Consider the following 52,639-nt stretch of genomic DNA (forward strand, 5'->3'; position numbering starts at 1 on the left):
GAAGGATTAAAGTGTCGGACGGGTAAAAATTAATTCGTCGACTTTTGACACACTGTTGAGTTCTCAAGGATCCAGCGCGCACCTCGCTCGGCCTCTCAGCCTTGCTTGGGGCAACTCGATCAAACTTACCGGTTTCGCTTTGGCCTGTCAAACTGGCCTCCGCGGTGCGGCTCCCCGGGGCACACTGCCCCGTTTGGCTCCTCACAGCCGCTTAAGCGCGCATGCTCAGACCCACGTGGGGAAGGTGGTCAGGCGGTCCGCAGTGGGGAGGAGATCCTCCGCGTCGCGGCGCCGGGGGCGTCCCGCGCTGACAGGTGAAACATTAGGGCACTCCTGCCGAGGAATGCAAAACGGGGCCGCCAGGGCCCCGTTTTGCGCTCAGGACGCGCTGGAGTCGTGCTCCTCCTCGTCATCCACTCCCGTTGCCCGGAGGTAGAGGACGACGCCGGCAGCCAGCAGGAACGGTCCGAACGCGACCAGAAGGACGAGCACCTGCTCGACGGGGCTCAGGTGGCCGAGGTGAAGAGGAGTCATGGTCCGTCCATTGTCGCCGACGGCCGCATGTGGGGATAGGAGTGGTCGTGGGGTGGCACGAACGTCTCCTTCAGGGTGCGGGGCGAGGTCCAGCGCCGGAGGTTGTCGGCAGCGCCGGCCTTGTCGTTGGTGCCCGACGCCCGCCCGCCCCCGAACGGCTGCTGCCCGACGACGGCACCCGTCGGCTTGTCGTTGACGTAGAAGTTGCCGGCCGCGAAGCGCAGCTCGTCCGCCGTCCGCGCGACGACGGCCCTGTCGGTTGCGAAGACGGCACCCGTGAGCGCGTACGGCGCGACGCCCTCCAGCTGGCGGACCACCTCGTCGTACCGGTGGTCGTCGAAGACGTGGATGGCGAGGAAGGGACCGAAGTACTCCTCGCGGAAGACGTCGTCGGTGGGGTCGTCGGAGAGGACGACCGTCGGCCGGACGAACCAGCCCTCGCTGTCGTCGTACGTGCCGCCGGCGACGACGCGCAGATGGTCGAGTGCGTGGGCCCTGTCGATGGCTTCCTTCAGCCGCGCGAACGCGCGGTCGTCTATGAGCGCGCCGAGGAAGTTCGTGAAGTCGGTGGGGTCGCCCATGGGGAGGGCGTCGACGTCGGCGATGAAGCGCTCCCCCATCTGGTCCCAGACCGAGCGGGCGACGTACGCCCGGGACGCTGCGGAGCACTTCTGGCCCTGGTACTCGAACGCACCGCGCAGCAGGGCGACGCGCAGCGCGTCGGGGTCCGCGGAGGCATGGGCGACGACGAAGTCCTTGCCGCCGGTCTCCCCGACGAGGCGCGGATAGGTCCGGTAGTCGCCGATGCGGGCACCGACCTCGCCCCACAGGTGGCGGAAGGTTCCGGTGGACCCGGTGAAGTGGATGCCGGCGAGGTCGCGGTCGGCGAGCAGGACCTCGGAGACCTCCTTGCCGTGGCCGGGGAGCATGCTGATCACGCCGGGCGGGAGACCCGCCTCGACGAGCAGCTCCATGGTCAGGCTCGCCGCGAGCTGCTGCGTGGGCGAGGGCTTCCAGACCACCGCGTTGCCCATGAGGGCGGGCGCAGTGGGCAGGTTGCCCGCGATCGAGGTGAAGTTGAACGGCGTGATCGCGTAGACGAAGCCCTCGAGCGGGCGGTGGTCGAGGCGGTTCCACACGCCGGACGCCTGGAGCTCGGGCTGCTCCTCGAGGATCCGCTGCCCGAAGGTCACATTGAAGCGCCAGAAGTCGATCAGCTCGCAGGCCGCATCGATCTCCGCCTGCACGGGCGTCTTGGACTGGCCGAGCATCGTCGCGGCGTTGAGGCGCTGGCGCCACGGACCGGCGAGCAGGTCGGCGGCACGGAGGAAGACGGCTGCGCGCTCGTCATACGGGAGGTCGCGCCAGGAAGGGGCTGCGGCTCGGGCTCCGTCGACGGCGCGCTGCGCGTCGGCGCGGGTGGCCTGGCGCAGGCGGCCGAGGACCCGGGCGTGGGCGTGGGGCTCGACCACCGCGAGCTCGTCACCCGATCCGGGTCGCCACTCACCCGCGACGTACGCCGGGAGGTCGCGCTCGGCGCTGCTCTGACGGGCGAGCTCGGCCTCGAGCTCGCCGCGCTCGGGCGCACCGGGTGCGTAGTCGAGCACCGGCTCGTTGCGAGGGACGGGTGGAAGCGTCGCGGCGTCCATGACCCGATCGTGCCACCGGCACCCTCAGGACACGAGGCCCGGGATCTCCTGCGTGGCGTGCCAGGCGAGCTCGGCGTCGTCGAGGTCAGCCTCGGACACGTCGTCGAGGTCGACGTGGGCCGAGGCCACCGCGCGCCACGGCAGGTCGGCGGTGACCGCGACCTCGGTGGGGTCGTCGGAGGTGACGGCTTCGACGACGTCGACGTCACCGGCCAGCACGTAACGGCGCGGCGCGTCATCGGCCGAGCGCAGCTGCCAGGAAGCGTGTCCGGCAGCCGCCATCGCGGCGTACGCCAGCTCCTCGTCATCCCCCTCGGGCCAGGCGGCGACGAGGGCGTCGGTGACCGCGTGGGCACGGAAGGGCGCGGTGATCCGCCCCTCGGCGAGGGCGCGGGCCAGGCCGTCACGCGTGATCGGGACGTACACCCGGACGGTCATCGCGACTCCTCATCAATCTCTTGGGATCCTGTGGAAGTCTCCCAGAGCCGCCGCCCCCGCGCCGGCAGGCACAACCGCACGAAATGAGGACACCGTGAAGATCCGCAGCACCCTGGTCCCCCTCAGCCGGGCTGTCGTCCTGCCCCTGGAGGTGCGCTGAGCATGTTCATCGCGATGCACGGCGTCGGCGGCGCCAAGGACCTCCCCATCCCGGCGGCGTACGCCATCGCGGGTGCGTGCGCGGCACTCACGGTGTCGTTCGTCGTCCTGGCGCTCGCCTGGCGCAAGCCGCACTTCGGCGAGAACGCGACCGGCCACGTCGACGCGGCGGGCGCCCCCGGCGGGCCCGTCGTCGGTCCTGTGCTGCGCGTCCTCGGCTTCGCCTTCTTCCTGTACGTCGCGGTGGCCGCGCTGTTCGGCAAGGACACCTTGATCAACCCGGTGTTCGGCGTCTTCTACGTACTGCTGTGGGTCGGCATCGTGCCGCTGTCGCTCGCCTTCGGTCCCGTCTACCGGGCGCTGAGCCCCGTCCGCACCCTCAACCTGCTCCTGGCGAAGGTCTCCGGGAGCGACCCGGACACGGGCCTGCGTGACTACCCGGAGCGGCTCGGCTACTGGCCGGCGGCGTTCGGCCTGCTTGCGTTCGTCTGGATGGAGCTGGTCTTCCCCGGCAACTCCGAGCTCGGCAACGTCCGGCTCTGGCTGGCGGTCTACCTCGGCGTGATGCTCATCGGTGGCGCGGTCTACGGCAACACGTTCTTCGCGCGGGCCGACCCCTTCGAGGTGTACTCGACGCTCGTCGGCCACCTCGCTCCCCTGCGCCGCGTCGACGGCAGGGTGACCTGGGTCAGCCCGTTCCGTCACCTCGCTTCCCTCGAGGTGCACCCCGGCCTCGTCGCGGTCTGCGCCGTCCTGCTCGGCAGCACGGCGTTCGACTCACTGGGCGGCTCCACGCTCTGGCTCACCCACACCCAGGACCTCGGGGTGTCACGCGAGACCATCGGCCTGGTCGGCCTCCTGACTCTCGTGCTGGTCGTGGGCCTGCTCTTCGCGGGGGCCACGATGGCCACCGGCGTCCACGAGGGCCACGCCAAGCGGTCTCTGCCGCCGGCGTTCGCGCACACGATCGTGCCGATCATCGTCGGCTACGTCTTCGCGCACTACCTGAGCCTCCTGGTCGAGAGCGGGCAGCAGACCCTGATCCAGCTGAGCGACCCGCTCAGCAACGGGTCGAACCTGCTCGGCACGTCGAACCGCGGCGTCGACTACTGGCTCTCGTCGCATCCGACGGTGCTCGCGACGGCCAAGGTGCTCGGCGTCCTGACCGGCCACGTCGTCGCGGTCATCGCCGCCCACGACGCCGCGCTCCGGCTCCTGCCCAAGCGGGACCAGCTGTCGGGCCAGCTCGCGCTGCTGCTGCTCATGGTCGGCTTCACCGCCGGCGGCCTGCTGCTCCTCTTCGGAGTCTGACCCTCGGGGCGGGGGCGACCGCGTCGCCCCGACTCTCGGGGAACAGCGCGTCGACGAGCGGCGTGAACGCCCGCGAGAGCGGGCTCGGGCCCGCCTCCAGGTAGGTGCGCCCGGTGACCAGGGCGCGGTCCGCCGCGAGCGCGTCGTCGGGGAGCGTGTGGAACGCCGTCACGTCGCCGAAGCCCTCGAGAAGTCGACGGACCTCGGCCTCGTCGATGCCGAGGCGGGCTCGCCAGCGGTTGAGCACGACGTGGACCGGCTGGCCGCTCGCACGCTCGCGCAGGTCGTCGAGAGCGCGCGCCAGCCGCGCGAGCCCCACCGGGTCCGGCGCCCCGACGACGACCACCACGTCGGCTCCGGCCACCGCAGCGTGGGTGAGGCCGTTGCGCCCGGGGCGACCGCTGAACTCGGAGGCGGGATCGTCCTCGAGGCTGAACCCGGTGTCGAGCACGACGTCGCGGCCGGAGCCGAGGAAGGCGTCGACCACCTCCGGGCCCACCTCCGGCCAGCGGTCGGAGCGCGGCAGCCCGGTGACGACGTCGAACGCCGCGACCCGGCGTACGACGGAGGGGTCGGTCACCGGATCGTCACCACGAGAGACCGCGCGCGATGCAGCGAGCAGGCCGGACACCTCGTCGAGCACCGCCAGGCGCTGGGCCACGGCACCGCCCCACGGGTCGGCGTCGACGAGCAGCGGCGAGCGTCCGCGTGCGGCGAGCTCACCGGCGACGCCGAGCGCGACCGTGGTGCGCCCGGGCGCACCGGCCGGACCCCAGACAGCGACCGAACGGCCCGCCGCGGGCGCGGCGTCGGACGCGACGACGACCTCCGGGGCTCCGGCCGTCGCCGGCGTCACCTCGGAGCCGGCCGCACGCACGAGGAGCGGGAGGCCGGCGACCTGGGCGGCAGTCGTCGCGTGGCGGACACCCAGGCGGCGCACGCGCTCCGCGGAGTCGGGGTGACCCTCGGGCAGGACCACGACGGGCTCCACGCCGTCGCGGCGGAGCCGGGTGATCGCGTCGTGGTCGAGCCCCGGCGCCTCGCCGGCGACGACGGCGACCTGGGCGTCACCTGCGGCAGCGTGGGCGAGCAGGTCGGTGACGTCCATGCACCGCCGCAGCACGACCACACCGGCTGTGCCGTCGATGGCGCTCAGGGCGGCGGGCTCCCACGGCGCGCCGGCGGCCAGGACGAGGACCGCAACCGCTCCCCCGGCCACCTCAGCCCTCCCGGGTGATCGAGACGCGTCCATCGCGGGCGGCCGCGAGGACGCGGCCCACACCGTCGCGCGCATCGACGGGCACGGCGACGACGACCTGGCGCTCACCGCCGGCGCCGAGCACCTCGTCGACGGCCGGGACCTCGCGGACCGCGACGTCGTCGAGGACCGGCACCGCGGCCTCCCCCCGGTCGCCCGAGGCGACCCACACGTCGACGACGGCGCCGGGCTCGAGGGAGGGCGGCATCGCGCCGGACGGGACCGAGAGCGGCACCGAGACGACGCCCTCGTCGGCTGCGCCGAGGGCGGCAGCCGGGAGCAGCTCACCGGCGCCGACCGCGCGCAGCAGGCGGAGGTCGTGGGGCAACGGGTCGGCGACCGCGAGATAGCGCTCCGCAGCGGTGTCGTCGAGCCGGACGGCAGTGGCCACCAGGTCGTCCGGCTGCACGGTCGCGCCCGGCTGCAGATCGGCGCGGAGCGCCCACACCTGCGTCGCGTCGTCAGCACTGGCCATCACGCGCGCGCCGAGCGTGATCGAGGCGGCCACGAGGGCCACACCGATCCAGAGTCGCGTGTCGCGCCATGCGGGCGGCACCGAGCGTGCGGCGGCTGGCGCGTCCGAGGTCCCGAGATCCTTGGTCACGCGGGTCATCATGCTCGCGGCGCCGCGGGTTCGTCACCTCGTCGTCCACAAGCGCGCGAGGTGGGCGCCCGTGGTCAGGGTGCGGATGGCAGAGTGGAGGCATGTCCGGCCCCCGTTTTCTCACGCTCGCCGACGTCGCCGAGGTCCTCAACACCTCCCAGGCACAGGTCTACGCGCTCGTCCGACGGGGCGACCTGCCTGCCATCAAGATCGGCGGACGCGGGCAATGGCGGGTCGAGGCGGAGCAGCTCGAGGACTACATCCAGCGGCAGTACGTCGCGACGCGCGAGTTCGTCGACTCGCACCCGTTCACCGAGGTGGACGAGGGAGTCGACGAGCTGCGCTGACCGTCGCGGGCCTCAGCCGACCTTGGCGTCGAGCTTCACCTTGACCGCGCGCTCCTTGCCGTCGCGCTTGACCGTGAGCTGCACGGTGTCGCCGGGCATCTGGGCCCGGATCGCGACGATGAGCGAGGCGTTGTCGGTCACGGCGTGACCGTTGATGCCGGTGATCAGGTCGCCCTTCTCCAGACCCGCACCGGCGGCAGGGCTGCCCGGCGTGACGGCCTCGACGTGCGCGCCGTCCTCGTCGGGACCGCTGCTGACCGAGGCTCCGATCACGGGGTAGCTCGCCTCGCCGTCGCGGAGGATCTCGTCGACGGTGACCCGGACCTGCTCGACCGGGATCGCGAACGCGACGCCGATGTTGCCACCCTGGCCGCCGGTCGACGAGCCGGCGACGGTCGCGATCGCGCTGTTGACACCGACGACCCGGCCGCGCATGTCGACGAGGGGGCCGCCGGAGTTGCCCGGGTTGACCGCGGCGTCGGTCTGCACGGCGTTGATGAACGACGTCGTGTCCTCCGCGTCGCCGCTCGTCGAGACCGGGCGGTTGAGCGCGGAGACGATGCCGGTGGTCACGGTGTTGGCCAGGCCCAGCGGCGAGCCGATGGCAACGACACCCTCGCCGACCTGGAGGTCGTTGGACGTGCCGAGCGCGGCCGGGGTGACGCCCTCGAGGCCCTTCACCTTCAGCACCGCGAGGTCGTAGGCCTCGGTGCGGCCGACGATCTCGGCCTGGTAGCGCTTGCCGGTCGAGGTCACGACCGTGACGCGGCCGCCGGCGTGGTCGGCTCCAGCCACGACGTGGTTGTTGGTGACGATGTGGCCCTCACGGTCGAGGACGAAGCCGGAGCCGGTCGCGCCCTGCTCCTCGGACTCGGTGTCGGCGATGATCTGCACGGTCGACGGAAGGACCTTCTGCGCGACCGCCGCGATGCTGCCGTTGGCGGCCGGCAACGGCGCCTTGGTCTCGATCGAGACGGCACTGAGGCCGCCGCTGCCCGAGGAGGAGTCGAGGTTCTCGTAGGCCGCGCCTCCGATGGCGCCACCGACGATGCCCGCGACCAGCGCGACAGCGGCCACGGACGGCCAGACCCAGCCGGCGACCCGCGGCTTCTGCGGGTCCTTCGCGCCCTGCGGCGGCGTGCCGAACGGCTGCCCGGCGTACGTCGGGAGGACGGCGGTGTGCTCGGCCGTCGGCTGCGCGGGCTGCTGTGACGCGGGCGGGGCGGGCGGCGGCGGGACCTGGCCGGGCTGCGGGCCGGTCGGCGCGGTCGGCTCGGAGGGGAAGTCGTTCATGGGCGGGTCACCTTCACGGACGCGTGCGGCTCACGGTGGAGCTCGCGGGATGAGTCTGGAGCGAGGTTGCGACCGGACTGCGGTCGGCAGGGTGGTCGGCGGCGAGGTTGAGCGCGATGACACCGATCATCGCGGCTCCGAGCGACCCGGCGCCGAGGGCGGCCACCGTGACCAGGCCACGGTGGTCGGAAGGACGCGCGAGGGCGGGCAGCGTCGGGGCGTAGGAGGGCGCACCCGAGAGGCCCTCGCGCAGACCGAGCGGAGCGCTCTCCGGCCACGACGACGCCAGCCCGGCGAGCTGCACCTTGACCCACGCCTCGCGCTCGACGCGCTCGCTGCAGCGGCGGCAGCCGTGGACGTGGTGCCAGAGCCGCTCCGCCTCCTGGCGAGGCAGCTGGCCGTCGACCAGCGCACCGACCCGGTTGCCGACGTGGCCGATCACCGCACCGCCCCCGTGGCGACGGTGAGGGGGCCGGCGTACCGCGTGCGGCCGGCGGCCGGAGCACGGTGGGCGAGGCTGGAGCGGAGCATCGCGCGGCCACGGCTGATCCGGGAGCGGACCGTGCCGAGCTTGGCGCCGACGATGTCGGCGATCTCCTCGTAGGTCAGCCCCTCGATGTCGCAGAGCACGACCGCGGCGCGGAAGTCCGGCGGCAGCGCGGCCAGCGCCTGCTCGACGTCGGCGTCGAAGGTGCGCTCGGCGTACGAGTCGTGCGGGGTGACGCTGGAGCGGATCCGCTCGGCGCGCTCGTCGGAGAGAGCGTCGAAGCGGATCCGCTGCCGGCGCCGGGCCCCGTCGAGGAAGAGGTTGGTGGTGATGCGGTGCAGCCAGCCCTCGAAGGTGCCGGGTGTGTAGGTGTCGAGGGCCCGGAAGACGCGGACGAAGACGTCCTGGGTCAGGTCCTCGGCGTCGGCCGCGTTGCCCGTCAGCCGGTAGGCCAGGCGGTACACGCGGTCGCTGTGCCGGTCGACGATCTCGTCCCAGGTGGGGACGGCGTCGGCCGGGAGGGGGCTCACGTCGGTCATGACAGTCACGCTAGGCATCCGATCTGAAAGAACCCTGAGGTGTTGCAGGGTGCTGTCTGTGAAGGCGAACGAGCCGACGCACCCCTGTGTTCCCCGGTGACCCGTGTCTCACACAGACGGTAGGGTCTGCGGCACACCGGTTGAGGAGGCCGCCATCACTGCACCGATCAACACTGCGAGCTGGACGTACGCCGAGGAGTTCGTGGGCGAGGACGACGTCCTCCGCGCTGCGCGCGAGCGTGCCCAGGAGGTCGGCGTCGTGCCGATCGGCTCCGGCGTGGGCGCCGCACTCCGCTTCCTGGCCGCCGTGCTCGACGCACGCGCGGCCGTCGAGATCGGCACCGGTACCGGCGTCTCCGGCCTCTGGCTGCTGCGTGGCATGCGCTCCGACGGCGTGCTCACCACGGTCGACGTCGAGGCCGAGCACCAGCGGCTCGCCAAGAAGACGTTCGCCGAGGCCGGCATCGCGTCCAACCGCGCGCGCACGATCCCGGGCTCCGCGCTCGACGTGCTCCCGCGCCTGACCGACGGCCACTACGACATCGTCTTCTGCGACGGCGACAAGCGCGAGTACGCGGCGTACCTCAAGGAGGCGCTGCGCCTGCTGCGTCCCGGCGGCGTCGTCTGCTTCGACAACGCGCTCTGGCACGACCGGGTCGCCGACCCGGCCCAGCGTGACGACGAGACGGTCTCGATCCGCGACCTCGGCCGCGCGATCGCCGAGAACGACGACCTCGTGCCGGTCCTGCTGCCGGTCGGCGACGGGCTGCTCTGCGCCAAGAAGATCTGGGCGCCTGAAGCGGACTGACCAGCTGAAGCGGACTGACCAGACAGACCAAGGCCGCGCTCCCGACGGGAGCGCGGCCTTCGTTGCGTCTGGCGTCAGAAGCGGGCGTACGTCGCGAAGCCGGCTGCGCCCTCGGCGATGGCGACGACCTCGCACGCCTCGATCAGGAGCGGACCGGCGCCGGTCAGCTCCGAGACCGGGGTCTTGTCGGCGACGGGCGTGAACTCCGCCTGGAACGCCGCGCGCGCAGCGTCGTCCTCGAAGACGTAGCACCCCTCGAACCACTGGCCCGGCACCATGCGCCAGGTCTTGAAGCGCAGGCCGGGCTTGCCGGTGAAGCGCGCGTGGGACGGGTCCTCGACGTACGCGCGGAGGCGCTCGGCGATGTCGTCGGGCGCGTCGGCCAGGGACCAGCGGACGGTGAGGCCGTTGAGGTTGCTCATGAGGGGATCCCTTCGAGGGGGTCGGCCTGCTCCAGCCAGTGGAGCAGGAGCCGGGCGCCGAAGCCGCTGGGGCCGGTCGTCCAGACGCCGTCGTCAGCCGTCGTGTCGCCCACGGGCGCCACGTCGAGGTGGGCCCACGGCAGGCCGTCGGTGAAGTGCTGGAGGAAGAGGGCGGCCGTGATCGCTCCCGGCCCACCGGCCGCGTTGTCGGAGTCGGCGATCTTGGAGGAGAGCCGCTCCTCGTAGGCGTCGGCCAGGGGCAGGCGCCAGAGCCGCTCCCCCGCTGTCTCGCCGGCCTCGGTGATGCGCGTGGCCAGGACGTCGTCGGTCGCGAAGAGCGCACCGGTCTTGAGGCCGAGCGCCACCTTGGCGGCGCCGGTGAGTGTGGCGACGTCGACGAGGGCGTCGGGCTTGAGCTCCGCCGCGGCGTACGCGAGGGCGTCGGCGAGGACGAGCCGGCCCTCGGCGTCGGTGTTGGTCACCTCGGTGGTGCGGCCGCCGTAGTGCGTGATGACGTCGCCCGGACGGTACGACGAGCCGGAAACGGCGTTCTCCGCAGCGGCGACGAGGCCGGTCACGCGGATCGGGCAGTCGACGGCGGCGAGCGCAGCCATCGTGGCCAGGACGACCGCGCCGCCGGTCATGTCGCGCTTCATCGTGACCATCGACTCGGCCGGCTTGATGGAGAGACCGCCGGAGTCGAAGGTGATGCCCTTGCCGACGAGCACGAGGTGCGGGGTGCGGCGCTTCGCCTTCGGGGGCGTGTAGGTGAGCCGGATCAGGCGCGGCGGGGTCGCGGAGGCCTGGCCGACGGCGATCAGGCCACCGAAGCCGCCGTCGCGGAGCTGGACCTCGTCGAGGACCTCGATCTCGAGCCCGGACTCGCGGGCCCAGAGCTCGGCCTGCCGGGCAAGCCAGGCCGGGTTCTTGAGGTTGGAGGGCGTCGTCGCGAGCGCGCGCGAGCGCCAGCCGGCGAGCGCAATCGTGGCCGCACGGTCGACGACCGGCTGCCGGCCGGGGTCGGTCGCGAGGACCACCTCGCCGACGGGCTGCGCGGTCGCGCCCCCGGAGCGCCAGTGGAACTCGAAGGAGCCCAAGGAGAGCCCCTCGACCAGGGCACGCAGGGCCGTGTCGTCGGCGAGCGCGGCGAGGCCGACGTGGACGCGTGACCGGTCCTTCGCCGCGCGGGCGATCGCAGCACCGGCGTCGCGGAAGTCGCGTGCACGCGCCTCGCCGAGGCCGGTGAGCAGGACCGCCCCGCCGCCGGGCAGGGCGTGGAGCGTGACCTCGCCGACCGCACCGGTGGCGCGATGGAGCGCGAGGACCTCGAGGAGGTCGACGCCGAGCGCGTCAGAGAGCTCGGCGCCGCCGGGCCCGAGGACGGGACCATCGGTCACGTCCTCACCCGGAAGCACCGCGAGCGCCACGAGGGCGCCCGCGGGCAGCTGGCCGGCGGCGTACTCCTCGAGCACGAACGCCGGGGGCGTGACCTGGCCGGGCAGCCCGACCAGGTCGGTCGCAGAGACCTTCACGGTCAGCCGACGACGTCCTTGAGTGCGTCGCCGAGGGCACGGGCCTCGTCGGCGTTGAGCTCGACCACCAGACGGCCGCCACCCTCGAGGGGAACGCGCATGACGATGCCGCGACCCTCCTTGGTGACCTCGAGCGGACCGTCGCCGGTGCGGGGCTTCATTGCCGCCATCCGCGACACCTCTTCCTTGATCTGCAACGTGTGACAAGGCACCGAAGAACGGCACCGGAGTGACCATTATCCCAGATGGATAAGGGAGTTCTGCACGTCGGGCCCGGTCGGAGCGTCAGACAGCAGTGACGAGGTAGGCCCAGGTGAAGAAGAGGACCAGGACCAGCAGACCCCCGTGGGCCAGGATCGAGAGCCACGGACCACGGCTCCACGAGTCCTCGAGGACGGGCTGGGCGGCCCGCTTGCCGCGCGGACGGATCCAGCGCGCGAGGATCATCAGGCCGGTGACCGCAGTGATCCACAGCATCGCCAGCGACACCACGCCCACGATCGGGTTGCCCTTGTGCTCCGAGCCGATGCCGGTGAGCAGGAAGCCGATCCAGGTCGCGCCGGCGAGCAGGCCGACGACGGTGTGCACGTTGAGCACGCGCGGGGAGATCTCGAGGCGCCCCGACTTCGACTGTGGACCAGCGAGGCGGAGCCGGGTCAGGATCACCACGACGCCCGGGAGCGGGGTCAGGAGATAGACGAGGAGCGCGGTCGACACGCCGCGAGTCTGCCCTATCCGGCCGGGTTCGTCTCGTCAGCGCCCTCGAGCTGGGTCGCGAGTCGCTCCAGGAGCGCGTCGACCTCGGCCATCCGGTAGCCGCGCAGCACCATGCCGAAGCGCGCGCTGCGCAGGTGCTCGGCGCCGAGCGGTCCGGTCGGCGGGACGCCGACGTCGGGCCGGTCGTCGTACGCCGGGGCGAGGGGCTCGCCGTGACCGGCCGCGACCAGCGCCACCCCGCCGAGGGCGAGAACGACGAGGATCGCGAAGAGCCACATCATGCGTGCTCGGCCTCGCGGATGCGGCGGGCCTCGACCATGAGCCCGACGGCCTCGTCGATCGAGTCGGTCAGCGTGATCAGGTCGAGGTCCGTGGCGGAGATCTTGCCGTCGCCGAGCATCGTCTCGCGCATCCAGTCGAGCATGCCCTGCCAGTAGGCCTTGCCGACGAGGACGATCGGGAAGACGGTCTTCTTGCCGGTCTGCACGAGCGTGAGCGCCTCGAAGAGCTCGTCGAGGGTGCCGATGCCGCCGGGCAGGGCGATGAAGCCCTGGGAGTACTTCACGAACATCGTCTTGCGGGCGAAGAAGTACCGGAAGTTGATGCCCATGTCGACCCACGTGTTGAGACCGGTCTCGAAGGGCAGCTCGATGCCGAGGCCGACGCTCACGCCGCCGGCTTCGCTGGCGCCCTTGTTGGCGGCCTCCATCGTGCCGGGGCCGCCACCGGTGATGACGGCGAAGCCCGCCCGGGCCAGCTTGCCGCCGCACTCCTCGGCCTGCGCGTAGTGCGGGTGGTCGGACAGCGTGCGGGCGGAGCCGAAGACCGCGATCGCCGGGCCGAGCTCGGCCAGCGAGCCGAACCCCTCGACGAACTCCGCCTGGATGCGCAGGACCCGCCAGGGATCGGTGTGGACCCAGTCGCTCGGTCCACGCGAGTCGAGCAGGCGCTGGTCGGTGGTCGAGTGCTCGAGCTGGCTCCGGCGCAGCCGCACCGGGCCCTTCTGCATCTCGTGCTGCGGCTTGGCCTCGGTCACTGCTCCTCCTCACTCAGCCAGGCGACGAGCTGCTGCTCGCACCGGATGATCTCCTCGACGTGCACGTGCTCCTCGGCCTTGTGGGCCAGGAGCGGATCGCCGGGCCCGAAGTTCACCGCGGGCACGCCCAGCGCGCTGAAGCGGGAGACGTCGGTCCAGCCGAACTTCGGCGCGGGAGTGCCGCCGACCGCCTCGAGGAACGCCTTCGCGGCGGGTCGCGTCAGGCCCGGGAGCGCTCCCGGGCTGGAGTCGGTCACCTTCACGGCGTAGCCGTCGAAGAAGTCGCGCAGGAACGCCTCGGCCTCGGCCTCGCTGCGGTCGGGAGCGAAGCGGTAGTTGACGGTGAGAGTGCAGGCGTCGGGCAGGACGTTGCCGGCGACCCCGCCGCTGATGAAGACGGCGTTGAGGCCCTCGTGGTACTCCAGCCCGTCGATCAGGGGCTTGCGCGGCTCGTAGGCGTTGAGCCGGGCGAGCAACTCCCCGGCCTCGTGGATCGCGTTGACGCCCATCCAGGCGCGGGCCGTGTGCGCGCGCTCGCCGGTTGTGGTGACCTCGACCCGCATGGTGCCCTGGCAGCCGGCCTCGACGCTGGCGTTGGACGGCTCCATGAGGATCGCGAAGTCCGCCTCGAGCAGCTGCGGGTGGCTCTGTCCGAGCTTGCCGAGCCCGTTGTGGACCGCGGCGATCTCCTCGGCGTCGTAGAACACGTAGGTGACGTCGCGGTTGCTCGTCGCGAGAGTGGCGGCGAGCCGGAGACCGACCGCCACGCCCCCCTTCATGTCGACGCTGCCGAGGCCGTGCAGGACACCGTCCTCGAGACGGCCGGGCAGGTTGCCGTTCTCCGGCACCGTGTCGAGGTGGCCGGCGATGACGACGCGCTCCGGCCTTCCCTGCGTGGTGCGGGCGACGACGGTGTTGCCGACCCGCGTGACCTCGAGGTGGGACTGCTCGCGCAGCACCGTCTCCACGGCGTCGGCGAGCGGTGCCTCGTGGAGGCTCTCGGACGGGAAGTCGACGAGTTGGCGGGTCAGCTCCACGACGTCGGCGGTGAGGTCGAGGCCGGCGCCCTGAGCCTGGGGAACGGTCATGCGCCCATCCAAGCAGGTGGAGCCACGCGGGCCCGGCACGCCCGCGGCGTACGCCGGCGCCCACGTCGCGGGCGCCGGCGTACGGGTGGGTCAGGCGGCTGCCGCGTCCGAGGTCTCGGGGACCGGGGTGTAGTGGCTGGCGTCGCCGGTGATCGACTGGCTGCGGCCGCCGTCGACCGCGACCGGGACGTCGCCGGCGACGGTGATCCGGGCGAGCTTGCGCGGCTGGCTGTCGTAGTTGTCGATCGCGTAGTGCTGCGTGATGCGGTTGTCGAAGACGAGGACCTGGCCGGGCTTCCACGACCAGCGCAGGATGTGCTCCGGCTTGGTCACGTGCGCCTGCAGGAGCCGGATGACGTCGCGCGACTCGGTCTCGGAGAGCCCGTGGATGCGCCGGGTGAAGCCACCGATGAAGAGGCCCTTCTCCCCCGTCTCGGGGTGCACGCGGACGACCGGGTGGAGGCTCTCGTAGACGGTGGACTGGAAGACGTCGCGGTACTCCTTCTGCCGCGGGGTGTCCTCCTCGGCGCGGGCGTAGTCGTAGACGTTGGTGTGCACCGCCCACAGCTGCTCAGCCCACGCCTTCAGCGGCTCCGGGAGACTGTTGTACGCCGCGGCGGTGCTCGCGATCAGCGTCTCCCCGCCGTACGGCGGGATGGTGATGCTGCGCAGCGTGCTGATCGCGGGCGGGTTGACCACGAAGGTGACGTCGGTGTGCCAGACGTTGGCGGTGCCGCGCTCGCTGTCGACGTCGAGAATGTTGGGCGCGCCGTCGACGCCGGGCACGGTCGGGTGGGCGGTGGTCAGGTCGCCGAAGTGGCCGGCGAAGCGGGCCTGTCCGTCAGCGTCGAGCCGCGGGGCGTCGAGGACGATCGCCTTGTGCTCGAGCAGCGCGGCGCGCAGCTCGGCAATGGTGGCCGCGTCGAGGTCGGCGGACGGGTCGACGCCGCTGACGCGCGCGCCGATGTGGGCGGTGATCTTCTGGATGTCGAGGGACATGGTTGCTCCTGGTGCTGGTGGGTGATCGGGCGGGTGCGGGATCAGCGACACAGCGCGGCTTCGGTGCGCATCAGGTCGATGTGCACGCGCCGCGTCAGGAGGGGCTCGACGTTCATAGTCGAGGAATCTAGTTGCTTTTGTTGTATTACTGCAAACGGCGCCGTCGGAAACGCCGCGACGGCAGACCTTGCGTGGACGTCCACGCAAGATCTGCCGTCTCGCTGCTCCAGATGTGCCGTCTCGGCGCGGGGTGGTCTCAGGCCCTGGTGACGGTGACCTTCAGCTCGGCGCCGGAGGCCAGCTCCTCGTAGGCGACGGAGGTCGCGAGGGTCTCCCCCGCCACCAGCGCCTCGTGGGCCTTCGCGGCCGCGACCAGGTCGGCCGGAGCCGCCACGGTCAGGGCGATCCGGTCGGAGACCTCGAGGCCGGCGTCCTTGCGGGCCTGCTGGACGGCGCGGACCAGGTCGCGGGCAGCGCCCTCGGCCTCCAGCTCGGGCGTCAGCTGCGTGTCGAGGACGACGAAGCCGCCCCGCGGCAGCACGCCCGTGGCGGTGCCACCCGAGGCGTCGCCGGCGACGGTCTCGAGGGTGTACTCCCCCTCGACCAGCGCCAGGCCGCCGGCGGTCACGACACCGGCCGCGTCGACGGACCAGTCACCCGTCTTCGAGCCCTTGATCGCGAGCTGCACGTCCTTGCCCAGGCGCGGACCGGCGGCACGGGCGTTGACGGTGAGCTTCTGCTCCACGCCGTACGCCGACGCCTCGTCGCTGTCGGCGGCCACGAGCTGCACGCCCTTGACGTTGACCTCGTCGGCGACGATGCCCGTGAAGGCACTCAGGTCGAGGTCGGTCACGACGGTCAGTCCGGCGAGCGGCAGGCGGTTGCGCAGGCTGTTGGCCTTGCGCAGCGCGGAGGTGGCCGAGCAGACGTCGCGGACGACGTCCATCTGCGCGACCAGCGCCTCGTCGGCGGGCAGGTCGTCGAGCGACGGCCAGTCGGCGAGGTGCACCGAGCGCTCGCCGGTCAGGCCGCGCCAGATCTCCTCGACGGTCAGCGGCGCCAGCGGCGCGAGCACACGGCAGAGCGTCTCGAGCACGGTCCAGAGCGTGTCGAACGCCGCCTCGTTGTCGGCCGTCACGACGCCGTCGGCGACCCAGAACCGCTCGCGCGAGCGACGGATGTACCAGTTGGTCAGCACGTCGATGAAGCCGCGCGTCGACTCGCAGGCGTTGGCCACGTCGTACGCGTCGAGCTGCTCGGTCATCTCGGCGACGTAGTCGCGGAGCTTGGCGAGCAGGTAGCGGTCGAGCGGGTCGCTCGAGTCCGTGCGGCGCTTCGCGTCGTAGCCGGCGGCGTTGGCGTACAGCTGGAAGAAGTACCAGGACGACCAGAGCGGGATCAGCACCTGGCGGACCGAGTCGCGGATGCCCTGCTCGGTGACGACCAGGTTGCCGCCGCGCAGGATCGGGCTCGACATGAGGAACCAGCGCATCGCGTCGGCACCGTCGCGGTCGAAGACCTCGGCGACGTCCGGGTAGTTGCGCAGCGACTTCGACATCTTCTGGCCGTCGGAGCCGAGGACGATGCCGTGGCTCACGCAGGACTTGAACGCCGGGCGGTCGAAGAGCGCGGTGGCCAGGATGTGCAGCGTGTAGAACCAGCCGCGGGTCTGGCCGATGTACTCGACGATGAAGTCGGCCGGGAAGTTCGCCTCGAACCAGTCGGCGTTCTCGAACGGGTAGTGGTTCTGCGCGAACGACATCGAGCCCGAGTCGAACCAGACGTCGAGGACGTCGGTCACCCGGCGCATGGTCGACTGGCCGGTCGGGTCGTCGGGGTTCGGGCGCGTCAGGTCGTCGACGTAGGGCCGGTGCAGGTCGGTGACCTCGACGCCGAAGTCGGCCTCGAGCTCGGCGAAGGAGCCGTAGACGTCGACGCGGGGGTACTCCGGGTTGTCCGACTTCCACACCGGCACCGGGGAGCCCCAGAAGCGGTTGCGCGTGATCGACCAGTCGCGGGCGTTCTCGACCCACTTGCCGAACTGGCCGTGCTTGATGTGGTCGGGCGTCCACGAGATCTGCTCGTTGAGCTCGCCCATGCGGCCCTTGAACTTCGTGACCTCGACGAACCACGACGAGACCGCCATGTAGAGCAGCGGCTGGCGGCAGCGCCAGCAGTGCGGGTAGCTGTGGTCGTAGGTCTCCTGGCGCAGCAGGACCGTGCCCGCGGTGACCTTGCCGGTCGTCGCCTTGAGGTCGGCGATCACGGGCTTGTTGGCGTCGAAGACCTGCAGGCCGGCGTACTCCTCGACCGGGAAGGTGAAGCGGCCGTCCTTGCCAACGGGCACGACGGTCTCGACACCGGCGGCGTCGAGGACCGCCTTGTCGTCCTCACCGAAGCCGGGCGCGAGGTGCACGATGCCGGTGCCGTCCTCGGTCGTGACGAAGTCGGCGGCGAGCACCTGGTGGGCGTTGTCGGCACCGGCGTAGTAGCTGAACGGCGGCAGGTAGCGGCGCCCCGCGAGCTCGCTGCCCGTGAAGGTCGCGACGACCGTCGGCTCGTCACCGAGCTCCTTCGCGTACGCCGCGACACGGCCCTCGGCGAGCAGGAACCTGCCCGCGACGGAGCCGGTCGACTCGACCAGCGCGTAGGTCACGTCGGGACCGACGGCGACACCCATGTTGGACGGCAGGGTCCAGGGGGTCGTCGTCCAGATCAGCACGTTGGCCCCGTTGAGCGGGTCGGCAGCATCGTCCGAGTCGGCGAGGCGGAAGCCGACGGTGAGCGCCGGGTCCTGGCGCATCTTGTAGACGTCGTCGTCCATGCGGAGCTCGTGGTTGGAGAGCGGCGTCTCGTCGTTCCAGCAGTAGGGCAGGATCCGGAAGCCCTCGTAGACCAGTCCCTTCTCGTGCAGCTGCTTGAAGGCCCAGATGACCGACTCCATGAACTCGGGGTTCATCGTCCGGTAGTCGTTGTCGAAGTCGACCCAGCGCGCCTGGCGGGTGACGTAGCGCTGCCACTCGTCGGCGTACTTGAGGACGGAGGCGCGGCACGCCTCGTTGAACTTCTCGATGCCGAGCTCGTGGATCTCGTCGGTGGTCTTGAGGCCGAGCTGGCGCATCGCCTCGAGCTCGGCGGGCAGGCCGTGGGTGTCCCAGCCGAAGCGGCGCTCGACACGCTTGCCGCGCATCGTCTGGTAGCGCGGGATCAGGTCCTTGACGTAGCCGGTCAGCAGGTGGCCGTAGTGCGGCAGGCCGTTGGCGAACGGCGGGCCGTCGTAGAAGACGAACTCGTCACCGCCGTCGGCGCGCGTCGGGCGCTGGTCGATGGAGGCCTGGAAGGTGCCGTCCTTCTCCCAGTAGGCCAGCACGGCCTCCTCGATCGAGGGGAAGCGCGGGCTCGCGGGCACGCTCGCTGCGTCGGTGTGGCTGACCTTGGGGTAGGACGAGGTCACGGTGCGGCTCCTGGGCGGTACTCGGCAAACGGGGGTCTACTCGGTGTCTTCTCGAGGACGAGCCCTTGCGGGACCGCGGTACCACCTCGCTTGCCGTCCGGGGACGACCGCTTCGTTCTGGCTGTGACGGGCCACCCGTCCGGTTCTACTGGGGCCCTCCCGCCGGCCTTAGCGATCGCTAAGCCCGGAGATCAGACCTGTTCTTCCGGAGGCTCGCCGCTGATGACGGCTCAGACGCCTTGCGCCAAGGATACGGCGTGAGAACCCCCACGTAGCAATCGGTCACCAGCGGGAGGACGATCGCTCGGGTGAGCCACTTCTTCGACGACGCCATCGCCACGAAGCCCCTCGGCGGGGGCCTCCACCAGGTCACCGTCACCGATGCGTGGCACACCGCCAACAAGACTCCCAACGGCGGCTTCGTGCTGGCCCTCCTCCTCCACGCGGTCATGCAGGAGACGAAGGACCCCGATCCGCTGAGCATCGCGGTCACCTACTTCCGTCCCGCCACCGCCGGCGAGGGCGAGGTCCGGGTTCGCGAGGTGCGCGCCGGGCGCCGCGTCTCGACGTACGACGCGTTGCTGGTGCAGGGCGGCAAGGAGGTCGCGCACGCGGTCGTCTCGACCCACGACTGGGACCAGGCGGGGAGCGTCCAGCACACGCCGCACGCGGCCCCCGAGATGCCGGCGCCCGAGGCCTGCGCGGACCTGACCACCGTGATCCCGGCGGGGATGATCCCGATCCTCGACCGCTACACCTACCGCAACGCCGCGATCCCCGGCTGGCTCGAGGGCTCGCCCACCGGCGTCAGCGAGTCGCTCGGCTGGATCAAGGCGGCCGACGACCGTCCGGTCGACGCCCTGCTCGCCGGCGCGATGACCGACGCGTTCGCGCCCGTGACCGCCGAGATCGGCCACCTCGGCTCGGCGACGATCCAGCTGACCGTGCACTTCCGCCGCCGCCCGGAGACGACCTGGGCGCTCGGCCACGTCGTCACCCGCCACGTGATCGACGGCTACGCCGACGAGGACGTCGAGCTCTGGGACGAGCAGGGCCGGCTGATCGCGCAGTCGCGCCAGCTCGCGATCCTCGCCTGACGACCACCGCCTGACGGGCAGGGCACTGCCGGGATCCCCGTAGAATCCGCTCACGTGACTGACAATCTTTCTGGGAACTCTGCCTGGGGCCACGGCCTCGCGACCCTTGCCGCTGACGAGACCGTCCTGGATGTCTGGTTCCCCGCGCCCGCGCTCGGTGCGAAGCCGGCGGACGCCGAGGCCACGGAGGAGTTCGCCACGCTGGCCGACCTCGCGGTCGCCGACGCCGCGCGCGACGTGACGCGCAAGGTCGTGACGGTCGAGATCGCGGACCTCGCAGCGCCGCCGGTCGACACCGCGGACGTCTGGCTCCGCCTCCACCTGCTGTCGCACCGCCTCGTGCAGCCGCACGGGCTGTCGCTCGACGGCCAGTTCGGCTTCCTCGCCAACGTCGTGTGGACCTCGCAGGGCCCGTGCGCGGTCGAGGGCTTCGAGCTCACCCGGGCCCGCCTCAAGGCCGCGGGCCGCCCGGTGGCGGTCTACGGCGTCGACAAGTTCCCGCGGATGGTCGACTACGTCGTGCCGTCCGGCGTACGCATCGCCGACGCGGACCGCGTGCGGCTCGGCGCCCACCTCGCCTCCGGCACCACCGTCATGCACGAGGGCTTCGTGAACTTCAACGCCGGCACGCTCGGCACCTCGATGGTCGAGGGCCGGATCTCGGCCGGCGTCGTGGTCGGCGACGGCTCGGACATCGGCGGCGGCGCCTCGATCATGGGCACGCTCTCCGGCGGCGGCAAGCAGGTCATCTCCGTCGGCCGGCGCTGCCTCCTCGGCGCCAACTCGGGCCTCGGCATCTCGCTCGGCGACGACTGCGTCGTCGAGGCGGGCACCTACATCACCGCCGGCTCCAAGGTGACCCTGGCCGACGGCTCGGTCGTCAAGGCCGGCGAGCTGTCGGGCGCCTCCAACGTGCTCTTCCGCCGCAACTCCATCTCGGGTGCCCTCGAGGCCGTGGCGTGGAAGGGCGAGGGCATCGCCCTCAACGCCGCGCTCCACGCCAACGACTGACCTGCTCGCAGGACGGGAGGGAGGGTCGGGTGCGCGTCCGTAGTGCCGTCGCGACCCTCGCCGTGCTCGCGGGCGTCGGCGGGGTCGCCGTCGCGGTCGTCCGCGGCGCCGGCCCCCTGCCCGACCCCGAGGGCTGCACCGCCGTCGTGCAGCAGCACGAGGTGCTCCTCGACACCGAGCAGGCGGAGAACGCCGCGTTGATCGCCGCCATCGGCGTCCACCGCAGCCTCCCGGCCCGTGCCGTCAGCATCGCGCTGGCCACGGCGTACCAGGAGTCGAAGATGGTCAACATCGAGCACGGCGACCGCGACTCCCTCGGGCTCTTCCAGCAGCGCCCCTCGCAGGGCTGGGGCACCGAGTCCGAGATCCTCGACCCGGTGCACGCGACCAACGCCTTCTACGACGCGCTCGTGAAGATCGACGGCTACGAGAGCATGCGGATCACCGAGGCCGCGCAGAAGGTGCAGCACTCGGCGTTCCCGGAGGCCTACGAGGACCACGCGGAGGACGGGCGGGCGCTCGCCTCAGCACTGACCGGCTGGTCGCACCACTCGTTCACCTGCGTCGTGCGCCACGGCGACGGTGACGTCCCCGGCACGGTGGCGACGGTGCGCCAGGAGGTGGCGAACCTCTTCGGCCTCACCGGCACCCGCTCAGGCAGGCGCGGCCTCGACCTCGCGGTCGGAGGCCGATCCCCCGCCGACCTCCGTCGGGGCTGGGCGATCGCGTCGTACCTGGTCGCGCAGGCCAACCGGCTCGGCATCGGCGAGGTGCGGTACGACGGCAAGGTCTGGCGCTCCGGCGACGCGAGCGAGGACGGCTGGCGCGACGCCACCGGCTCCGCGATCAGCGGCCCGCTGCACGTCGAGATCGCCCGCTGAACTGCCTCCGCTGACCTGCCTCCGCTGACCTGCCTCAGGCGAGGCGGGCGACGGCGGCGTCGATGCGCTCGTCGGTCGCGGTGATCGCGATGCGCACGTGCTGCCTGCCGGCGGTGCCGTAGAAGTCACCGGGCGCAGCGAGGATGCCCCGCTCGGCCAGCCACGCGACGGTCTCCCAGCAGCCCTCGCCGCGGGTGGACCAGAGGTAGAGCGCGGCCTCGGAGTGGTCGACGGTGAAGCCGGCACCCTCGAGCGCTGCCTTCAGCTTCGTCCGCCGGGCGGCGTAGCGCGCGTGCTGCTCCGCCGCGTGGGCGTCGTCGGCGTAGACCGCCGCCATGACCTCCTGGACCGGGCCGGGGACGATCAGGCCGAGGTTCTTGCGGACCGCGAGCAGCTCCTTGACGACCGCTGTGTCGCCGGCGACGAAGCCGGCGCGGTAGCCGGCCAGGTTGGAGCGCTTGGAGAGCGAGTGGACGACGAGGATGCCGTCGGCGCTGCCGCCACTGATGTCCGGGTGGAGCACGGACATCGCCGAGCCCTCCCACACGCAGTCGAGGTAGCACTCGTCGGAGACGAGCAGGACGCCGCGCTCGCGGCACCAGTCGACGACCTTCTTGAGGTGCTCCGGCGGGAGCACGCGGCCCGTCGGGTTGGACGGGCTGTTGAGCCACAGGATCCGGGGCCTCTGCGGGCCGAGCGCGGTCAGCGAGTCGGACGCCTTGGGCGTCGCACCCGCCAGCGCCGCCCCGACCTCGTACGTCGGGTAGGCAGCCTCGGGGAAGACGACCAGGTCGCCCGCGCCGACGCCGAGGTGCAGCGCGAGCTGCGCGATCAGCTCCTTGGTGCCGACGACCGGCAGGACCTGGTCGAGACCGAGGCCGGTCACGCCGTGGACGCGCGCGAACCAGTCGATGACCGCCTGCCGCGTCGCGGGCAGGCCGATCGTGGTCGGGTAGCCCGGCCAGTTCGCAGCCGCCACCAGCGCGTCGACCGCGACCTGCGGGGTCGGGTCCACCGGCGTGCCGATGGAGAGGTCGACGATGCCGTCAGCGTGCGCGCGCGCCTTCTCGGCGTACGACGTGAGCTTGTCCCAGGGGAAGTCGGGGAGCCGGCCAGAGACAGGCACAGCGACGGAGCCCTCGGACAAACGAGTCACTCCTGGTTCTGCGGGGGGAGCTCGGCGACGATCGGGTGGTCCTTGTCGATCTCACCCATCTTGGCCGCGCCACCCGGCGAGCCGAGGTCGTCGAAGAAGTGGACGTTGGCGTCGTAGTACTGCTTCTGGTCCGCCGGGACGTCGTCCTCGTAGTAGATCGCCTCGACGGGGCAGACCGGCTCACACGCACCGCAGTCGACGCACTCGTCGGGGTGGATGTAGAGCATGCGCTTGCCCTCGTAGATGCAGTCGACGGGGCACTCGTCGACGCACGCGCGGTCCTTGACGTCGACACACGGCTGGGCGATGACGTAGGTCATCCGGACCTCCGAAGGGCTTGGAAGAGGGCTTGCGCAGGTCAGCCTAGTATCCCCGTCATGCCGGACAGCACCCGCTCTCCCTATCTGGGCCCCCACGTCGTCGGACAACGTGTCGTGGTCCGGCGTCTGGTGCCCGGCGAGACCGGCCCGACGGGCGGTCCGGCCTTCACCGACGTGCTCGGCGACTGCATCGCGTGGGACCCCTGCGTGGTCGTCACGGCGACCGGCGAGCGGGTCGAGATCCCGCTCGACCTGATCGTGTCGGGCAAGCCCGTACCGCCCCGTCCGTCGGTGCGGCTGCGGGCCAGCGTCGCGGAGTGCGAGTCGCACGTCGCCGGCCTGTGGTCCTCGGTCGCCACCACCACCGTCGGCGCCTGGCAGGTGCGCCGCTCCCCCGGCGTCGCCCGCCGCCGTGCGAACTCCTGCCTCGCGGTCGTCGACCCCGGGCTCCCCCTCGCCGCCGCGGTCGACGCCGTCCGCGCGGCGTACGGCGACCAGCCCGCGCTGCTCCACGTGGAGGTCGGCTCGGACCTGTCCACGGCGCTCCGCGCCCTCGGCTGTACGCCGGCGGGCGGCGAGGCCGACTTCCTCCTGGCCGGCGCGAGCCGGGCCCTGCGCGCGGCCGGCGCCGCAGCGGCTCCGGCGGAGCTCACCACGTCCGGCAGCCACGCCTCGGTGAGCATCGGCGGGGCCTGCGACGCCGTCGCGGAGGGCCAGGCCACCGTCGACGGCGACTGGCTCGGGATCCACGACCTCCTGGTCGACCCCGCCCACCGGCGCCGCGGGCTGGCCCGCTCGGCACTGGCCGCCCTCCTCGAGTGGGGCGTCGAGCAGGGTGCCTCCAACGCCTGGCTCCACGTCGAGACCGGCAACGTCGCGGCCCACGCGCTCTACGCCTCGCTGGGCTTCGCCGAGCACCACCGCATGGAGTACCTCAGGGCCTGATCAGCCCTGCGACTTCTCCGGGTCGAGCGCCTTGCAGGTGACCTTGTCGGCCGCGTTGTAGTGCGTCGTCATGGTCTCGGTGCGCACGCGGTGGCCGTCGCGGTTGAAGTGGCGGTAGACCTTGATGTCGAAGCCGGTGTTGGGCTCCTGCGGCTCGCAGTCGGGCGCGGTCGAGACCCGCTCGCCCGGCTTCACGACGTTGTAGCGCTTGCTGGTCGAGGTCGTGATGTCCCAGTACTTCGTCGACCACATGCTCACGGTCACCACGCCGGGGCTCGACGGCGTCGACTTCTGCACGTGGGTCTCGATGAGGACGCCGTACGGCGTGTCGTTCTGGAACTTCAGGTCGACGGTCGGCCAGGCCACCGTCGCCTCGCGCCCGACCGGGTAACGGTCGAAGTAGAGGCTGTGGGGCTTGTGCTCGATGTCCTTGAGGCCGGCGAAGAACGCCGCGTTGAACGTCGTGGTGGCGACCTGCGAGACGCCACCGCCGAGCGCGGTCGTGATCTCGCCGCCGTCGATCACGTAGCCCTCGACGAAGCCGTTGGCCTTCGTCCGCTGGCCGACGGTGCCGTTGAGCGAGAACGTGTCACCGGGAGCCAGCACGGTGCCGTCGATCAGCGACAGCGCGCGCGGGATGTTGATGTTGCGGTAGTCGGTGTGCGGGTAGTAGGTCGTGAACGTCGAGACCTTCTCCTTGATCCCCCACTTGCGGGCGTCGGCGGTCGTGACCTTCGGCTTCGCCACCTTGGCCCGGACGTCGAGCGTGCGGTCACTGCCCGGCCGGACGACCAGGTCGAGGAAGCGGCCGCTCACGTCGCGGGGGTCGTAGGTGACGCCGGGCCTGCCGGGCACGACGCGTGGGACGCCGCCGACGAGCTTCACCGTGGCGTCGACGGCCTTGCCCGCGTCACCCAGGTGGGCGTCGACGATGGTGCGCAGCCGCTTCGCCGAGAGGTGCGGGACGAGCTCGCCGTCCTGGGCGACCATCGAGAGCGCGGGCGCGAAGTCCTGGGGCTTGAGGACGACCCGCTGGTCGTCGAAGCGGAGCGTGACCGGCGCACTCATCGCGGGCCGGGCGAACGACTCGAGCGCGGCGGCGGTCTCGGCATCGGTCACCTGCGGCTGCACGTCGGTCAGCGCCAGGGTCGCCGGCGCGCCCGCGACGTACGCCGCCTCGAGGGCCGCGCGCGTCGTCTCGCGGTCGAGCCCGAGGCCGGTGCGCGCCGGGACCGCCTTCGCGACCCCGCCCGTGAAACGGACCGCGCCCTCGCGCGCCGGGCGGCCGTGGCGCTGCTCGAGCCCGCTGACGGCCTGCTCGAGGGTGGCGCCGTCGATGTTGACCACCGGCGCGACCTCGTCGACGCCGGCGTAGTAGTCCCACAGCCGGCGTGGGTCGAAGGACCGGCCGCCTCCGGCCTCCGCGACGGTGGCCGCCGCGTCGAAGTGGAGGCCGAGCTGCCCGGCGGTCAGCGACTCGCGCGCACCGCCGACCGAGACCGCGATCGTGTCGTGGTTGGCGAACTCCTTCTCCAGCCGCGCCTTGGCCGCGGCCGGCGACAGGCCGCCCACCTCGACGCCGGCGACGGTCGCGCCGCGCGGCAGCCGGTCAGCAGCGAAGGCCCACGCCGCGACGTACAGCCCCGCGAGGAGGAGGACAACCGCGAGTCTGACGATGAGGGCAGCGCCGCCGCCGAGCCGGCGCCCCATCAGAGTCCTGCGAAGAGATCGGTCTCGAAGCCGTCGTCACCGACCGGGCCCTTGACGCCCTTGGCGAGCCGGTAGAACTCCGTGCTCCAGAACGTCGTGCCGACCGAGCCACCCATCGCGAAGAAGGGGCCGTCGGGGTCGATCTGGGTGCGGTGCGCCTTCATCGCAGCGACCTTCTGCTCGCCGTACTCCCCACCCTCGACCGCGGCCGCGAGCCAGGCGTCGGGCGTGGTGAACGGGCCCATGTCGCCGTCGGGGTCCATTCCGCCGAAGGTCTCGGTGTCGCCGCTCTCGCGCAGCGCCCGCAGGCTCGCGCGCATCCGGCTCTCGCTCATCGCGCACCAGTAGATCTTGGCGATGTCGTGCGGCTCCCCCAGGTCCAGCTTGTACGACGGCACGGCGGCGAGCTGCGCGGCGTACATCGCCACCCGGTGCGCCTGGATGTGGTCGGGGTGGCCGTAGTTGCCGAACTCGTCGTAGGTGACGAGGACCTGCGGGCGGACCTCGCGGATCACCTTCACCAGCTCGTCGGCCGCCCGGGTGAGGTCGGCGTTGGCGAAGGCACGCTCGTCGGTCTCGTCGGCGGCGATCGCATAGCCCTTCTCGTGCCACTTCATGCCCGAGTCGCGGAAGGCTCCGAAGCCGCCGAGGAAGCGGTGGTCGGTGACGCCGAGGATCTTCATCGCCTCGGCGAGCTCCTCGCGGCGGTGGTCGCCGAGCACGTCGTCCTGGTCGGCGGCGATGTGCGCCAGCTCGGGCACCAGGACCTCGCCGAGCTCGCCCGCCGTGCAGGTGACGAGCGTGACCTGACGGCCCTCGGCGACGTAGCGCGCCATCGTCGCGCCGTTCTGGATCGTCTCGTCGTCGGGGTGCGCGTGCACCAGCAGGAGGCGCATGTCAGCAGGACTGAGGGTCATGTCCACAACCCTAGAGGGCGCGACCGACAGCCACCGGAAGCGTCACTGCAGGTCGGGGCGCTTCACCCGGATCGGGGCGGCCGGCAGGTCCGCCTGCAGCGGCGGCAGCACGACCTCGGTCGGCGCGGCCTCGTCGACCTCGAGCCAACCGTCGTACTCCTCGACGAGCAGCTCGAGCGCGATCGGCGGCGCGTCGCTGACGACGGCCCACGGGTGGTCCTCGTCGTCGTCCTCGCCGGCCAGGCGCTCACGGGCGACCTCGGCGTCGAAGCCGTCGGAGCGGAGCCGGGCGGCCACCGCCCGCGCGTCGTCCTCCTCGAAGAAGATCCCTCTCATGGGCGCTACGGTGCCAGACATGTCCGACCGCAGCACCCCGGGTCCCGACCGGGCCACCGCGCCGGTCCACGGCGTCCACCTCCGGCGTACGGACGAGCGGGTCGACGAGGTGGCCGCGCTCACCGAGGCGTGCGGTGGAGCGGTCGGCGTCGACGGCGTCCTGCACCACCTCGAACGCCGCCTGCGCCGCGCCGTACCGGCGGGGATGAAGGTGTGGCGGTCGTGGGCCTGGGACCGGGCCGACTCGTTCAGCAAGCGGTGGTGGCCGCAGGGCATCACCACGTCCCTCGACGCCACGGGCACCGCGCGCGGCCTCGTCGCCGGGCGCGAGGTGGTCGTGACGAGCTGGTACTCGCACCCCGTCGCGGGCATCAACAAGGGCGTGCGGATCTCGTTCGCCGACGTCAATGCGCGCCGCTACCGCCACGTGCTCCTCGTCGTGCCGAAGATCGTCGACGGGCAGGTCACCTTCACCCAGCTCAAGGCCCACGCCGGCGGCATCGTCTGGGTGGGGCCGTGGCTCTACGTCGCGGGCACCCGCAAGGGGATCCACGTCTTCCGGATGTCCGACCTCGTGCGGATCCCCGACGCGCTCTTCGACGAGGACCCCTCCCGGATCGGGCGCGACGGCGACCGGCTCGCCTCCTTCGGCTATCGCTACGTCCTGCCCCTGCGCTTCTCCTACCGCGCCGCCGCGGACGACGGCGAGGAGCCGCTGCGCTACTCGTTCCTCTCCCTCGACCGCGACCCCAGCGGGCCCGGTCTGGTCGTCGGCGAGTACGGCCGCCGCCAGCAGACCACCCGGCTCGCGCGCTTCGACCTCGACCCCGAGACCTGGCTGCTCCCCGTCGACGAGCACGGCTACTCCCGCCCGCTCCTCCTCGAGGGCACCGGCCAGCGCGGCATGCAGGGCGCCTGCCTGGTCGGCGGCACCTGGTACCTCACCTGCTCGCACGGCCCGTGGGGCCTCGGCACCCTGTACGTCGGGCGGCCCGGCGCGTGGAGGGCCATCCGCCGGGCGCTGCCGATGGGGCCCGAGGACATCGCCTACGTCCCCGCCACCGACTCGCTCTGGTCGGTCACCGAGCACCCCGGCCGGCGCTGGATCTACAAGCTGCGGCGGCCGCGCTGAACGAAGGGCCAGGCTCTTCGCCTCACAACCAGCGCTTGGTGCGGAGCGCGTAGTCGTCCCACGCGTCGCCGAACTTCTGCTCCATCACGCGCTCCTCGGGCTGGATCTGCAGCTCGTCGATCGCGAGCACGAAGCCCGCGACCGGCAGCCAGGTGAGCAGGCCGCCCTCGCCCAGCGCGTGGGCGGCGAGCGCACCGGCCATGCCGACGTACATCGGGTTGCGGGTGCGCCGGTAGGGGCCGTCGGTGACGAGCGTCGTGGCCTTCTCGGGGTGGAGCGGGTGCACGGTGGTCCGCGCCTCGCGGAAGCGCGCGACCGCGGCGCCGGCGAGGCCGACGCTGCCCGCGGCGAGGGCGGTCGCAGCGGCCTTGCGGACCGGGCCGGCGCCCTCCTTCGGGGCGAGCGCGTGCTGCACCGCGGCGAAGCCGAGTGCCATGACCGGGGGCGGGATGACGGGCATGCTCCGACGCTAGTCGTGTGCCGGCCGGCGGGTCTACCGTGGCGGGATGGCTGAGCACTCCGCACCGACCGCCCCGCAGTGCCCCACCTGCGGCCAGCCGTTGCGCACCGGCGGGCACCTGCGTCCCGACGACGCCGTGGCGGTCTCCCGCACCGGCAACGCCGGGATCACCTTCGAGACCCAGGGACGCTGCGAGAACGAGGCGTGTCCCGACTTCGGCCGCGAGTTCGCGCCGGAGGCCTGGCTGACCTGAGCCGCGCCGACGCGCCGGGAGTCAGCCGGCGGCAGGGCGCGCGGCGTACCACTTGAGGAGGCGCTCGGCGAACTCCTCGACGATGGTCTCGTCGGGGTACTTGCCGAAGTGGTCGTGCAGCTCGTGGTCGAGGTAGGCCACGATCTCCTCGCGCCTGTCGGTGTGGCCCAGACGGGTCAGCAGCGGCTGGATCAGGAGCTCGTACTCGTCGGGGTAGAAGCCGTTGGCGGCGTAGTAGCCGATCGGGTCCCAGTCGCTGAGCATGTGGCGGACCTCGATGACGTCCGCTGATTCGTGCTGCACGGTCATGAGCGCATCAAAGCACCCGCCCGTGACGACCGCCACAGGATCGAGCGAGCTTCGTCAGCGGCGGCCGAACGCCAGGTAGGCCAGCGGGCCGACCGGCTGCACGACGGAGCCCGCGCGCCACAGCAGCTTCGGCCCGCGGACCAGCTCCTTGGGGCGCCTGCCGAGGTCGCGCAGGACGTAGCCGGTCAGCACCATCTCGGCGACGCCGCCCGCGACGACCAGCTTCTGCTGGGTCGGGGTGAGGTCGCTCCACTTCTTCTTCGCCATGCCGGCGAACCTAGCCCGGGCCACCTAGCGCGCGGGGCACTCCTCGACGACGGCCCGGGCGTGCCGCACCCCGCGCTCCAGCTCGGCGTCTCCACCGAAGAGCTGGTACATCGTGTTGGCCCCGGCGAGCAGCGCGTCGATCCGGAACGCCGCGTCCTCCGGCTCCGGGTGGCCCGCGGTCGCGAGGTCGGCGGCGAGGAGCGTCAGCCACTCCCGCTTGAGGGCCCGGACGCTGTCGGCGACGGGGCCGTCACGGTGGCCGTACTCGACCGAGGTGGCGGTCAGGAAGCAGCCGCCGCGGAAGACCTCGCCGCGCTGGTAGGCCAGCCAGGCGTCGAGGATCGCGTGGAGGCGGGCGCCGCCGGGATCCTCACCCCACGCCGGCGCCATGACGGCGGCGGCGAAGATCTTGCGGGCCTCGCCGACGGCAGCCACCTGGATGCTCTCGCGCGAGCCGAAGACCGTGAGGATGCCGGACTTGCTCACGCCGGTGGCGGCCGCGAGCCCGCCGACGGTGATCGAGTCCAGGCCGCTCACGGTGGCGACCATCGCCGCCTCCCGCGCGACCGTACGCCGGGTGGCGTCGCCCCGCGCCCGTCGTCCGTCGACCTGGTCCATGCCGGCATTCTATGCGACCGACTGGACGTAAAGCGTTCGGCGGCCTAGGTTGACGACTACACGTCCGATCGGTCGCAAAGGAGTCCGTCATGACCATCCCCGTCCTGGAGAAGAGCATCGAGATCGCCGCCCCGCCCGCTGAGGTGTGGGCGCTGGTCGGCGACCTGCGTCGCATGGCGGACTGGAGCCCGCAGGTCGACTCGACGCGGCTCTCCACCGGCTGCGCAGAGATCGGCCCCGGCGCCCGCGTGACCAACCGCAACGTCCAGGGCGAGCTGGCCTGGATCACGCACGCCGAGGTGGTCCGCTTCGACGAGGGCCGCGAGATCGCCTTCCGCATCGAGGAGAACTGGTCGGTGTGGTCCTTCACCCTGGAGCCCTCGGCGGTGGGCACGAGGCTGACGCAGCGACGCGACGCCCCGGACGGCCTCTCGGCCTCCTCGCTGCACGCGCAGGAGACCTGGCTCGGCGGCCAGGCGGCGTTCACGGAGACGCTGCGCGCGGGCATGGCGGAGACGCTCGAGCGGATCAGGGCACAGGCGGAGGCGGTCGCAGCCCGCTGATCGGTCCCGCCCCGAGGCACCCCGTGGCAGGGTGTGCGCCATGGCTGTGCGCGTTGACCTCAACATCTCCCTCGACGGATTCGCGACGACGACGGACCAGACCCCGGAGAACCCCTTCGGCGAGGACTGGGGCCGCCTCACCGCGGCCTACGTCGGGACGCGGACGTTCCAGGCGCGGGTCTTCGGCAAGACCTCCGGCGAGGGCACGACCGGCGTCGACGAGAAGTACGCCGCGGCGTACTTCGAGGGCATCGGCGCCGAGATCATGGGCGCCGGGATGTTCGGGCTGCACACGTTTCCCGACGACCCGGAGTGGCAGGGCTGGTGGGGCGACGAGCCGCCCTTCCACTGCCCGGTCTTCGTGCTGACCCACCGCGAGCGGCCGTCGATCGACTTCGCGAACGGCACGTCGTTCCACTTCATCAGCGCGACGCCGCAGGAGGCGCTCGACCGGGCACTCGAGGCGGCCGGCGACCAGGACGTCCGCGTCGGCGGCGGCGCGACCGTCGCGCGTGACTTCCTCGCGGCGGGGCTCGTCGACCGGCTGCACGTGGCGATCACGCCGATCCTGACCGGCGACGGCATCCGGCTCTGGGACGACCTGCGCGGGCTCGAGACGGGCTACGAGGTCAGCTCCGAGACGGCCGAGAGCGGCGTCGTCCACCTGACCTTCGCGCGGTAGCGGGCAGCGCGACGGCCAGCGCGAGCGCCGCGAGCGCGGCGACCACCTCCGCCACGAAGCTCGCCGTCTTCCCCGAGAACCAGAGCGGCTCGTACATGTCCGGCAGCGGCCCGAGCCGGCCCGGGTCACCCCACGTGTACGCCGCGACGGCGAGCGCGCCGCCGCCTGCGACGACCGCCGCCAGCACGGCCGTGGCCCGCCGCGGCAGCAGCACCACCGCCACCGCGGCGAGCAGCGCAGCGCCTCCCTCGAGGCGGAAGAGCGTCGCCTGGCTGACGACGGAGGTCGCCACGCGGCGGTAGTCCCCGGCGTACTGGAGGTGCACCCAGGCGTCGACGGCGAGGCCGCCTGCGACGAGCGGGACGAGCAGCCACCGGCGGAGGTCCATGTCGGTCTCCCTTCTGCTGGTGACACGACGTCGGCGGCCGGACGGTTCAGGTGAACCGATCGCGACCCGGCGCCGTGTCATGAGGAGAAGGCGGCTCTCGGGCCGCACGGACCCACGCAAGGAGACGCCATGGACACCATCGCGCACATCGGACGGGGCCACTACGCAGCACTGGCGACCGCGCTCGCAGCCGCCGCCCTCCTGGCCGGCTGCGGTGGCTCGACCCCGTCGAGCCCGGGAGACGAGGAAGGGCCGGAGCAGGTCGCCACCGGCTCGGGCGAGTACGGCACGCACCTGACCGCCGACGACGGCACGTCCGTCTACCTCTGGATGGGCGACCACGGCAGTACGTCGTCGTGTTCTGGCGCGTGCGCGAAGGCCTGGCCGCCCGTGCTCACCCACGGCGCACCCAAGGCCGGCAAGGGCGTGGACGCCGCCAGGCTCGCCACGGTCAAGCGCGCCGACGGCGGTACCCAGGTCACCTACGCCGGGCACCCGCTCTACTACTTCGCGGGCGACGGCGGAGCGGGCGACACCAACGGCGAGGGCAGCAACGGCTTCGGTGCGAAGTGGTGGCTGGTCGCCCCGACCGGCGCGGCGATCACCGAGGACGCGGGGTCCGGCTCCTCGATGTCGCCGTCGATGTCGCCGTCGATGTCGCCGTCCGACTCGTCCGACGGTGGTGGCTACTGAGCGGGCCGGCGCAGCAGGCGCCGGCGAGCCCGGGAGCACACTGGTGGACGTGACCCCGCGTCCACCCCGCGACGACGGCCTGCTGCGTGCGCTGCACGACGAGCACGGTCCGGCGTTGTGGCACTACGCGCTCCGCCTGACCCGCGGCGACGCGACCCAGGCCGAGGACGTCGTGCAGGAGACGTTCCTGCGCGCCTGGCGTCATCCCCAGGCGTTCGAGCCTCAGCGCGGCTCCGCTCGCGCCTGGCTCTACACCGTCGCGCGCCACCTCGTCATCGACGAGCACCGCTCCGCCCACGCCCGGCACGAGTCCGCCACGGCACAGGTGCCGGAGCAGGAGGCACCCGACGAGACCACCCAGGTCGTCGACCGCGCGCTCGTGAGCGCCGCCCTCGCCCGCCTCTCCCCGGAGCACCGCGCGGTGCTCCAGGAGTGCTACTACCGCGGCCGGAGCGTGGCGGAGGCGGCCGTCGTCCTCGGCGTACCGCCCGGCACGGTGAAGTCCCGGACCCACTACGCACTGCAGGCGCTCCGCCTGGCGGTCGACGAGCTCGGAGGAGAGCGATGAGCACCGATCCCTGGCAGCACGCCGACGCGGCGTACGCGCTCGGCGCGCTGGAGCCGGCCGAACGCGCGGCCTACGAGGAGCACCTCGCGGGCTGCACGGACTGCCGGGCGCGGGTCGCCGAGGCGCAGGCCACGCTCGGGCTGCTCGCCGGCGGCGAGGTCGACGCTCCCCCGCTGCCGGACACGCTGCTCCCTTCGCTCCTGCGCGAGGCCCGCCGGGCCCGTCGCCGCCGCCTGGTCGTCACCAGCGCACTGGTCGGCGTTGCCGCGAGCCTGCTGACGGTGCTGGTCACCGCCGCACCTCTGGGTGACCGGCCCGACCGGGTCCCGATGGCGGCGGTCGGGCAGGCTCCGATCAGCGCCGAGGCGGTCGTCGAGCCGACCCCGTGGGGCACCCGGATCACCCTGACCTGCCGGTACGCCGACAGCGCAGCCGCCCCGGGCTACCGCTACGAGCTGAGGGTGCGGGCGTCTGACGGCACGACGGCCACCCTCGGCTCGTGGGAGCTCGACGACGGCAGCGTCACCTTCACCGGCGGCACGGCGTTGCCGGTCGCCCGGATCGCGGCGGTGGAGGTCACCGACAGCGCCGGCACGACGGTGCTCACGCTGCCCGAAGCGGGGGCCCGGGCGTGAGCCGGCGCTAGCGGGAGCGGAGCCGCAGACCCACCTGCACGACGTCGCCGACCTCGATCTGCTCGGCCCGCCGGATCGCGACGCGCAGCGGCAGGACGTACTGCTCCCCGTACGGGAAGGTCGCGGAGCGGAACTCGGTCTCGCCGATCCGCGCCTGGACGGGCACCTGGCCCCAGTAGACGAGGTCGCGCCCGGCCTCACGGACGTCGTCGCTCTCGTCGGGCGGGATCAGCACGAAGAAGTACGGCGACGGGCCGCGCCACTCGATGACCTCGCCCTCGAACTCCCACTCCATGGAGCCGACGCTAGCCGCCCGTTCCGACAACGGGCGGCTAGCCGATCCTGTCTTCCTGCACGAACCGACACGTTGACGTGTCACCGACCAGCGGGCCACACGCGACATCCGGATAGGCGATGCGTCAACGTGTCGGTTCGTGCAGGTCAGAGACGAGCGACGAGGAACGCCGCGTCGCGCGCGGCTCGGCTGCGAAGCACAGGACGCCCAGCGGACAAGGCCATCCAGACGACCAACGACCGCGGGAGCGGCTGTTGGACGCGCGGGCGGCGGCGGGGCGCGAAGATCCGTTCGGACTCGACGTGCGACGTCCGCGTCAACGACGACGGAGACGGCTGGGTAGGCAACGCAACGCTGCTCCCCTTGGCGATCGCTGAGGGAGGCCCGAAACGCAACGACCCCGGCCGCCACGAGGCAGCCGGGATCGTCGTACGACGCGGATCAGACGTTGAAGCGGAACTCCACGACGTCGCCGTCCTGCATGACGTAGTCCTTGCCCTCCATGCGGGCCTTGCCGACCTCACGCGCCTTCGCGACGGAGCCGGCGGCGATGAGGTCGTCGAAGGAGACGATCTCGGCCTTGATGAAGCCCTTCTGGAAGTCGGTGTGGATGACACCGGCTGCCTCGGGCGCCGTGGCGCCCTTCTTGATCTCCCACGCGCGGACCTCCTTGGGCCCGGCGGTGAGGTAGGTCTGCAGGCCGAGGGTGTCGAAGCCGACGCGGGCGAGCTGGTCGAGGCCCGACTCGTCGATGCCGAGGTCGTTGAGCATCTCGAGCGCCTCCTCGTCGGTCATCTCGATCAGCTCGGACTCGATCTTGGCGTCGAGGAAGATCGCCTCGGCCGGGGCCACCAGCTCGCGCATCTGCGCCTTGAGGGCCTCGTCGGCCAGCTCGTCGGTGTCGCAGTTGAAGACGTAGATGAAGGGCTTCGCGGTCAGCAGCGACAGCTCACGCAGGAGCGTCCGGTCGATCTTCGTGGCGATGATCGGCGTGCCGGCCTCGAGGGCGGCCTTCGCCTCGACGGCGGCGTCGAGGTTGGCCTTGAGGTCCTTGTTCTTCTTCGCCTCCTTCTCGAGGCGGGCGATCGCCTTCTCCACCGTCTCGATGTCGGCGAGGATCAGCTCGGTCTGAATCGTCTCGATGTCGGAGCCCGGGTCGACCTTGCCGTCGACGTGGGTCACGTCCTCGTCGCGGAAGACGCGCGTCACCTGGCAGATCGCCGCGGCCTCGCGGATGTGCGCGAGGAACTTGTTGCCCAGGCCCTCACCCTGCGAGGCGCCGCGCACGATGCCGGCGATGTCGACGAACTCGACGGTCGCGGGCAGCAGCTTCTGCGAGCCGTAGACCTTCGCCAGCTCGGCAAGGCGCGGGTCCGGGACGCCGACGACACCGACGTTCGGCTCGATCGTCGCGAACGGGTAGTTCGCCGCGAGCACGTTGTTCTTGGTGAGGGCGTTGAAGAGCGTCGACTTGCCCGCGTTGGGGAGACCGACGATGCCGATAGTGAGAGCCACGAGGCGCGATTCTACGGCGTACGGCGGGCCGCGCCGACCGCGCGCACGATCGGGCCGCGCCGCCCTCCCGAGCCGGGCCCTGTTGGGCCGTGAGGAAGGTGTTACGGCGCCGAACCGGCCAGGAACAGACGCCGGAACGCGGAGGACGCAGAGTTGCCACCGTCACAGGCGGTCCCGACGGAGCCGACCGCCACCCATGCATGCCCGAGAGGAGTCCACGATGACCCGCAACAGCTGGTTCGCCCGCACCGCCCGAGGCCGTGGCTGGACGCCGATCACCTGGCAGGGCTGGGCCCTCGCCGTCGCGCTCGTCCTCGTCCCCCTCACCTTCGCCGGTCTGCTCGGCGCCGGACCCGGCGTCCTCGGCGCGGCGGCGTACGGCGCGACCACGGCGTTCGCGGTCTGCGCGCTGCTGCTCGTCGGCTTCGTCAAGGGCCCGGCGCCGCAGTGGCGCCTCGCCGGCCAGGACGACTAGGAACACCCCCGCGTCCCGGGGCCTGAGGCCCTTCGTCCACGTTGGCGCGGCAATCGTCGCGAAGTAACGTGATCTGTGCCACGGTGGCCCCAAGGCCCAGGCAGGATCAGACGAAAGGCCAGCACAGATGGCGAAGCACCCTCACTACTGGTTCGACCGGCGCAACCTCGGGCAGCTGCTGGTGCCCGTCACCTGGCAGGCGTTCGTGCTGATCGGCATCCAGGCGCTCCTCGTCGCCCTTGCCGCTCTGGTCATCTTCAGCAGCCTGGGCGACTGGGCGACGATCGGCTGGATCTCGCTGATCGGCCTCGGCCTCAACCTGACCTTCGTGGTCGCGATCGCGAAGAGCCCCATGCCGCACTGGCTGCGGCACAGCCTCGGCGACTGACCGGCGACCGACCTCGGGCTCAGTCGAGGCGGCGGACCACCTCGGTCTGCTCGACGACGTCGTCCTCGGGCGCGGAGGCGTCGACCGGGCCCGGGTGGCGCACGACCTCGCGCGTGACGACCTCCTTGCGTGCCATCCGCGAGCGCACGATGAAGCCGACGCCCCCGAGCATGAGCACCAGCCCGAGCATGTCGGTGTCGAGCCACGACGAGTCGGCCTTGATCGCGAACGCGAAGATGCCGCCGATGACGAGCAGGATGATTCCGGGAGCCATGCGCCCCCAGTGCCCGGCGCCTGCGCCAGGCAAACGACCCCGAAGGTGTAACTCGGTGTCACAACATCTTGCTAGCGTGGCCGCATGACCGTCATCGACCCCTCGGCTCCTGTCCTCGTCACGGGCGGCAGCGGCTACGTCGCCAGCTGGATCGTCCGCTACCTCCTGGAGGACGGGCGCACCGTCCGTGCGACCGTCCGCAACCCGGCCAGGGCGACCGGCCTCGAGCACCTCCATGCGCTCAGCGAGGCCCACCCGGGGCGGCTCACGCTGCACCAGGCGGACCTCCTCGACGAGGGCAGCTTCGCCGACGCGATGGCGGGCTGCGAGCTGGTGATCCACACCGCCTCGCCGTTCCTCGTCGGCAAGGTCAAGGACGCCTACGCCGACCTGGTCGAGCCCGCCCTCGAGGGCACGAAGAACGTCCTGACCAGCGTCGACGCCACCCCGTCCGTCAAGCGGGTGGTGCTGACCAGCAGCGTCGTCGCTGTCTACGGCGACGCGATCGAGATGCGGGGCAAGAAGGAGTTCACCGAGTCCGACTGGAACACCACCAGCAGCCTCGAGCACCAGCCCTACTCCTACTCCAAGACCGTCGCCGAGCGTGAGGCGTGGCAGCGGCAGGCAGCGCAGGACCGCTGGGACCTCGTCACGATCCACCCCGGCCTGGTCCTCGGTCCGTCGCTCACCAAGGTCAGTGCCTCGGGCTCGATGACGACGATGAACATGTTCATCGACGGCAGCCAGATGCTCGGCACCGCGCGGCTCTGGCTCGGCATCGTCGACGTCCGCGACGTGGCCCGCGCCCACATCGCGGCGGGCTTCACGCCCGAGGCGCACGGGCGCTACCTCACCAACTCCGAGTCGCTCCGGATGCTGCAGATCAGCCGGATCCTGCGGGCGAAGTTCGGCTCACGTCCGTCGTTCCCGCGCTTCGAGGCCCCGAAGGCGGGCGCCTGGGCCATTGCGCCGCTCATCGGCCAGACCCGCGACTTCATCGCGAAGAACGTCGGCTACCCGATCGCCTTCGACTCCAGCCGTACGACGCGCGAGCTCGGCGTCGCCTTCCGCCCGGCGGCCGCGTCGGTCGAGGCCCACTTCCAGCAGATGATCGACGACGGACTCACGCGCGCCTGATCCCCTGACACAGCGAAGCGCCCCGGAGCGATCGGCTCCGGGGCGCTTCGTCGTACGGCGTCAGGCGGGGTCAGCCGACCTTGGCCGCGTTGTGGACGTCCATGGCGCCGATGTGCGCCTGCGACTCCTCGAGGCCCTCGTCGGAGGGCTTCTCGCCCTTCTCGAAGACGCGCTCGTACTGCTTCGCGCGGAACTCCTTGTGCGCCTCGGCGGGGATGTCGAAGCCGAAGTGCTGCTGGGCCTCGCGCACCTCCCAGACCTTCTCCGACAGCGGCTTGATGCCGAGGATCGCGGGCGCGGCCACCGGGACGGCCTGCGGCGCGATGAAGTTCATGAAGAGCAGCCGCACGTTGAGGTTGCTGTTGAGGAAGGAGTGCATCGCCTTCACGGGCAGACGGACCGCGGCGTCGGTCAGGCGGCTCTGGTGGATGCCGGCCATGTCGCGCATGTACTTCGGGTAGGTCGCGATGACCGCCTTGGTCAGCAGGAAGATCGCCGGCTTGAGCGCCGCCTTCTGCCAGGCCGCGGCGTCGACGGGCAGCGCCACGTCGATCGGCAGGATGAACTTGATCATGTCCTGCGCGCCCTCGGAGGCGGCCAGGCGCGGGCGCCACTCCTCGAAGTAGCGGTGCACGGCCTCGCGGCTGGTCGGCACGAGCTCGGGGTCGATCGTCTGGAGCTTGGCGACCTCCTTCATCTCGGCCCAGAACCGGTTCTCCTCGTCCTCGGTCAGCTTGCCGGGACCGAACATCTCGTAGCACTTGAGGATCGAGTGCCAGGCCGTGACGTGGATCCAGAGCTGCGAGCCCCCGTCGTTCGCGTCGTACGTGCCGCCGGTGACGGGGTCGTGGCCGATCGCCTTGGAGTGGACCTTGACCAGCACGTCGGCGGCCTTGCAGGTCTGCTCGGCGCCGCCGAAGAGCTGCAGGCCGAAGTAGCGGAGCGTGCGGCCGTAGCGGGTCGCAGGGCGGTACTTCACGCCGCCGGACTGGATGACGGCCGCCGCCAGGTTGGGGTCGAAGTGCTCGATCGTCACCGCACGCACGAAGCCCAGGACGTACGACGTGGGGTGGCCCCACACCTTCCACGAGACCGAGTCCGGGCCCAGGAAGCCGTAGTCGGCCATCGGCTCGTACTGCGCCATCAGCTGCTTGCGGGACTTGATGCCGAGCATCCCCGTCTCCTTCTTCCTACAGGGCTGTAGATATTTTCTACAGATCCGTAGGTTCGCATGCGACACGGCGTCACGACTACCTTTCGGTGCGTGAGCCGGGACACAGCGTCACAGACACCGCGCCGCCGCTACGCCGCGCGGATGCCGGTCGACGAACGCCGCGAGCAGCTGCTCGACGCAGCGCTGACCGTGCTCGTGCGCGACGGCTACGACAACGTCTCGATCGAGGCGATCGCCAAGGAGGCCGGGGTCACCCGTCCGGTCGTCTACGGCGCGTACGACGGCCTCGAGCCGCTGCTGCACGCGCTCCTCGACCGGACCCGCGACCGCGCCCTCGGCCAGGCGATCGCACTGCTCCACGAGGCGGGCAGCCCCGCCGACGTCGACGCCTGGATCGTCCGCGCCATGGACCTCCTGGTCGACCAGGTGCAGGACGACCCCGAGGTGTGGCGGCCGGTGCTCGGCCTGACCGCCGGCGCACCCGCGATCGTCCGCGACCGGATCGCCTCGACCCGGGAGCTGATCCGCGGCTACCTGCAGGCCGGCATCGAGACCGGCATCGACCTGCGCGGCGGCCCCTTCGTCGACGCCGAGATCCTCTCGCACATCGTGCTCGCGATGGCCGAGGAGTTCGGCCGGCTGGTGCTCCAGGATCCCCCGCGTTACGACAAGGAGCGGCTGCTCGCGGCCCTCCAGGGCCTGCTCGCAGCCGCTCCTCCCACGGGCCCCTGACCGGGACCCGCCTGGCTCAGAACCAGGCGTCCTGCATCTCGTACGCCGTGAGGTCGCCGGCCGCGACCAGGTCGAGCATCGGCGTGATCTTCGGCAGCTCGGTGGCGAAGAAGTACCGCCCCGCCTGGCGCTTGCCGTCGTAGAAATCGCCCGGCTGCTCCCCCACCACGAGCAGCTGCTCGAGCCAGATCCAGGCGATGACGAGGTGGCCGGCCGCCTCCAGGTAGGTGGTGGCGTTGGCCATCATCTTCTCGGGGTCGCCGAGGCCGACCAGGCCGAAGGTGACCTCGCCGACGCGGTCGAGCTGGGCCTTGAGCTGGTCGGCGTACACGCCGAGGTCGCCGCCGGCCTCACGGGCTGCGGCGATCGTCTTCTCCATGCGGCCGGCGAGCGCCATCAGGCCGGCGCCGCCGTCCATGAGGACCTTGCGGCCGAGCAGGTCGAGCGCCTGCACGCCGTGGGTGCCCTCGTGGATCGGGTTGAGGCGCTGGTCGCGCCAGTGCTGCTCGACGTCGTAGTCGCGCGTGTAGCCGGCGCCGCCGAGGACCTGGATCGCCAGCGACGTCGACTCCTGGCCCCACTGCGACGGCCACGACTTCACGATCGGCGTGAGCACGCCGAGCACCTTCGCCGCCTCGGCGCGTGCCTCCTCGGTCTCCGCCGTCTTCTCGTCGTCGAGCAGGCTGGCGCAGAAGAGGGTCAGCCCGAGCGCGCCCTCGACGTACGACTTCTGCGCGAGGAGCATCCGGCGTACGTCGGTGTGCTCGATGATCTCGACCTGCGGGGTCGACTGGTCGCCCTGCGTGAGCGCGCGGCCCTGCGGGCGGCTGCGGGCGTACTCCAGCGACTTGAGGTACGCCGCCGACGCGGTGCCGGTGGCCGCCGTGCCGACCGCGAGCCGGGCGGCGTTCATCATGTGGAACATGTACTTGAGCCCCTTGTGGGGCTCGCCGACCAGGTAGCCGACCGCGCCGCGCCGGCCGCCGGGCTCGAAGGCGCCGTCACCGAAGACGGGCGCGGTGTTGACCGTGCCGCGCGAGCCGAGCTTGTGGTTGATGCTCGAGAGGACCACGTCGTTGCGCTCGCCGAGGGAGCCGTCGGCGTTGACCAGGAACTTCGGGACGACGAAGAGGGAGATGCCCTTCGTGCCCGCCGGGGCGTCGGGGAGCTTGGCGAGGACCAGGTGGACGATGTTCTCCGCGATCTCGTGGTCGCCACCCGAGATCCACATCTTCGAGCCGAAGACCCGGTGCGAGCCGTCGGGCTGCGGGATCGCCCGCGTGGTGACGTCGCCGAGCGAGGTGCCGGCGTGCGGCTCCGACATCGCCATCGTGCCGAAGAAGCGGCCCTCGAACATCGGGCGGGCGTAGCGCTCCTTGATCTCGTCCGAGGCGTGCGCGACGAGGAGGCTCGCGTTGGCGATCGTCAGGAACGAGTAGCACGCGGTGCCGATGTTGGCGGCGGTGAACCACGTCGAGGCGGCGGTGCCGACGGTCGCCGGCAGCTGCATGCCGCCGTACTCCTCGTCGGCCTGCAGGGCGAAGCCGTCCATCTCGGCGAACCGCTTGAGCGCCTCGCCGATCTCGGGGATCAGGTGCACCGTCTCACCGTCGAACGTCGGCTCCTGCTCGTCGCTCTTGCGGAAGTGCGTGGCGAAGTGGTCCGTCGCGAGCTGCTCGGAGAGCTGCAGCAGCGCGTCGTACGACTCACGGGAGTGCTCCGCGAAGCGCTCGCGGGCGGAGAGCCGCTCGACGTCGAGCCATTCGTAGAGCAGGAACTCCAGGTTGCGGGCGGAGAGCAGGTTCGAGGCCACGGGGGTCCTTCCAGAGGGGCGACGCGCGGATCCTACGCGCGTGTATGAACGTCAGGCGAGTCGGCCGAGCACCGACTGGGACTCGAGGAGCCCCTCGTCGCTCGGCGCCAGGCCGTCCCCGAAGACACGCTGGGCCTGGCGCGCGCGCAGCTCCAGGTGGGCCTCGGCAGGACGGACGTAGCCCCACTGGTGGCGGGCCTGATCCGGCGTCAGGACGACCGGGTTGACCGCGGGCACGCCGTACCAGTGCGGCTCGATGACCGGGAGCGTCCTGGGCGAGAGGACAGCGAGCAGGTGGCGCTGGACGGGCAGCGACCGCGCAGCGATGCGCATCAGCCCGCGGAGCCAGAGGGTGACGAGCACGTCGGTGGCCCGCGACTGGCGCACGCCGGCCAGGTCGCGCATGTGCTGCGGCAGGGTCGCGATCGTCGCGCGCCGCAAGGTGGCGTTGGCGAGGGGGCGCACCACGCCGAGGAGGCCCGCGCGGGGCACCACGGCGTTCACGCCGTCCAGCAGGTGGTCCATCATGCGCTGCGCGGCCTCACTGGCCGCGAGCCGCGGGCGCCACGCCTCGAAGTAGGCATGCACCTCCTCGCGCGACCGCGGGACGTCGGCCGGGTCGCAGGTCTGGAACTCCGCAGCGATCGCGCACTCGGCCCAGTACTGCCGCTCCTCCTCGGCCGACAGCTTGCCGGGGCCGAAGACCTCGTAGGCCTTCAGCACCGAGTGCCAGCCCGTGACCAGGATCCACAGCTGCGAGGCGGGGTCGTTCGCGTCGTAGCGCCCGCCGCCGACGGGCTCGTGGCCGATCGCCTTCGAGTGGATCTTGACCAGGACGTCGGCGAGCTTCAGCACGGTCCGCGCGTCCGCGAAGGCGACGGATGCGAAGTACTGCACGGTCCGCGCGTACCGCGTGTTGAGCCGCGAGTAGTTGTCGCCGGTGTCATCGACGGCAGCGATGAGGTTGGGATCCAGCTCCTCGATGACCGTGGCGCGCTGGATGCCGACGAGCGGCGTCGTGGGATAGCCCCAGACCCTGCGGGTCACGGAGTCGGGGGCGAAGAACCCGTAGTCCTGGTGCGGGACGATCTTCCTCGGAGCCATGACAGACCTTTCGTGCCGACCCCCGGCGGGAGTCCGGACGCCATATTAATTCATGCATGTAGGAATTTCCTACAGTCACGCAGGAAATGTCAGGTGTGTCATAGGATCCCGGCATGCCGACGACGAAGACCCGGACCCGCGCCGCGCATCTCGGGCCCGAGCGCCGTCGGCCCGCGGTGCTCGATGCCGCGCTCGAGCTCGCCGTCGACGGAGGACTGGCTGCGGTCACCATCGGCAGCGTCGCCAGCCACCTCGGCGTCACCCGACCCGTCGTCTACGCCTGCTACGCCGACCGCGTCGAGCTGGTCACCGCCCTCCTCGACCGGGAGGCCACGATCCTGAAGGAGTCGCTCCTCAGCGCGCTGCACTCCTCCGGAGGGCAGTCGGACCCCGAGACCGCGTTCGTGACCGGCTTCCGCTCGCTCCTCACAGCCGCGGAGACCCGACCGAGCACCTGGCGGCTGCTCGTGAGCGGCGAGCCGGACCCCGCCGTCTCGACGCGCTTCCGTGACGTCCGCGCCGAGCTGCTCGACCACGCGACGACCTGGATCGGCTCTGCGGTGAGTCGCTGGTGGGAGATCGAGGACCTGGACCACAAGATGCCGGTGCTCATGGAGATGTTCATGTCCACCTGCGAGGCGGCGATCAGGTCCCTCCTCGACGAGGACCAGGCATGGACCCCCGAGGAGCTGGGGTCGCTCGTCGGGGCGGCGACGACGCGGATGTTCGCCGGCGCCTGAACCGGAGCCTGAGATCGCCGGCGGCTGTCGGCGACCGGGCCTAGTGTCGCCGCATGAGCGACACGATGAAGGCGGCCGTCGTCCAGCAGGGCGAGTTCAGCGTGGTGGACCTGCCGGTCCCCCAGCCCGGTCCGGGGCAGCTGCTCCTCAAGGTCGTGCGGTGCGGCATCTGCGGCACCGACCTCCACGCCCGCGCGCACACCGCCGACCTCCATGCGCTGGGCCGTGACCTCGGCTACGAGGCGATCATGGCGCCGTCGCAGCGTGTGGTGATGGGCCACGAGTTCCTCGGCGAGCTGGTCGCCCGCGGCCCGCGCACGACGAAGTGGAAGAAGGGCGCACGCGTCGTCGCCGTCCCGATGGTCAAGCACGGCGACGAGATCCACATGACCGGCTTCGACGTCGCCGCGCCCGGCGCGTACGCCGAGTACGTGCTCGTCCAGGACGCTTTCGCCTTCGAGGTCCCCGCCGGCGTCGACGACGAGAAGGCCGCCTTCACCGAGCCGCTCGCGGTCGCCTGGCACGCCGTCCGGCGGGGCTCCGTCGGCAAGCGGCCCGCGATCGTCATCGGCTGCGGCCCCATCGGCCTCGCGGTCATCCTGATGCTGAAGGCATCGGGCGTGAAGACGATCGTGGCGTCCGACCTCTCCCCCACCCGGCGCGAGCTCGCCCGGCAGTGCGGCGCGACCGTCGTCGTCGACCCGCGCGAGCAGTCGCCCTGGACGGCGTACGACCTGAAGGGGCCGGTCGGCTCGGTGACGGAGCTCGCCGACTTCGGCCTCAAGGCGATCGGCTCGATGCGGAAGGTCCCGCTCCTTCCCTGGGGTCAGCTGATGCGCGTCGGCGAGAAGCTGGGCGCAGCACCGGCCGGACCCGTGGTCTTCGAGTGCGTGGGCGTCCCCGGCATCCTCGACCAGATCTTCGCCGCCGCCCCCGTGCGCAGCCGGATCGTCGGCGTCGGCGTCTGCATGGAGCCCGACACGGTGCGCACCACCCTCGCGCTCAACAAGGAGCACGAGATCCGGTTCGTCTTCGCCTACGACCCGGAGGAGTTCCAGCACGCGCTGCACCTGATCGCGAGCGGCAAGGTCGACCCCTCGCCGCTGCACACCGGCACGGTCGGGCTCAGCGGCCTGGCCGAGGCGTTCGACGACCTCGGCGACCCGGAGCGCCACGCGAAGATCCTGGTGGATCCGGCGCTCTGAGCACCGCCTAGGCTTGCCCGTCATGCGCATCGCCACGTGGAACGTCAACTCGCTGAGGACCCGCATCGACCGCGTCGAGGCGTTCCTGCAGAGGCATGACATCGACGTGCTCGCGATCCAGGAGACGAAGGCCAAGGAGGAGCAGATCCCGCTGATGGGACTGCAGATGCTCGGCTACGACATCGCCGCCGTCGGCTACGACCAGTGGAACGGCGTCGCGATCATCTCCCGCGTCGGCCTCGAGGACGTCACCTCGGGCTTCGCGGGCATGCCGCAGTTCAAGGAGGCCTCCGAGGCACGGGCACTCGGGGCGACCTGCGGCGGCGTACGCATCTGGTCGCTCTACGTGCCCAACGGCCGCAAGCCCGACGACCCGCACTACGCCTACAAGCTCGAGTGGCTGGCCGCGCTGCGTGCCTCCGCCGCGGAGTGGCGCGAGGTCCCGACGGCACTGGTCGGCGACTGGAACATCTGCCCCACCGACGACGACGTCTTCGACGTCTCCCAGTTCCGCAACTCCACGCACGTGACCCCGGCCGAGCGCGCGGCGTTCTCGGCGTTCGAGGAGGACGGCTGGCTCGAGGTGACGCGCGCCCACGCCGCCGGCTACACGTACTGGGACTACTACCGCCAGCGCTTCGAGCGTGACCGCGGCCTGAAGATCGACTTCGCCGTCTGCTCCCCTCCGCTCGCGTCGCGGGTGACGGGTGCTTTCATCGACCGCGAGGAGCGCGACCCGACCGTGTTCGCGGGGGCGCCCTCCGACCACGCTCCGGTGATCGTCGACATCGCCGACTGACGCACGACCTGACGCCGTGGCCGGCCTCTGCCGGGGCCCAGGGCCGAGGGGCCGAGGGCCGCACACGACGCGCTCACACGGCCGGCGGCCAGCCGCGGTCGTCGTACGGTGGCGGCATGGCGAACATCGACGTCGACAAGGTCCGCTTCTCCCCCGTCCGCCTGCGCGAGGGCTACGACATCAGCGAGGTCGACGACCACCTCGACCTCGTGAAGCAGACCCTGGATGCGCTCGACCGGGCGGTGCTCGAGGGTGCTCCGGTGCCGGGCTCGCTCCCTGCGCCCCGGTTCCGGCCGGTGCGCCTGCGGGAGGGCTACGACATGGGCGAGGTCGACGCGTTCCTCGCCGAGGTCGCCACCGAGGAGGCGCGGCTGCGCGGGCGCGCCGGGCGCGGCATCACGCCCTCCACGACGCCGCAGACCGATCCGGTCGTCGACCCCAGCGCACCCGCCGAGGTGGTCGACGTGAGCGCCCCCGCCCAGCCGTACGCCGCCCCCGACGGCTCGGCATACCCGGAGGTGATCCGCAAGGGATCGTCCGGGGCAGGCCTGGCGATCGTCGCCGCGCTGATCGCCGTGGCCCTCGTGATCGCGGTCGTCGCACTGCTCTGAGCGCAGGCCCGGCGCCGCCTTGAGCGTCCGCCCCGCGGCGGGTCAGAACGGGGAGTGTCGGTGCCGGGGCTTACCGTGACCTCGTGACCGCGGCTCCGACCATCTGGGACGAGGGCACCGAGCCGGCACGCCGGGTGGTGCTCCTCGGCGTCGCGCTCACCCTCACCGCAGCCGCACTCGACCTGCTGCTCGGCCACGACCTGGGCTGGATCTTCGACGTCTGCTTCGTGCTCATCGCGCCTGCGCTGGCGCTGCGCGTGCACCCGCGCGACTTCTTCCCGATCAGCCTCACGCCGCCGCTGCTGCTGCTCGGGCTCTTCGCGGTCATCGCCCTGATGGAGCCGGCGGTCATCGCGCGCGCCGACGACGGCCTGGTCCAGGCGACGCTGTCCGGGCTCGCGCACCACTCGTGGGCGCTCTTCCTCGGCTACGCCGCCTGCCTGGCCTTCCTGCAGATCAGGCGGCGACGGATCGCCATCGGCCTGGCCCGCCCGCGCCGGCGGCCCCAGCCGGTCCGCTGAGCCAGCTGGCTCGTCGACCCGGCCGGTCCGTGCGCGCGAGGGGTCAGTCCTCGAACCGGTCCGCGTCGCCCGCGCCCCGGCGTACGACCTCGGGGGTGCCGTCGGAGTAGTCGACGACCGTCGTCGGCAGCGGCTGGCACTCGCCGGCCTCGACCACCGCGTCGACAACGTGGTCGAGCTCCTCCTTGATCTCCCAGCCCATCGTGCGGGGCTCGGTCTCGCCGGGGAGGATCAGCGTGGAGGCCATCAGCGGCTCGCCCATCGCCTCGACGAGGGCGTGCACGATCGCGTGGTCGGGGATGCGGACGCCGACGGTCTTCTTCTTGGGGTGCATGAGCCGGCGCGGCACCTCGCGCGTCGCCTCGAGGATGAAGGTGTACGGCCCGGGCGTCACGCCCTTGACCGCGCGGAAGACGTGGTTGTCGACGTGGACGAACGTGCCGAGCTGGCTGAAGTCCTTGCAGAGCAGCGTGAAGTGGTGCTTGTCGTCGAGGCCGCGGATCGTGACGATGCGGTCGCGCCCGTCGTGGTTGTCCAGGCGCGAGACCAGCGCGTAGCCCGAGTCGGTCGGGAGCGCGATCAGGCCGTCGTCCTTGAGGATCTCGACCAGCTGGTCGATGACGCGCGGCTGCGGGTTCTCGGGGTGGACGTCGATGTAGCGGGCCATCTCGACGCCTTACCGGGTCGCCTGCTCGGCGGCGCGGAGGTCCTTGCGGAGCTCCGGCGGCAGCGCGAAGATCAGCGACTCCTCGGCCGTGTGGACCTGCGTCGCGTCGGGGAAGCCGCGCTCCTTGAGGTACGTGATGACGCCCTGCACGAGCTCCTCCGGCACGCTCGCGCCGCTCGTCACCGAGACGGTCGAGACGCCGGTGAGCCAGGCCTCGTCGATCTCGGAGGCGTCGTCGATGCGGTACGCCGCCTTGGCGCCGGCCTCGAGGGCCACCTCCGCGAGGCGGACCGAGTTGGAGGAGTTGGCCGAGCCCACCACGATGACCAGGTCGGTGCCGGGCGAGATCTCCTTGACCGCGAGCTGGCGGTTCTGCGTGGCGTAGCAGATGTCGTCGGACGGCGGGTCGAGCAGCTCCGGGAAGCGCTCGCGCAGCGCGGCCACGGTCGCCATCGTCTCGTCGACGGAGAGGGTGGTCTGGGAGAGCCAGACGACGCGCTTCGGGTCGCGGACCACGACCTTGTCGACGTCCCACGGGCCCTCGACGAGCTGCGTGTGGTCGGGCGCCTCGCCCATCGTGCCTTCGACCTCCTCGTGACCGGCGTGGCCGATCAGCAGGATGTCGAAGTCCTCCTTGGCGAAGCGGACCGCCTCGAGGTGGACCTTGGTGACCAGCGGGCAGGTCGCGTCGATCGTCTTGAGGCTGCGCTGCTCGGCCTCGGCGTGGACCGCCGGGCTGACGCCGTGGGCGGAGAAGACGACCGTCGCGCCCTCGGGCACCTCGTCGAGCTCGTTGACGAAGATCGCACCGCGCGCGGCCAGGTCGCCCACGACGTGCTTGTTGTGGACGATCTCCTTGCGCACGTAGACCGGCGCCCCGTAGAGGTCGAGCGCCTTCTCCACCGTGATCACCGCGCGGTCGACGCCGGCGCAGTAGCCGCGCGGCGCAGCGAGACGCACCGCCTTGTCGGCCTCGTCGGGAGAGAGGACGGGCGGCAGGCCCAGGTCAGCGCTCATGGCCCCGAGTCTACGGGCCCCGGGTCGTCCGCCTGAGCGCCGTGACCTTCACAGCGCTCAGGCGGACGACCTCGGTGTCAGCTGTCGAAGTCGCGGCCGCGCGGACCGGTGCGCCCCAGCGCGGCGAGGCTGGCCAGGAGGAGGGCCGCGACGAGCGCGCCCCCGGCGTACGGGAGCTTGCCGTCCTGGCCCACGAGCCAGCCGGCGGTCATCGCCGCAGCCAGCGCCAGGACCAGCAGGACGACCGTGAGCGCGAGCAGGCGCGTGCGGAACCACCCGTGGGTCTGCTCCACGTGCGCGAGGTACGCCGCGCGGGTCTCCGCGAGCTCGGACGCGAGCTTCGCGGCCCGGACCTCGGCGTCACGACGCTGACCGAGGGCATCCTGGGCGACCTCGGTGTGGTGGAGGACGGTCGCCTCGACCTTGCCGCGCTCGACCGTGCGCTCCTCGAGCGCCTTCTCGGCGGCGGCGCGGGCCTCGGCGGAGGCGGCGGCAGCGGCCTCGGCCTCGAGCCGGGCCTCGTGGGCGGTGTCGGTGGCCTCGGACTGGGCGGTGAGGGCGGCCTGGACCCGCTCGAGCTCGGCCTTCGCCGCCTCCTCGGCCTCACGCTGGGCGTCAGCGGCGGCCTGCGCGGCCTCGGCGGCGGCCTTGGCGGCCTCCTCCGCGGCGGTGCGCGCGGCGGTCGCCTCGGTCGCGGCCTGCTCGGCCGCGGCGCGGGCCTCGGCCTGCTCCGCAGCAGCCGCCTCGGCGGCGGCGCGCGCCTGGGTCGCGGCCTCGAGCTCACCGGCGAGGCCAGCGACCTTGGCGTGGGCCTCCTCCTGCGCGGCGAGCGCCTTGGCCGCGGCCTCGGTGCGGTCGAGGGCGTGCTGCTCGGCGGCCTCACGCTGCGACTGGGCGTGCTCGGCCAGGGCGGCCTGGTCGATGGCGCGCTTCTCGGCGGCCTCGCGCTCGGTGTGGGCCTTCGCCGCGGCCTCGGCCTGTGCGGAGGCTGCCTGCTCGGCGGCGGTGCGGGCCTTGGCGGCGGCGGTTGCGGCGGCCTCGGCGGCGGTGCGGGCCTGGTGGGCCTCCTTCGCCGCGTCGGCGTGCTCGGCGGCCTGGGTGTCGGCCAGCGTGCGGGCGTCGACGGCCCCGCGGGTCGCCTCGGCCAGCTCGGCCACGGACGCGCGCGCAGCGGCCTCCGCCTCGGCCGCCTCGGCGGCGCGGGCAGCGGCCTCGCGGGCGGACGTCTCCGCCTCGAGGCGCAGCGCCTGCTCCGCCTCGACCTTGCCGGTCAGCTCCTGGAGGGCCTGCTCGGCAGCGGTGCGGGCCTCGTGGGCCTCGGCGGCCAGGCGGGCCTGCTCCTGCGCAGCCGCGTCGGCCTCGGCACGGGCCTTCTGGGCGTCGGTCACGGCGGCTTCGGCCTGCAGCCGCGCCTCCGCGAGGTCGGCGGTCGCCTTCTCGGCCTTGAGGCGCGCCTGCTCGGCGGCCTTCACCTGCTGCTGCAGCTGCTCGAGGTGGGCGCGCATCTCCAGCTCACCCTGCTCGCGCTCGCGCGCGAGGTCGACGAGGGCACGCTCGGCGGCCTCACGGGCGGCGTACGCCTGCTCGGCCTGCTCGGCGAGGGTGGTCGCCCGGGTCTCGGCCTCCTGGCGAGCGAGGATCGCAGCCGCGGCGGACTGCTCGGAGGCGATCCGCTCGGCGGACTGCTCCTGCGCGGCACGCTCAGCGAGCAGGCGCAGCTGCTGCGCGCGCTCGGCGGCGGCGGTCGCGGCGAACGCCCGGTCGTTCGCCTCCTCGATGCTCAGCTCCACGCCCTTGCGGCGGCGCCAGAACGAGCTCGCGTGCTCGGGTGCGTCGTGCGGCGGAATGTCGGAAGAGGCCATGGGGCGAAGGCTATCGGGGGAGAGCGGCCGTGTCGGTCCAAACACCTAGGCTGCGGGCATGGCACTCGACACGTCCCCGGAGGCCCCGGCTCCCGTCCGGCAGATCGCCCAGGCGATCACCGGTTGGGTCGACCGTCTCGGCGCGGTGTGGGTGGAGGGCCAGGTGGCGCAGGTCAGCCGCCGACAGGGCATGCAGACCGTCTTCATGGTGCTGCGTGACCCGATCGCCGACATCTCGATCTCGGTGACCTGCTCGCGCCTGCTCTTCGACAGCCTCAACCCGCCGCTGGTCGAGGGCGCCTCGGTGATCGTGCACGCCAAGCCGTCCTACTACGCCCCGCGCGGCACGCTCTCGCTGCAGGCCCGCGACATCCGCATGGTCGGGCTCGGCGAGCTGCTCGCCCGCCTCGAGCGCCGCCGCCAGCTGCTCGCCGCCGAGGGGCTCTTCGCCGCCGAGCTCAAGCGGCCCCTCCCCTTCCTCCCGACGAAGGTCGGCCTGGTCACGGCCCCCAACTCCGCTGCCGAGCGCGACGTGCTCGAGGTCGCGCGCCGCCGCTGGCCGGCGGTCACCTTCGAGGTGGCGTACGCCGCGATGCAGGGCACGCGGTCCGTCGTCGAGGTGATCGAGGGGCTCGAGCGCCTCGACAAGGACCCCGACGTCGGCGTCATCGTCATCGCACGCGGCGGTGGCTCGGTCGAGGACCTGCTGCCGTTCAGCGACGAGGCGCTGATCCGGGCGGTCCACAAGGCGCGCACGCCGGTGGTCTCCGCGATCGGCCACGAGCCCGACCAGCCGCTGCTCGACCTGGTCGCCGACGTCCGCGCCGCCACGCCCACCGACGCGGCCAAGCGCGTCGTGCCCGACATGGCCGAGGAGGTGCACCGGCTGACGACCGCCCGCGACCGGCTGCGGCGCGCGGTCGACGGCCGCCTCGCCACCGAGCGCTCCCACCTCGACATGCTGCGCTCGCGGCCGGCGCTCGCTGCGCCCTCGACGCTCTTCGACAACCGCTCCGACGAGGTCCGCTCGCTCGTCGACCGTGCCCGGCGCTGCCTGGGCCACCAGCTCGACCGCGCCGCCGACGAGGTCGGCCACCAGCGCGCACGGGCCCAGGCCCTCTCCCCCCTCGCCACGCTCGAGCGGGGCTACGCCGTCCTCCAGGACGCCGACGGCCACGTCGTGACCGGCGTGGGTGGCGTTCGCCCCGGTGCGGCCGTCACCATCCGCGTCACCGACGGCCGCATCGCGGCGACCGTCTCCCCCGACCACGCGCCTTCAGAAGGAGCCGACCATGGCTGACCCGACCCCCGTCGCCGACCTCTCCTACGAGGCGGCCCGCGACGAGCTCGTCGAGACCGTCCGCCGCCTCGAGGCCGGCGGCACCTCCCTCGAGGAGTCGCTCGCGCTCTGGGAGCGCGGCGAGGCGCTCGCCCAGCGGTGCCAGGAGTGGCTCGACGGCGCGCGCACGCGCCTCGACGAGGTCATCGCCGCGCGCCAGTCGGAGTGAGGGCCGGCCGGCTCAGCTCGTCGGCTTGAGCGGGTCGAGGACCAGCTCGTCGATGACCTTCTCGATGTCCTTCTTCGGGGCGCTGCCGAAGACGAGCAGCGTCGTGCCCTTGCCGCGCTCCAGCTGGGGGTTCGGCTCGTCGCCGCGCTGCATGCCGAGCGGGGCGGTGTACGCCCTGTCGTCGCCGTCGACGTCCCACGACGTCCACTCGGTCGCCACGGCCGTGTGGTCGAAGGAGACGGGGCCACCCTGCTTGCCCTGGTCGTCGACGTACTTCGCGATGAGGTCCTTGTCGCGCAGGTCGGCCTGACGGATGCCGACGTACCTCTTGTCGGCCGTGAGCAGGTCGAGCTCCCACGCGAGGTTCTGCGTGTCGTAGACGGCGCGGGTCGCCTGCCAGCCCTTCGGCAGCTTCGCCGGGTACGCCGGCTCGAGGCCGCCGCCGGACTGCAGCCCCTGGACGACCTGGAGGTAGTCGACGGAGTCGGGCTGCACGTCGAGGTCGTCACGGTTGAGCGCCCGGAACGCCACGAAGGCGAGGATCACGAGGAGCGTCACGATCATCGCGCCGGCCATGCCGGCGGCACTGCGCTCGTACCGCGCACTTCCCTGGGCCATGGGCCCATCCTCCCAAGGCGTGCCCACCGGCGCGCCTCGGGGGTCGTGGGGTGGTCACGGGCCGATAACATCAGGCCCATGAACGCGCCGGTGGACCTGTCCGTTGCCCCTTCCTCGCCCGACCGCAACCTCGCCCTGGAGCTGGTGCGCGTCACCGAGGCCGCGGCGATGGCCGCCGGCCGCTGGACCGGCAAGGGCGACAAGAACGGCGCCGACGGCGTGGCCGTCAACGCGATGCGCGTGATGATCTCGTCGGTCAGCATGAAGGGCACCGTGGTCATCGGCGAGGGCGAGAAGGACGACGCCCCGATGCTCTACAACGGCGAGCAGGTCGGCGACGGCACGGGCCCCGAGTGCGACATCGCGGTCGACCCGATCGACGGCACCACCCTGGCCGCCAAGGGCATGAACAACGCGATCGCCGTCCTCGCCGCCGCTCCGCGCGGCACGATGTACGACCCGTCGGCCGTCTTCTACATGGAGAAGCTGGTGACCGGCCCCGAGGCCGCCGACGTCGTCGACATCCGGCTCCCCGTGGGCGAGAACATCCGCCTGATCGCCAAGGCCA

At 72.0% G+C, this 52,639-nt stretch carries 63 protein-coding genes (1 of these 63 cut by a window edge); 26 read left to right on the forward strand and 37 right to left on the reverse strand.

Annotation, left to right across the window (positions count from 1 at the left end; translation table 11 throughout):
- Positions 1-378: 378 nt before the first annotated feature.
- From IEX47_RS09295 to IEX47_RS09305, 3 genes are read right to left on the reverse strand one after another with little or no spacing between them, the layout of a single operon-like run.
- The gene (locus tag IEX47_RS09295; protein WP_188783749.1) at positions 379-534 is read right to left on the reverse strand and encodes a hypothetical protein; all 156 of its coding nucleotides are present in this window, start codon (positions 532-534) and stop codon (positions 379-381) included.
- On the reverse strand, positions 531-2,183 hold the full coding sequence (gene pruA, locus IEX47_RS09300) for an L-glutamate gamma-semialdehyde dehydrogenase (RefSeq protein WP_188783750.1): 1,653 nt from the start codon (positions 2,181-2,183) through the stop codon (positions 531-533). Before pruA ends, IEX47_RS09295 begins: the two co-directional genes overlap by 4 nt.
- 24 nt (positions 2,184-2,207) lie before the next feature.
- Entirely contained in the window at positions 2,208-2,621 is a 414-nt protein-coding gene (locus tag IEX47_RS09305) for a DUF6912 family protein (RefSeq protein WP_188783751.1), read from the reverse strand.
- Between the two features lie 162 nt (positions 2,622-2,783).
- Between IEX47_RS09305 and IEX47_RS09310 the strand changes: the two genes are divergently transcribed.
- Positions 2,784-4,091, forward strand: a complete 1,308-nt coding sequence (locus tag IEX47_RS09310; RefSeq protein ID WP_188783752.1) for a hypothetical protein — start codon at positions 2,784-2,786, stop codon at positions 4,089-4,091.
- On the opposite strand, the gene IEX47_RS09315 is transcribed toward IEX47_RS09310, so the two are convergent.
- Positions 4,054-5,310, reverse strand: coding sequence for a CpaE/TadZ family protein (locus IEX47_RS09315; RefSeq protein WP_188783753.1), 1,257 nt, complete (start codon positions 5,308-5,310; stop codon positions 4,054-4,056). The genes IEX47_RS09310 and IEX47_RS09315 overlap by 38 nt on opposite strands.
- Position 5,311: 1 nt before the next feature.
- A complete protein-coding gene (locus IEX47_RS09320) occupies positions 5,312-5,953 on the reverse strand; it encodes a hypothetical protein (RefSeq protein ID WP_188783754.1) in 642 nt (213 codons plus the stop codon).
- A 101-nt stretch (positions 5,954-6,054) separates the two neighbouring features.
- Here IEX47_RS09320 and IEX47_RS09325 point away from each other — a divergent pair, with 101 nt between their 5' ends.
- Positions 6,055-6,300: a helix-turn-helix domain-containing protein gene (locus tag IEX47_RS09325; protein ID WP_188783755.1), complete on the forward strand. Its 246-nt coding sequence runs from the start codon at positions 6,055-6,057 to the stop codon at positions 6,298-6,300.
- Between the two features lie 12 nt (positions 6,301-6,312).
- Here IEX47_RS09325 and IEX47_RS09330 read toward each other — a convergent pair whose 3' ends face one another.
- Genes IEX47_RS09330 through sigE form a run of 3 tightly spaced genes read right to left on the reverse strand, consistent with a single transcriptional unit; the run spans position 6,313 to position 8,619 of the window.
- Positions 6,313-7,593, reverse strand: coding sequence for a S1C family serine protease (locus tag IEX47_RS09330; protein WP_188783756.1), 1,281 nt, complete (start codon positions 7,591-7,593; stop codon positions 6,313-6,315).
- A gap of 13 nt (positions 7,594-7,606) precedes the next feature.
- Positions 7,607-8,035 carry a hypothetical protein gene (locus tag IEX47_RS09335; RefSeq protein ID WP_188783757.1) on the reverse strand — a complete coding sequence of 143 codons (429 nt, stop codon included), beginning with the start codon at positions 8,033-8,035 and terminating at the stop codon, positions 7,607-7,609.
- Entirely contained in the window at positions 8,032-8,619 is a 588-nt protein-coding gene (sigE, locus tag IEX47_RS09340) for an RNA polymerase sigma factor SigE (RefSeq protein WP_229662756.1), read from the reverse strand. Before sigE ends, IEX47_RS09335 begins: the two co-directional genes overlap by 4 nt.
- A gap of 103 nt (positions 8,620-8,722) precedes the next feature.
- On the opposite strand from sigE, the gene IEX47_RS09345 reads away from it, so the two are divergent.
- Complete coding sequence (locus IEX47_RS09345) at positions 8,723-9,427, forward strand: O-methyltransferase (protein WP_444544080.1); 705 nt, start codon at positions 8,723-8,725, stop codon at positions 9,425-9,427.
- 74 nt (positions 9,428-9,501) lie between these two features.
- On the opposite strand, the gene IEX47_RS09350 is transcribed toward IEX47_RS09345, so the two are convergent.
- The 9 genes from IEX47_RS09350 to ileS all read right to left on the reverse strand — a co-directional run bounded on the left by IEX47_RS09350 (position 9,502) and on the right by ileS (position 18,675).
- Positions 9,502-9,849, reverse strand: coding sequence for a hypothetical protein (locus tag IEX47_RS09350; protein ID WP_188783759.1), 348 nt, complete (start codon positions 9,847-9,849; stop codon positions 9,502-9,504).
- The gene (locus IEX47_RS09355; protein ID WP_229662757.1) at positions 9,846-11,381 is read right to left on the reverse strand and encodes a leucyl aminopeptidase family protein; all 1,536 of its coding nucleotides are present in this window, start codon (positions 11,379-11,381) and stop codon (positions 9,846-9,848) included. The genes IEX47_RS09350 and IEX47_RS09355 overlap by 4 nt, the downstream gene beginning before the upstream one ends.
- Positions 11,382-11,383: 2 nt before the next feature.
- A complete protein-coding gene (locus IEX47_RS09360; RefSeq protein ID WP_082587569.1) occupies positions 11,384-11,551 on the reverse strand; it encodes a DUF3117 domain-containing protein in 168 nt (55 codons plus the stop codon).
- A 115-nt stretch (positions 11,552-11,666) separates the two neighbouring features.
- Entirely contained in the window at positions 11,667-12,098 is a 432-nt protein-coding gene (locus IEX47_RS09365) for a hypothetical protein (RefSeq protein ID WP_188783760.1), read from the reverse strand.
- A gap of 14 nt (positions 12,099-12,112) precedes the next feature.
- Positions 12,113-12,379 (reverse strand): DivIVA domain-containing protein, encoded by a 267-nt coding sequence (locus tag IEX47_RS09370; protein WP_229662758.1) that lies wholly within the window; start codon positions 12,377-12,379, stop codon positions 12,113-12,115.
- The gene (locus tag IEX47_RS09375; protein ID WP_188784034.1) at positions 12,376-13,107 is read right to left on the reverse strand and encodes an LOG family protein; all 732 of its coding nucleotides are present in this window, start codon (positions 13,105-13,107) and stop codon (positions 12,376-12,378) included. Before IEX47_RS09375 ends, IEX47_RS09370 begins: the two co-directional genes overlap by 4 nt.
- Before the next feature lie 23 nt (positions 13,108-13,130).
- Entirely contained in the window at positions 13,131-14,222 is a 1,092-nt protein-coding gene (dapE, locus tag IEX47_RS09380) for a succinyl-diaminopimelate desuccinylase (protein ID WP_188783761.1), read from the reverse strand.
- Between the two features lie 90 nt (positions 14,223-14,312).
- Positions 14,313-15,221, reverse strand: a complete 909-nt coding sequence (locus tag IEX47_RS09385; RefSeq protein WP_188783762.1) for a TauD/TfdA dioxygenase family protein — start codon at positions 15,219-15,221, stop codon at positions 14,313-14,315.
- Between the two features lie 256 nt (positions 15,222-15,477).
- On the reverse strand, positions 15,478-18,675 hold the full coding sequence (gene ileS, locus IEX47_RS09390; RefSeq protein WP_188783763.1) for an isoleucine--tRNA ligase: 3,198 nt from the start codon (positions 18,673-18,675) through the stop codon (positions 15,478-15,480).
- Between the two features lie 308 nt (positions 18,676-18,983).
- Here ileS and IEX47_RS09395 point away from each other — a divergent pair, with 308 nt between their 5' ends.
- From IEX47_RS09395 to IEX47_RS09405, 3 genes are read left to right on the forward strand one after another with little or no spacing between them, the layout of a single operon-like run.
- Positions 18,984-19,772, forward strand: coding sequence for an acyl-CoA thioesterase (locus IEX47_RS09395; RefSeq protein WP_188783764.1), 789 nt, complete (start codon positions 18,984-18,986; stop codon positions 19,770-19,772).
- 54 nt (positions 19,773-19,826) lie between these two features.
- A complete protein-coding gene (gene dapD / locus IEX47_RS09400) occupies positions 19,827-20,783 on the forward strand; it encodes a 2,3,4,5-tetrahydropyridine-2,6-dicarboxylate N-succinyltransferase (RefSeq protein WP_188783765.1) in 957 nt (318 codons plus the stop codon).
- A 29-nt stretch (positions 20,784-20,812) separates the two neighbouring features.
- On the forward strand, positions 20,813-21,664 hold the full coding sequence (locus IEX47_RS09405; protein WP_229662759.1) for a VldE C-terminal domain-containing protein: 852 nt from the start codon (positions 20,813-20,815) through the stop codon (positions 21,662-21,664).
- A gap of 34 nt (positions 21,665-21,698) precedes the next feature.
- On the opposite strand, the gene dapC is transcribed toward IEX47_RS09405, so the two are convergent.
- On the reverse strand, positions 21,699-22,790 hold the full coding sequence (dapC, locus tag IEX47_RS09410; protein WP_188783766.1) for a succinyldiaminopimelate transaminase: 1,092 nt from the start codon (positions 22,788-22,790) through the stop codon (positions 21,699-21,701).
- A 26-nt stretch (positions 22,791-22,816) separates the two neighbouring features.
- Positions 22,817-23,140, reverse strand: coding sequence for a ferredoxin (fdxA, locus tag IEX47_RS09415; RefSeq protein WP_188783767.1), 324 nt, complete (start codon positions 23,138-23,140; stop codon positions 22,817-22,819).
- A 57-nt stretch (positions 23,141-23,197) separates the two neighbouring features.
- On the opposite strand from fdxA, the gene IEX47_RS09420 reads away from it, so the two are divergent.
- The gene (locus tag IEX47_RS09420) at positions 23,198-24,085 is read left to right on the forward strand and encodes a GNAT family N-acetyltransferase (RefSeq protein WP_188783768.1); all 888 of its coding nucleotides are present in this window, start codon (positions 23,198-23,200) and stop codon (positions 24,083-24,085) included.
- On the opposite strand, the gene IEX47_RS09425 is transcribed toward IEX47_RS09420, so the two are convergent.
- Genes IEX47_RS09425 through IEX47_RS09435 form a run of 3 tightly spaced genes read right to left on the reverse strand, consistent with a single transcriptional unit; the run spans position 24,086 to position 27,048 of the window.
- Complete coding sequence (locus IEX47_RS09425) at positions 24,086-25,795, reverse strand: VanW family protein (RefSeq protein ID WP_188783769.1); 1,710 nt, start codon at positions 25,793-25,795, stop codon at positions 24,086-24,088. It abuts the gene before it with no gap.
- Complete coding sequence (mshB, locus tag IEX47_RS09430) at positions 25,795-26,712, reverse strand: N-acetyl-1-D-myo-inositol-2-amino-2-deoxy-alpha-D-glucopyranoside deacetylase (protein WP_188783770.1); 918 nt, start codon at positions 26,710-26,712, stop codon at positions 25,795-25,797. Before mshB ends, IEX47_RS09425 begins: the two co-directional genes overlap by 1 nt.
- A 42-nt stretch (positions 26,713-26,754) precedes the next feature.
- The gene (locus IEX47_RS09435; protein WP_188783771.1) at positions 26,755-27,048 is read right to left on the reverse strand and encodes a hypothetical protein; all 294 of its coding nucleotides are present in this window, start codon (positions 27,046-27,048) and stop codon (positions 26,755-26,757) included.
- 19 nt (positions 27,049-27,067) lie between these two features.
- Between IEX47_RS09435 and IEX47_RS09440 the strand changes: the two genes are divergently transcribed.
- Positions 27,068-28,180 carry a hypothetical protein gene (locus tag IEX47_RS09440; RefSeq protein WP_188783772.1) on the forward strand — a complete coding sequence of 371 codons (1,113 nt, stop codon included), beginning with the start codon at positions 27,068-27,070 and terminating at the stop codon, positions 28,178-28,180.
- A 22-nt stretch (positions 28,181-28,202) separates the two neighbouring features.
- On the opposite strand, the gene IEX47_RS09445 is transcribed toward IEX47_RS09440, so the two are convergent.
- Complete coding sequence (locus tag IEX47_RS09445) at positions 28,203-28,640, reverse strand: methyltransferase family protein (protein ID WP_188783773.1); 438 nt, start codon at positions 28,638-28,640, stop codon at positions 28,203-28,205.
- A gap of 46 nt (positions 28,641-28,686) precedes the next feature.
- Between IEX47_RS09445 and IEX47_RS09450 the strand changes: the two genes are divergently transcribed.
- The gene (locus tag IEX47_RS09450) at positions 28,687-28,893 is read left to right on the forward strand and encodes a hypothetical protein (RefSeq protein ID WP_188783774.1); all 207 of its coding nucleotides are present in this window, start codon (positions 28,687-28,689) and stop codon (positions 28,891-28,893) included.
- 21 nt (positions 28,894-28,914) lie between these two features.
- Here the strand turns inward: IEX47_RS09450 and IEX47_RS09455 are convergent, their stop codons facing one another.
- Genes IEX47_RS09455 through IEX47_RS09465 form a run of 3 tightly spaced genes read right to left on the reverse strand, consistent with a single transcriptional unit; the run spans position 28,915 to position 30,087 of the window.
- Positions 28,915-29,202, reverse strand: a complete 288-nt coding sequence (locus tag IEX47_RS09455) for a hypothetical protein (protein ID WP_188783775.1) — start codon at positions 29,200-29,202, stop codon at positions 28,915-28,917.
- A gap of 54 nt (positions 29,203-29,256) precedes the next feature.
- Complete coding sequence (locus IEX47_RS09460) at positions 29,257-29,469, reverse strand: hypothetical protein (protein WP_188783776.1); 213 nt, start codon at positions 29,467-29,469, stop codon at positions 29,257-29,259.
- A gap of 24 nt (positions 29,470-29,493) precedes the next feature.
- Positions 29,494-30,087 carry a TetR/AcrR family transcriptional regulator gene (locus IEX47_RS09465; RefSeq protein WP_188783777.1) on the reverse strand — a complete coding sequence of 198 codons (594 nt, stop codon included), beginning with the start codon at positions 30,085-30,087 and terminating at the stop codon, positions 29,494-29,496.
- An 89-nt stretch (positions 30,088-30,176) separates the two neighbouring features.
- Here IEX47_RS09465 and IEX47_RS09470 point away from each other — a divergent pair, with 89 nt between their 5' ends.
- A complete protein-coding gene (locus IEX47_RS09470; RefSeq protein WP_188783778.1) occupies positions 30,177-30,650 on the forward strand; it encodes an SRPBCC family protein in 474 nt (157 codons plus the stop codon).
- Between the two features lie 40 nt (positions 30,651-30,690).
- Positions 30,691-31,332, forward strand: a complete 642-nt coding sequence (locus tag IEX47_RS09475) for a dihydrofolate reductase family protein (protein ID WP_188783779.1) — start codon at positions 30,691-30,693, stop codon at positions 31,330-31,332.
- Here IEX47_RS09475 and IEX47_RS09480 read toward each other — a convergent pair.
- Positions 31,280-31,720 carry a hypothetical protein gene (locus tag IEX47_RS09480; protein ID WP_188783780.1) on the reverse strand — a complete coding sequence of 147 codons (441 nt, stop codon included), beginning with the start codon at positions 31,718-31,720 and terminating at the stop codon, positions 31,280-31,282. The genes IEX47_RS09475 and IEX47_RS09480 overlap by 53 nt on opposite strands.
- Before the next feature lie 129 nt (positions 31,721-31,849).
- Between IEX47_RS09480 and IEX47_RS09485 the strand changes: the two genes are divergently transcribed.
- From IEX47_RS09485 to IEX47_RS09495, 3 genes are read left to right on the forward strand one after another with little or no spacing between them, the layout of a single operon-like run.
- Complete coding sequence (locus tag IEX47_RS09485) at positions 31,850-32,413, forward strand: COG4315 family predicted lipoprotein (RefSeq protein ID WP_188783781.1); 564 nt, start codon at positions 31,850-31,852, stop codon at positions 32,411-32,413.
- 49 nt (positions 32,414-32,462) lie between these two features.
- Entirely contained in the window at positions 32,463-32,981 is a 519-nt protein-coding gene (locus tag IEX47_RS09490) for a sigma-70 family RNA polymerase sigma factor (protein ID WP_229662760.1), read from the forward strand.
- The gene (locus IEX47_RS09495) at positions 32,978-33,616 is read left to right on the forward strand and encodes an anti-sigma factor family protein (RefSeq protein ID WP_188783782.1); all 639 of its coding nucleotides are present in this window, start codon (positions 32,978-32,980) and stop codon (positions 33,614-33,616) included. The genes IEX47_RS09490 and IEX47_RS09495 overlap by 4 nt, the downstream gene beginning before the upstream one ends.
- Before the next feature lie 7 nt (positions 33,617-33,623).
- Here the strand turns inward: IEX47_RS09495 and IEX47_RS09500 are convergent, their stop codons facing one another.
- Complete coding sequence (locus tag IEX47_RS09500) at positions 33,624-33,911, reverse strand: DUF1905 domain-containing protein (RefSeq protein ID WP_188783783.1); 288 nt, start codon at positions 33,909-33,911, stop codon at positions 33,624-33,626.
- A 441-nt stretch (positions 33,912-34,352) separates the two neighbouring features.
- Positions 34,353-35,426 carry a redox-regulated ATPase YchF gene (gene ychF, locus IEX47_RS09505; protein WP_188783784.1) on the reverse strand — a complete coding sequence of 358 codons (1,074 nt, stop codon included), beginning with the start codon at positions 35,424-35,426 and terminating at the stop codon, positions 34,353-34,355.
- Between the two features lie 220 nt (positions 35,427-35,646).
- Between ychF and IEX47_RS09510 the strand changes: the two genes are divergently transcribed.
- Both IEX47_RS09510 and IEX47_RS09515 read left to right on the forward strand, forming a co-directional pair.
- Positions 35,647-35,901, forward strand: coding sequence for a hypothetical protein (locus IEX47_RS09510; protein WP_188783785.1), 255 nt, complete (start codon positions 35,647-35,649; stop codon positions 35,899-35,901).
- Between the two features lie 127 nt (positions 35,902-36,028).
- Positions 36,029-36,289: a hypothetical protein gene (locus IEX47_RS09515; RefSeq protein ID WP_188783786.1), complete on the forward strand. Its 261-nt coding sequence runs from the start codon at positions 36,029-36,031 to the stop codon at positions 36,287-36,289.
- A 19-nt stretch (positions 36,290-36,308) separates the two neighbouring features.
- On the opposite strand, the gene IEX47_RS09520 is transcribed toward IEX47_RS09515, so the two are convergent.
- Positions 36,309-36,563 carry a hypothetical protein gene (locus tag IEX47_RS09520; RefSeq protein ID WP_188783787.1) on the reverse strand — a complete coding sequence of 85 codons (255 nt, stop codon included), beginning with the start codon at positions 36,561-36,563 and terminating at the stop codon, positions 36,309-36,311.
- Positions 36,564-36,647: 84 nt separating this feature from the next.
- On the opposite strand from IEX47_RS09520, the gene IEX47_RS09525 reads away from it, so the two are divergent.
- Positions 36,648-37,700 (forward strand): NAD-dependent epimerase/dehydratase family protein, encoded by a 1,053-nt coding sequence (locus IEX47_RS09525; RefSeq protein WP_229662761.1) that lies wholly within the window; start codon positions 36,648-36,650, stop codon positions 37,698-37,700.
- A gap of 70 nt (positions 37,701-37,770) precedes the next feature.
- On the opposite strand, the gene IEX47_RS09530 is transcribed toward IEX47_RS09525, so the two are convergent.
- Complete coding sequence (locus IEX47_RS09530; protein ID WP_188783788.1) at positions 37,771-38,874, reverse strand: oxygenase MpaB family protein; 1,104 nt, start codon at positions 38,872-38,874, stop codon at positions 37,771-37,773.
- A 90-nt stretch (positions 38,875-38,964) separates the two neighbouring features.
- Between IEX47_RS09530 and IEX47_RS09535 the strand changes: the two genes are divergently transcribed.
- On the forward strand, positions 38,965-39,606 hold the full coding sequence (locus tag IEX47_RS09535) for a TetR/AcrR family transcriptional regulator (RefSeq protein WP_229662762.1): 642 nt from the start codon (positions 38,965-38,967) through the stop codon (positions 39,604-39,606).
- 16 nt (positions 39,607-39,622) lie between these two features.
- Here IEX47_RS09535 and IEX47_RS09540 read toward each other — a convergent pair whose 3' ends face one another.
- Positions 39,623-41,419 carry an acyl-CoA dehydrogenase gene (locus IEX47_RS09540; protein WP_188783790.1) on the reverse strand — a complete coding sequence of 599 codons (1,797 nt, stop codon included), beginning with the start codon at positions 41,417-41,419 and terminating at the stop codon, positions 39,623-39,625.
- 51 nt (positions 41,420-41,470) lie between these two features.
- A complete protein-coding gene (locus tag IEX47_RS09545; protein WP_188783791.1) occupies positions 41,471-42,523 on the reverse strand; it encodes an oxygenase MpaB family protein in 1,053 nt (350 codons plus the stop codon).
- 113 nt (positions 42,524-42,636) lie between these two features.
- Here IEX47_RS09545 and IEX47_RS09550 point away from each other — a divergent pair, with 113 nt between their 5' ends.
- The 5 genes from IEX47_RS09550 to IEX47_RS09575 all read left to right on the forward strand — a co-directional run bounded on the left by IEX47_RS09550 (position 42,637) and on the right by IEX47_RS09575 (position 46,399).
- Positions 42,637-43,263 (forward strand): TetR/AcrR family transcriptional regulator, encoded by a 627-nt coding sequence (locus IEX47_RS09550; protein ID WP_188783792.1) that lies wholly within the window; start codon positions 42,637-42,639, stop codon positions 43,261-43,263.
- A gap of 53 nt (positions 43,264-43,316) precedes the next feature.
- Entirely contained in the window at positions 43,317-44,468 is a 1,152-nt protein-coding gene (locus tag IEX47_RS09555; protein WP_229662763.1) for a zinc-binding dehydrogenase, read from the forward strand.
- Positions 44,469-44,490: 22 nt separating this feature from the next.
- Positions 44,491-45,267, forward strand: a complete 777-nt coding sequence (locus tag IEX47_RS09560) for an exodeoxyribonuclease III (protein WP_188783793.1) — start codon at positions 44,491-44,493, stop codon at positions 45,265-45,267.
- A gap of 116 nt (positions 45,268-45,383) precedes the next feature.
- Entirely contained in the window at positions 45,384-45,878 is a 495-nt protein-coding gene (locus IEX47_RS17950; protein WP_229662764.1) for a DivIVA domain-containing protein, read from the forward strand.
- 83 nt (positions 45,879-45,961) lie between these two features.
- Positions 45,962-46,399 carry a DUF6542 domain-containing protein gene (locus IEX47_RS09575; RefSeq protein WP_188783794.1) on the forward strand — a complete coding sequence of 146 codons (438 nt, stop codon included), beginning with the start codon at positions 45,962-45,964 and terminating at the stop codon, positions 46,397-46,399.
- A 43-nt stretch (positions 46,400-46,442) separates the two neighbouring features.
- On the opposite strand, the gene IEX47_RS09580 is transcribed toward IEX47_RS09575, so the two are convergent.
- The 3 genes from IEX47_RS09580 to IEX47_RS09590 form a co-directional block, all read right to left on the reverse strand.
- Positions 46,443-47,066 (reverse strand): L-threonylcarbamoyladenylate synthase, encoded by a 624-nt coding sequence (locus IEX47_RS09580; protein ID WP_188783795.1) that lies wholly within the window; start codon positions 47,064-47,066, stop codon positions 46,443-46,445.
- A gap of 9 nt (positions 47,067-47,075) precedes the next feature.
- Positions 47,076-48,083 carry a 4-hydroxy-3-methylbut-2-enyl diphosphate reductase gene (locus IEX47_RS09585; protein WP_188783796.1) on the reverse strand — a complete coding sequence of 336 codons (1,008 nt, stop codon included), beginning with the start codon at positions 48,081-48,083 and terminating at the stop codon, positions 47,076-47,078.
- Positions 48,084-48,160: 77 nt separating this feature from the next.
- A complete protein-coding gene (locus IEX47_RS09590) occupies positions 48,161-49,945 on the reverse strand; it encodes a coiled-coil domain-containing protein (RefSeq protein ID WP_188783797.1) in 1,785 nt (594 codons plus the stop codon).
- 58 nt (positions 49,946-50,003) lie between these two features.
- On the opposite strand from IEX47_RS09590, the gene xseA reads away from it, so the two are divergent.
- Together xseA and IEX47_RS09600 are read left to right on the forward strand one after the other, a co-directional pair.
- Positions 50,004-51,245 carry an exodeoxyribonuclease VII large subunit gene (gene xseA, locus IEX47_RS09595; protein WP_188783798.1) on the forward strand — a complete coding sequence of 414 codons (1,242 nt, stop codon included), beginning with the start codon at positions 50,004-50,006 and terminating at the stop codon, positions 51,243-51,245.
- Positions 51,238-51,453, forward strand: coding sequence for an exodeoxyribonuclease VII small subunit (locus IEX47_RS09600; protein WP_188783799.1), 216 nt, complete (start codon positions 51,238-51,240; stop codon positions 51,451-51,453). Before xseA ends, IEX47_RS09600 begins: the two co-directional genes overlap by 8 nt.
- Positions 51,454-51,465: 12 nt before the next feature.
- Here IEX47_RS09600 and IEX47_RS09605 read toward each other — a convergent pair whose 3' ends face one another.
- The gene (locus tag IEX47_RS09605) at positions 51,466-52,071 is read right to left on the reverse strand and encodes a DUF4245 family protein (RefSeq protein WP_188783800.1); all 606 of its coding nucleotides are present in this window, start codon (positions 52,069-52,071) and stop codon (positions 51,466-51,468) included.
- 78 nt (positions 52,072-52,149) lie between these two features.
- Here IEX47_RS09605 and glpX point away from each other — a divergent pair, with 78 nt between their 5' ends.
- Positions 52,150-52,639, forward strand: the 5' portion of a protein-coding gene (glpX, locus tag IEX47_RS09610) for a class II fructose-bisphosphatase (RefSeq protein WP_188783801.1). The gene runs 533 nt beyond the window's last position; the window shows 490 of its 1,023 coding nt (coding positions 1-490); it begins with the start codon at positions 52,150-52,152; the stop codon falls past the right edge of the window.

The sequence above is a fragment of the Nocardioides phosphati genome (genome assembly GCF_014646375.1).
Lineage (GTDB): Bacteria > Actinomycetota > Actinomycetes > Propionibacteriales > Nocardioidaceae > Nocardioides > Nocardioides phosphati.

What these genes read in the sequence shown, in the direction of transcription:
- IEX47_RS09295 (WP_188783749.1), bottom strand. Translation starts at nt 534, where the DNA reads ATGACTCCTCTTCACCTCGGCCACCTGAGCCCCGTCGAGCAGGTGCTC.
- pruA (WP_188783750.1), bottom strand. Translation starts at nt 2,183, where the DNA reads ATGGACGCCGCGACGCTTCCACCCGTCCCTCGCAACGAGCCGGTGCTC.
- IEX47_RS09305 (WP_188783751.1), bottom strand. Translation starts at nt 2,621, where the DNA reads ATGACCGTCCGGGTGTACGTCCCGATCACGCGTGACGGCCTGGCCCGC.
- IEX47_RS09310 (WP_188783752.1), top strand. Translation starts at nt 2,784, where the DNA reads ATGTTCATCGCGATGCACGGCGTCGGCGGCGCCAAGGACCTCCCCATC.
- IEX47_RS09325 (WP_188783755.1), top strand. Translation starts at nt 6,055, where the DNA reads ATGTCCGGCCCCCGTTTTCTCACGCTCGCCGACGTCGCCGAGGTCCTC.
- IEX47_RS09330 (WP_188783756.1), bottom strand. Translation starts at nt 7,593, where the DNA reads ATGAACGACTTCCCCTCCGAGCCGACCGCGCCGACCGGCCCGCAGCCC.
- sigE (WP_229662756.1), bottom strand. Translation starts at nt 8,619, where the DNA reads ATGACCGACGTGAGCCCCCTCCCGGCCGACGCCGTCCCCACCTGGGAC.
- IEX47_RS09350 (WP_188783759.1), bottom strand. Translation starts at nt 9,849, where the DNA reads ATGAGCAACCTCAACGGCCTCACCGTCCGCTGGTCCCTGGCCGACGCG.
- IEX47_RS09360 (WP_082587569.1), bottom strand. Translation starts at nt 11,551, where the DNA reads ATGGCGGCAATGAAGCCCCGCACCGGCGACGGTCCGCTCGAGGTCACC.
- IEX47_RS09370 (WP_229662758.1), bottom strand. Translation starts at nt 12,379, where the DNA reads ATGATGTGGCTCTTCGCGATCCTCGTCGTTCTCGCCCTCGGCGGGGTG.
- IEX47_RS09375 (WP_188784034.1), bottom strand. Translation starts at nt 13,107, where the DNA reads ATGCAGAAGGGCCCGGTGCGGCTGCGCCGGAGCCAGCTCGAGCACTCG.
- dapE (WP_188783761.1), bottom strand. Translation starts at nt 14,222, where the DNA reads ATGACCGTTCCCCAGGCTCAGGGCGCCGGCCTCGACCTCACCGCCGAC.
- IEX47_RS09385 (WP_188783762.1), bottom strand. Translation starts at nt 15,221, where the DNA reads ATGTCCCTCGACATCCAGAAGATCACCGCCCACATCGGCGCGCGCGTC.
- fdxA (WP_188783767.1), bottom strand. Translation starts at nt 23,140, where the DNA reads ATGACCTACGTCATCGCCCAGCCGTGTGTCGACGTCAAGGACCGCGCG.
- IEX47_RS09420 (WP_188783768.1), top strand. Translation starts at nt 23,198, where the DNA reads ATGCCGGACAGCACCCGCTCTCCCTATCTGGGCCCCCACGTCGTCGGA.
- IEX47_RS09425 (WP_188783769.1), bottom strand. Translation starts at nt 25,795, where the DNA reads ATGGGGCGCCGGCTCGGCGGCGGCGCTGCCCTCATCGTCAGACTCGCG.
- mshB (WP_188783770.1), bottom strand. Translation starts at nt 26,712, where the DNA reads ATGACCCTCAGTCCTGCTGACATGCGCCTCCTGCTGGTGCACGCGCAC.
- IEX47_RS09435 (WP_188783771.1), bottom strand. Translation starts at nt 27,048, where the DNA reads ATGAGAGGGATCTTCTTCGAGGAGGACGACGCGCGGGCGGTGGCCGCC.
- IEX47_RS09440 (WP_188783772.1), top strand. Translation starts at nt 27,068, where the DNA reads ATGTCCGACCGCAGCACCCCGGGTCCCGACCGGGCCACCGCGCCGGTC.
- IEX47_RS09445 (WP_188783773.1), bottom strand. Translation starts at nt 28,640, where the DNA reads ATGCCCGTCATCCCGCCCCCGGTCATGGCACTCGGCTTCGCCGCGGTG.
- IEX47_RS09450 (WP_188783774.1), top strand. Translation starts at nt 28,687, where the DNA reads ATGGCTGAGCACTCCGCACCGACCGCCCCGCAGTGCCCCACCTGCGGC.
- IEX47_RS09455 (WP_188783775.1), bottom strand. Translation starts at nt 29,202, where the DNA reads ATGACCGTGCAGCACGAATCAGCGGACGTCATCGAGGTCCGCCACATG.
- IEX47_RS09460 (WP_188783776.1), bottom strand. Translation starts at nt 29,469, where the DNA reads ATGGCGAAGAAGAAGTGGAGCGACCTCACCCCGACCCAGCAGAAGCTG.
- IEX47_RS09465 (WP_188783777.1), bottom strand. Translation starts at nt 30,087, where the DNA reads ATGGACCAGGTCGACGGACGACGGGCGCGGGGCGACGCCACCCGGCGT.
- IEX47_RS09470 (WP_188783778.1), top strand. Translation starts at nt 30,177, where the DNA reads ATGACCATCCCCGTCCTGGAGAAGAGCATCGAGATCGCCGCCCCGCCC.
- IEX47_RS09475 (WP_188783779.1), top strand. Translation starts at nt 30,691, where the DNA reads ATGGCTGTGCGCGTTGACCTCAACATCTCCCTCGACGGATTCGCGACG.
- IEX47_RS09480 (WP_188783780.1), bottom strand. Translation starts at nt 31,720, where the DNA reads ATGGACCTCCGCCGGTGGCTGCTCGTCCCGCTCGTCGCAGGCGGCCTC.
- IEX47_RS09485 (WP_188783781.1), top strand. Translation starts at nt 31,850, where the DNA reads ATGGACACCATCGCGCACATCGGACGGGGCCACTACGCAGCACTGGCG.
- IEX47_RS09495 (WP_188783782.1), top strand. Translation starts at nt 32,978, where the DNA reads ATGAGCACCGATCCCTGGCAGCACGCCGACGCGGCGTACGCGCTCGGC.
- IEX47_RS09500 (WP_188783783.1), bottom strand. Translation starts at nt 33,911, where the DNA reads ATGGAGTGGGAGTTCGAGGGCGAGGTCATCGAGTGGCGCGGCCCGTCG.
- IEX47_RS09510 (WP_188783785.1), top strand. Translation starts at nt 35,647, where the DNA reads ATGACCCGCAACAGCTGGTTCGCCCGCACCGCCCGAGGCCGTGGCTGG.
- IEX47_RS09515 (WP_188783786.1), top strand. Translation starts at nt 36,029, where the DNA reads ATGGCGAAGCACCCTCACTACTGGTTCGACCGGCGCAACCTCGGGCAG.
- IEX47_RS09520 (WP_188783787.1), bottom strand. Translation starts at nt 36,563, where the DNA reads ATGGCTCCCGGAATCATCCTGCTCGTCATCGGCGGCATCTTCGCGTTC.
- IEX47_RS09525 (WP_229662761.1), top strand. Translation starts at nt 36,648, where the DNA reads ATGACCGTCATCGACCCCTCGGCTCCTGTCCTCGTCACGGGCGGCAGC.
- IEX47_RS09530 (WP_188783788.1), bottom strand. Translation starts at nt 38,874, where the DNA reads ATGCTCGGCATCAAGTCCCGCAAGCAGCTGATGGCGCAGTACGAGCCG.
- IEX47_RS09545 (WP_188783791.1), bottom strand. Translation starts at nt 42,523, where the DNA reads ATGGCTCCGAGGAAGATCGTCCCGCACCAGGACTACGGGTTCTTCGCC.
- IEX47_RS09550 (WP_188783792.1), top strand. Translation starts at nt 42,637, where the DNA reads ATGCCGACGACGAAGACCCGGACCCGCGCCGCGCATCTCGGGCCCGAG.
- IEX47_RS09555 (WP_229662763.1), top strand. Translation starts at nt 43,317, where the DNA reads ATGAGCGACACGATGAAGGCGGCCGTCGTCCAGCAGGGCGAGTTCAGC.
- IEX47_RS09560 (WP_188783793.1), top strand. Translation starts at nt 44,491, where the DNA reads ATGCGCATCGCCACGTGGAACGTCAACTCGCTGAGGACCCGCATCGAC.
- IEX47_RS17950 (WP_229662764.1), top strand. Translation starts at nt 45,384, where the DNA reads ATGGCGAACATCGACGTCGACAAGGTCCGCTTCTCCCCCGTCCGCCTG.
- IEX47_RS09580 (WP_188783795.1), bottom strand. Translation starts at nt 47,066, where the DNA reads ATGGCCCGCTACATCGACGTCCACCCCGAGAACCCGCAGCCGCGCGTC.
- IEX47_RS09585 (WP_188783796.1), bottom strand. Translation starts at nt 48,083, where the DNA reads ATGAGCGCTGACCTGGGCCTGCCGCCCGTCCTCTCTCCCGACGAGGCC.
- IEX47_RS09590 (WP_188783797.1), bottom strand. Translation starts at nt 49,945, where the DNA reads ATGGCCTCTTCCGACATTCCGCCGCACGACGCACCCGAGCACGCGAGC.
- xseA (WP_188783798.1), top strand. Translation starts at nt 50,004, where the DNA reads ATGGCACTCGACACGTCCCCGGAGGCCCCGGCTCCCGTCCGGCAGATC.
- IEX47_RS09600 (WP_188783799.1), top strand. Translation starts at nt 51,238, where the DNA reads ATGGCTGACCCGACCCCCGTCGCCGACCTCTCCTACGAGGCGGCCCGC.
- IEX47_RS09605 (WP_188783800.1), bottom strand. Translation starts at nt 52,071, where the DNA reads ATGGCCCAGGGAAGTGCGCGGTACGAGCGCAGTGCCGCCGGCATGGCC.